35 protein-coding genes and 3 pseudogenes are annotated in these 40,919 nt (G+C 43.9%); 17 read left to right on the top strand and 21 right to left on the bottom strand.

Going from position 1 to position 40,919, the window contains the following annotated elements:
• Nucleotides 1–194 precede the first annotated feature (194 nt).
• Entirely contained in the window at nt 195–800 is a 606-nt protein-coding gene (locus F6K57_RS19220; protein ID WP_293069965.1) for an exosortase, PEP-CTERM interaction domain protein, read from the top strand.
• Between the two features lie 194 nt (nt 801–994).
• Here the strand turns inward: F6K57_RS19220 and F6K57_RS19215 are convergent, their stop codons facing one another.
• Nucleotides 995–1,255 (bottom strand): hypothetical protein, encoded by a 261-nt coding sequence (locus tag F6K57_RS19215; protein ID WP_293026041.1) that lies wholly within the window; start codon nt 1,253–1,255, stop codon nt 995–997.
• A gap of 254 nt (nt 1,256–1,509) precedes the next feature.
• Between F6K57_RS19215 and F6K57_RS19210 the strand changes: the two genes are divergently transcribed.
• The gene (locus F6K57_RS19210) at nt 1,510–1,758 is read left to right on the top strand and encodes a hypothetical protein (protein WP_293026043.1); all 249 of its coding nucleotides are present in this window, start codon (nt 1,510–1,512) and stop codon (nt 1,756–1,758) included.
• Nucleotides 1,759–1,886: 128 nt separating this feature from the next.
• On the opposite strand, the gene F6K57_RS19205 is transcribed toward F6K57_RS19210, so the two are convergent.
• The 7 genes from F6K57_RS19205 to menA all read right to left on the bottom strand — a co-directional run bounded on the left by F6K57_RS19205 (nt 1,887) and on the right by menA (nt 8,775).
• A complete protein-coding gene (locus F6K57_RS19205; protein WP_293069962.1) occupies nt 1,887–2,795 on the bottom strand; it encodes an Rpn family recombination-promoting nuclease/putative transposase in 909 nt (302 codons plus the stop codon).
• A 268-nt stretch (nt 2,796–3,063) separates the two neighbouring features.
• On the bottom strand, nt 3,064–4,086 hold the full coding sequence (gene dusA / locus F6K57_RS19200; protein ID WP_293069960.1) for a tRNA dihydrouridine(20/20a) synthase DusA: 1,023 nt from the start codon (nt 4,084–4,086) through the stop codon (nt 3,064–3,066).
• A gap of 151 nt (nt 4,087–4,237) precedes the next feature.
• Nucleotides 4,238–5,725 carry a 2-succinylbenzoate--CoA ligase gene (locus F6K57_RS19195; protein WP_293026053.1) on the bottom strand — a complete coding sequence of 496 codons (1,488 nt, stop codon included), beginning with the start codon at nt 5,723–5,725 and terminating at the stop codon, nt 4,238–4,240.
• A 91-nt stretch (nt 5,726–5,816) separates the two neighbouring features.
• Nucleotides 5,817–6,008: a hypothetical protein gene (locus F6K57_RS19190; RefSeq protein WP_293026055.1), complete on the bottom strand. Its 192-nt coding sequence runs from the start codon at nt 6,006–6,008 to the stop codon at nt 5,817–5,819.
• Between the two features lie 10 nt (nt 6,009–6,018).
• Complete coding sequence (locus F6K57_RS19185; protein ID WP_293026057.1) at nt 6,019–6,945, bottom strand: o-succinylbenzoate synthase; 927 nt, start codon at nt 6,943–6,945, stop codon at nt 6,019–6,021.
• 202 nt (nt 6,946–7,147) lie between these two features.
• Nucleotides 7,148–7,846: a bifunctional demethylmenaquinone methyltransferase/2-methoxy-6-polyprenyl-1,4-benzoquinol methylase UbiE gene (gene ubiE, locus F6K57_RS19180; RefSeq protein WP_293026059.1), complete on the bottom strand. Its 699-nt coding sequence runs from the start codon at nt 7,844–7,846 to the stop codon at nt 7,148–7,150.
• A gap of 17 nt (nt 7,847–7,863) precedes the next feature.
• Complete coding sequence (menA, locus tag F6K57_RS19175) at nt 7,864–8,775, bottom strand: 2-carboxy-1,4-naphthoquinone phytyltransferase (protein ID WP_293026061.1); 912 nt, start codon at nt 8,773–8,775, stop codon at nt 7,864–7,866.
• 429 nt (nt 8,776–9,204) lie between these two features.
• On the opposite strand from menA, the gene F6K57_RS19170 reads away from it, so the two are divergent.
• The 4 genes and pseudogenes from F6K57_RS19170 to menD all read left to right on the top strand — a co-directional run.
• Nucleotides 9,205–10,296 carry a methyltransferase dimerization domain-containing protein gene (locus tag F6K57_RS19170; protein WP_293069957.1) on the top strand — a complete coding sequence of 364 codons (1,092 nt, stop codon included), beginning with the start codon at nt 9,205–9,207 and terminating at the stop codon, nt 10,294–10,296.
• Nucleotides 10,297–10,857: 561 nt separating this feature from the next.
• Entirely contained in the window at nt 10,858–12,306 is a 1,449-nt protein-coding gene (locus tag F6K57_RS19165; RefSeq protein WP_293069971.1) for an isochorismate synthase, read from the top strand.
• 257 nt (nt 12,307–12,563) lie between these two features.
• Nucleotides 12,564–13,349: a 2-succinyl-6-hydroxy-2,4-cyclohexadiene-1-carboxylate synthase gene (gene menH, locus F6K57_RS19160; RefSeq protein ID WP_293069955.1), complete on the top strand. Its 786-nt coding sequence runs from the start codon at nt 12,564–12,566 to the stop codon at nt 13,347–13,349.
• Nucleotides 13,350–13,455: 106 nt separating this feature from the next.
• Nucleotides 13,456–14,538, top strand: a pseudogene (menD, locus tag F6K57_RS42075) (2-succinyl-5-enolpyruvyl-6-hydroxy-3-cyclohexene-1-carboxylic-acid synthase); the annotation flags it as partial.
• Here the strand turns inward: menD and F6K57_RS42070 are convergent.
• Nucleotides 14,523–14,792 (bottom strand): annotated as a pseudogene (locus F6K57_RS42070) (hypothetical protein); the annotation flags it as partial. The pseudogenes menD and F6K57_RS42070 overlap by 16 nt on opposite strands.
• Before the next feature lie 719 nt (nt 14,793–15,511).
• On the bottom strand, nt 15,512–16,468 hold the full coding sequence (locus tag F6K57_RS19150) for a PleD family two-component system response regulator (protein ID WP_293069951.1): 957 nt from the start codon (nt 16,466–16,468) through the stop codon (nt 15,512–15,514).
• 382 nt (nt 16,469–16,850) lie between these two features.
• On the opposite strand from F6K57_RS19150, the gene mfd reads away from it, so the two are divergent.
• Together mfd and F6K57_RS19140 are read left to right on the top strand one after the other, a co-directional pair.
• Nucleotides 16,851–20,618 (top strand): transcription-repair coupling factor, encoded by a 3,768-nt coding sequence (mfd, locus tag F6K57_RS19145; RefSeq protein ID WP_293069949.1) that lies wholly within the window; start codon nt 16,851–16,853, stop codon nt 20,616–20,618.
• Between the two features lie 715 nt (nt 20,619–21,333).
• Nucleotides 21,334–21,690: a Mo-dependent nitrogenase C-terminal domain-containing protein gene (locus tag F6K57_RS19140; RefSeq protein WP_293069947.1), complete on the top strand. Its 357-nt coding sequence runs from the start codon at nt 21,334–21,336 to the stop codon at nt 21,688–21,690.
• Nucleotides 21,691–22,174: 484 nt separating this feature from the next.
• Here F6K57_RS19140 and F6K57_RS19135 read toward each other — a convergent pair whose 3' ends face one another.
• Both F6K57_RS19135 and F6K57_RS19130 read right to left on the bottom strand, forming a co-directional pair.
• Complete coding sequence (locus tag F6K57_RS19135; RefSeq protein WP_293069945.1) at nt 22,175–22,891, bottom strand: heme oxygenase (biliverdin-producing); 717 nt, start codon at nt 22,889–22,891, stop codon at nt 22,175–22,177.
• A 610-nt stretch (nt 22,892–23,501) separates the two neighbouring features.
• On the bottom strand, nt 23,502–24,461 hold the full coding sequence (locus F6K57_RS19130; RefSeq protein WP_293030760.1) for a glycosyltransferase family 2 protein: 960 nt from the start codon (nt 24,459–24,461) through the stop codon (nt 23,502–23,504).
• Nucleotides 24,462–24,658: 197 nt separating this feature from the next.
• Between F6K57_RS19130 and F6K57_RS19125 the strand changes: the two genes are divergently transcribed.
• The 3 genes from F6K57_RS19125 (at nt 24,659) to F6K57_RS19115 (ending at nt 30,228) form a co-directional block, all read left to right on the top strand.
• Nucleotides 24,659–25,888: a glycosyltransferase family 4 protein gene (locus F6K57_RS19125; protein ID WP_293030952.1), complete on the top strand. Its 1,230-nt coding sequence runs from the start codon at nt 24,659–24,661 to the stop codon at nt 25,886–25,888.
• A 572-nt stretch (nt 25,889–26,460) separates the two neighbouring features.
• The gene (locus F6K57_RS19120; RefSeq protein WP_293027207.1) at nt 26,461–27,675 is read left to right on the top strand and encodes a glycosyltransferase; all 1,215 of its coding nucleotides are present in this window, start codon (nt 26,461–26,463) and stop codon (nt 27,673–27,675) included.
• 168 nt (nt 27,676–27,843) lie between these two features.
• Nucleotides 27,844–30,228 (top strand): hypothetical protein, encoded by a 2,385-nt coding sequence (locus F6K57_RS19115; protein WP_293069943.1) that lies wholly within the window; start codon nt 27,844–27,846, stop codon nt 30,226–30,228.
• 23 nt (nt 30,229–30,251) lie between these two features.
• Here F6K57_RS19115 and F6K57_RS19110 read toward each other — a convergent pair whose 3' ends face one another.
• Entirely contained in the window at nt 30,252–30,467 is a 216-nt protein-coding gene (locus F6K57_RS19110; RefSeq protein ID WP_293069941.1) for a hypothetical protein, read from the bottom strand.
• Between the two features lie 328 nt (nt 30,468–30,795).
• On the opposite strand from F6K57_RS19110, the pseudogene F6K57_RS19105 reads away from it, so the two are divergent.
• Nucleotides 30,796–30,999 (top strand): annotated as a pseudogene (locus F6K57_RS19105) (Uma2 family endonuclease); the annotation flags it as partial.
• Between the two features lie 111 nt (nt 31,000–31,110).
• Here the strand turns inward: F6K57_RS19105 and F6K57_RS19100 are convergent.
• The 4 genes from F6K57_RS19100 to F6K57_RS19085 all read right to left on the bottom strand — a co-directional run bounded on the left by F6K57_RS19100 (nt 31,111) and on the right by F6K57_RS19085 (nt 33,551).
• On the bottom strand, nt 31,111–31,395 hold the full coding sequence (locus F6K57_RS19100; RefSeq protein ID WP_293042898.1) for a DUF1816 domain-containing protein: 285 nt from the start codon (nt 31,393–31,395) through the stop codon (nt 31,111–31,113).
• 68 nt (nt 31,396–31,463) lie between these two features.
• On the bottom strand, nt 31,464–32,513 hold the full coding sequence (rlmB, locus tag F6K57_RS19095; RefSeq protein ID WP_293069939.1) for a 23S rRNA (guanosine(2251)-2'-O)-methyltransferase RlmB: 1,050 nt from the start codon (nt 32,511–32,513) through the stop codon (nt 31,464–31,466).
• A gap of 14 nt (nt 32,514–32,527) precedes the next feature.
• On the bottom strand, nt 32,528–33,016 hold the full coding sequence (locus F6K57_RS19090) for a ribonuclease III domain-containing protein (protein WP_293069937.1): 489 nt from the start codon (nt 33,014–33,016) through the stop codon (nt 32,528–32,530).
• Nucleotides 33,017–33,194: 178 nt separating this feature from the next.
• A complete protein-coding gene (locus F6K57_RS19085; protein WP_293027215.1) occupies nt 33,195–33,551 on the bottom strand; it encodes an STAS domain-containing protein in 357 nt (118 codons plus the stop codon).
• A 598-nt stretch (nt 33,552–34,149) separates the two neighbouring features.
• On the opposite strand from F6K57_RS19085, the gene F6K57_RS19080 reads away from it, so the two are divergent.
• Complete coding sequence (locus tag F6K57_RS19080; protein ID WP_293069935.1) at nt 34,150–34,278, top strand: hypothetical protein; 129 nt, start codon at nt 34,150–34,152, stop codon at nt 34,276–34,278.
• On the opposite strand, the gene carA is transcribed toward F6K57_RS19080, so the two are convergent.
• From carA to F6K57_RS19060, 4 genes are all read right to left on the bottom strand, one after another.
• Nucleotides 34,229–35,383 (bottom strand): glutamine-hydrolyzing carbamoyl-phosphate synthase small subunit, encoded by a 1,155-nt coding sequence (gene carA / locus F6K57_RS19075; protein ID WP_293069933.1) that lies wholly within the window; start codon nt 35,381–35,383, stop codon nt 34,229–34,231. The two genes, F6K57_RS19080 and carA, sit on opposite strands and share 50 nt — an antisense overlap.
• Nucleotides 35,380–35,922 carry a GIY-YIG nuclease family protein gene (locus F6K57_RS19070; protein ID WP_293027185.1) on the bottom strand — a complete coding sequence of 181 codons (543 nt, stop codon included), beginning with the start codon at nt 35,920–35,922 and terminating at the stop codon, nt 35,380–35,382. Before F6K57_RS19070 ends, carA begins: the two co-directional genes overlap by 4 nt.
• Before the next feature lie 49 nt (nt 35,923–35,971).
• Nucleotides 35,972–36,298, bottom strand: coding sequence for a hypothetical protein (locus F6K57_RS19065; protein WP_293027182.1), 327 nt, complete (start codon nt 36,296–36,298; stop codon nt 35,972–35,974).
• A gap of 266 nt (nt 36,299–36,564) precedes the next feature.
• A complete protein-coding gene (locus F6K57_RS19060) occupies nt 36,565–37,518 on the bottom strand; it encodes a Sll0314/Alr1548 family TPR repeat-containing protein (protein WP_293069930.1) in 954 nt (317 codons plus the stop codon).
• Nucleotides 37,519–37,820: 302 nt separating this feature from the next.
• Between F6K57_RS19060 and F6K57_RS19055 the strand changes: the two genes are divergently transcribed.
• From F6K57_RS19055 to F6K57_RS19040, 4 genes are all read left to right on the top strand, one after another.
• Nucleotides 37,821–38,468: an ABC transporter ATP-binding protein gene (locus F6K57_RS19055; protein WP_293069969.1), complete on the top strand. Its 648-nt coding sequence runs from the start codon at nt 37,821–37,823 to the stop codon at nt 38,466–38,468.
• A 293-nt stretch (nt 38,469–38,761) separates the two neighbouring features.
• A complete protein-coding gene (gene rsmG, locus F6K57_RS19050; protein WP_293069928.1) occupies nt 38,762–39,508 on the top strand; it encodes a 16S rRNA (guanine(527)-N(7))-methyltransferase RsmG in 747 nt (248 codons plus the stop codon).
• A 586-nt stretch (nt 39,509–40,094) separates the two neighbouring features.
• Nucleotides 40,095–40,706, top strand: a complete 612-nt coding sequence (locus F6K57_RS19045) for a Uma2 family endonuclease (RefSeq protein WP_293027173.1) — start codon at nt 40,095–40,097, stop codon at nt 40,704–40,706.
• A gap of 115 nt (nt 40,707–40,821) precedes the next feature.
• Nucleotides 40,822–40,919, top strand: a 98-nt coding sequence (locus tag F6K57_RS19040; RefSeq protein ID WP_293069967.1) for a DUF4058 family protein, incomplete at its 3' end; no start/stop codon positions are given.

Raw genomic sequence — 40,919 nt, 5'->3', positions numbered from 1 at the left:
GGAGCAGATAATTTGCGCTCGCTGTTGTGTTTTACTCAAGCAGTGCGACTTCATTCGTGGTCTGACCCATTTTCATTGGTGGCAGGCAGCCAAGGCTTAACGATAACTATTTAACCGGATTTGATATTAGTGCTGCGTCGATTACCCCCATCAACCTTGACGACCTGACTCTGGGAGCAACCATCACAGGACCAGTGGGTCCGACAGTCGATGCATCCCTGATCAATGGTGACGGCAACAGCCTGGGGGACTTGACCAGTAGCGTTTCTTGTCCTGTTGGTTTTCTAACTTGTGTGCCGCCCCAAAATCCAGCGGGAACCATCTACACTTATATACACAAAGTTACCCCTGGTGTAGACTTTCCTAACGATCCCCCCTTCCCTCAACCGGATGGTTTACTTCGGTTTGATGATGTCAATCAGTTCGGGTTGGAGTTCAAAGCTGAAGGCTTTACAGGAGTTGCGGGCTATAGCTTTGGGGAAGCAAAGCAGGCACTCGGTTCGAGTGGGGAGTTTTCCATAAAGCTTGATCAAGATGGCAGTCTAGTTTGGAGTGTTGTCGGTGGATCAGATTGGAGTACTAATTCCGACACTCCAGAAACCATCTCCTTCTTTTGGCAAACCACACAACCCCCCATTGGTCCATTTGGGAGGTTCACGGCTAAGAATGATACCCAATCCGGGACAGGTAATGCTCCACTGCCTCTGGCAGTGCCAGTGCCTGAACCGATGTCGTCTCAGGGTCTACTGGCTCTGGGCTTTCTGGGCTTAGGATTAGTGGTTCAGGACTTACGCGGTTAACTTGATTTCGCCCCCCTAGCCCCCCAATTTTGGGGGGAAATTGAGTTAAAGTCCCCCAGAATTGGGGGATTTAGGGGGCAAATGCGTAAGTCCTATGGTTAAGAGAAGGATCGGTTCTAGTCTGTTTTAAGGGAACTAGGGAGTAGGGAGTAGGGAGTAGGGAGTCGGGAGGGTGGGAAGTTGCTAGTGGTGGGTTAGGGATGGGTTTGCTTTTGAGCCTCTTCGCGCTTGCAACAGCCGGTCCCGTAACGCACCACCCATCCGAATAGTTTTTGACGTTGCGTCAGTCTTTGAATGAATAGGAGTAGAGTGGGCATCCTGCCCGCGCGAAAATAAGCATGAAACTGGCAAGATGCCAGTTCTACACAAGATGCCAGTTCTACGCAAGATGCCAGTTCCACGCCTGATGCCCATTCTACGGCAAGATGCCTATTCCACCTCACTCTTAAAATCATTCCATTATTAAGCAACGCCTAGTTTTTGGTGTTATGATCAAGCCATGGGATCCGGCCAAAAATTCCTATAGCAATTCTCTTTCCCATGAGGTACAAAGTGATCCCCCGTTGGTCCCCCTTAAAAAGGGGGACTTTGACCTTGATAAGCGTACCTCATAAATGCAATAAACGCTATATATATTCTTGCTAATTTTGGAGATAGAGAAATGCTTTGTATTCCTATCCAACATTAGCTTTTAAACCAGGAGAGAGCAATGCTTCAAAGTTATGAAGCTATTATCGAAAATGGTCAACTTCAATGGTTAACAGATGCACCAAAAGTATCCAAAGCTCGTGTAATTGTGACAATTCTTTCGGATAGTGAACCAAAAGTATTGCGCCGGACTCCCTCAGCTTCCATTGCCGGTAAAGGTAGAACTTTGGGAGATTTGGTCACTTCCCTCGTTGAGGAAGAGGATTGGGATGGAATTATCAATTGGAGATCAAAAGATTTTACTAAATAGCTTGTAGGGTGGGCAAAAACCGTTTAGTTCTTTTGATAATTCTAGATCCTATAATTTTCCCACCCTACTTAATAGGCAAAAACTTTTGACTTCTGACTTCTAACTTCTGACTTGCGCGTAGCGCTATATCATTGGTTATTCCGCAACCAATTCGACAAATCTACGGAGCTGGTAAAATCTGCCATAGCAACTCCTAAACCTTCTAATTGTTCTAGAGATAATTGTTGAATTCCTTCTAGAATTTCTGAGGGTATTGCACCAAGTTTACCTTCCAGTTGACGGGATATCAGTCCCTGCATTAATAATCTCCCTTCTTCCCGGCCTTGTTCGAGAGCTTGACGAATTTCACCTTTGCGGTCTTCCATAAATACTTCTCGTTTGTGTAATTCCTCCAAGTCTTTTCTACTCATATTCGCTTGATTAGCTATGGTTAGCGCCTGAGCAATTTCCGGGATTTCTGATAAGGTATCGGGAATTGCTTCTAAATTTGGGGCTTCCTTCATAAAATATATCCATTTCTCCGATGCCGTTTCTAAGTCTTCTAAAGACCGGGAAAATTTCGGCAGTTCCACAAAGACCATGCTTAGGTGTTGGTTTCGATAGATAAAATTATCTTGTTCTTCTTGAAATACAAAACGAGTTAGGTATCGGTCGGTTTCCTCAAACATGGTGAAGTCGGTAATCGTTAAAGCAATCACCGGCTTGAGTTTATAATATCCTTGCCCAGATTTTAATTGATTGGCATAGGTTTTGGCGAGATTATAGATTACTCGTTTATCAAAAGCTGGAACATTTAACACTTGCATTTCAATAATTACTGTCGAGCCGTCATTTAGAATCGCCTTGACATCCAGGTAGGTATCCTTTAACTCCGTAGTATAGCCAGCATTGTATGGGTCAATGATATCTAAATTATTTATCCTAGATTCTCCTTGATATATTAAAGCATTTAGAAAGCTAATTAGGACTTCTTTACTTTCAGAGGAACCAAAGATTTTCTTAAAAGCAAAGTCGGTTTTGGGGCTGATAAATCTCATGGTTATTTTGTTAGGGATGATGGGTGAGCGGGTTTTGAACCATAAAATCTGGATTAGACCAGTATTTTGTCCCTAAATTGGCCAATACCACTATTATAGTTGTGATTATTATATCGCAAAATAGTACAAATATACTTAATAATATAAAACGTGAGATATGGCAATAAAAAACCGTAAGCATTAGCTGATGGCTGTTCGCGCAGCGTGCGCGTAGCGCATATGCTTACCACAAAGCTGACCGCTGACCGCTGACCGCTGTATGCTTACTCTAAGGAATTTTAGCTAAAGCTTCGCGAACGACATCAGAACCAACACCAACCAAGCAGGAATTTTCAGTTAGATGACGTTTCCAAGCTCTACTACCTGGTTGCCCTGCAAATAATTGCAGCATATGTCTGGTAATTTTGTTAAGCTTAAAACCCTTGGCTACCCAGTGATCAATATAGGAAAACATAGCTTCGACAACCTGATGGCGAGTTGGGGGTATAACTGTCTCGCTATAGATATCACAATCAGCTTTGGCAAACAGATAGGGATTGTCGTAAGCTGCACGCCCAATCATGACCCCATCGACATACTCCCGTTGTTCTTGCACTTGTTCAAGACTAGTGAATCCACCATTAATTTCCACGAATAAGTCAGGTAACTCCTGCTTGAGACGATGGACGTCACTGTAACGTAAGGGTGGGACGTTGCGATTCTCTTTTGGACTCAAACCCTGTAGCCAAGCCTTGCGAGCATGTACAGTAAAATGCTGACAACCGGCATCTGAGACAATGCGAACAAAATTAGCCATGTCTTCATAGCGGTCAAGGTGATCAATACCGATACGGTGCTTGACAGTAACGGGTATGTTCACTACTTTAACCATTGCCTCTACACAGCGTGCTACCTGTTCAGGCTGCGCCATCAAACAAGCTCCAAAATTGCCATTTTGCACTCGACTACTGGGACAACCAACGTTGAGATTAATCTGGTCATAGTCCATAGCTTCAGCAATTCGGGCGCATTCAGCTAAGTCACTGGGAGTGTCACCACCAACTTGTAAGACTAGGGGTTTCTCTTGTGGGGAAAAGCCTAGCAAGCGTTTGCGATCGCCATGAAGAATTGCTGCACTGGTGACCATTTCGGTGTAGAGTAATGTCCGTCGTGTAATCTGGCGCATGAAATAGCGATAGTGGCGGTCAGTGCGATCCATCATTGGCGCAATACTTAAGGGATAACCGCTACTAATAATTTTGGATTCAGTTGGAAGTGATTCGGGTGAAATAGCTGTACTCGGAGCAGTCATGGGTTGAGGCAGTTACTTAGGGAGCAGGGAGCAGGGAGCAGGGAGCAGGGAAGTCGGAAGTGGAAAAACAATCCTGTGTACCTGATAGTTATGCAAACCGCCGTATCCCCAGCCTAGCAATTTAGATTGACCTAATTGATTTCGTTGAGTTTCAATTACTTAAACAATCACGCGCGATAACTTTCACTTGCTGATAATTCAATTTTCCTTGACCATTGCGCGGTAAAGATTCTACCGCCACCCAATCCTTAGGACACTTGAATTTACTCAAATTCCCCTCTACCTTTTGTTGCACCATCGCAACAGAAACCTGATCGGAACTAGGCACAAAAACAGCGGTTACCACTTGACCCCAATAGTCATCGGGTAAGCCAATCACACAAACATCACTGACGAGCCCTGTGCCACGAATTACCTGTTCTACCTCAGCGGGAAACACATTTTCACCACCGGTAATAATTTTGTTACTGCGACGGCCAACAGTATATAAGTAACCCTGTTGATCGAAATAGCCTAAATCGTCCGATTGTAGCGTTTGGAGTCTGTTGGGAAATTTACTTACCTCAGACTCTAGGGCAAGATTTTTGCTAGGGCTATAGTAGCCATGGAATAAGGACTTTGCTTCAATAGTAATCACACCAGTTTGATTAGCCTTGAGAATTTCTCCATTACCATTGCGAATGGTCACCTTAGCATGGGGTAACACCTGACCACAACTATTGTTACCACTGTTACCACTGAGGAAATCCTCAGGTTTAAGGGTGACTACACCAGAAGCGGTTTCGGTCATGCCATAGGTAAGAGCTAAAGGAATATGATACTGTTTTGCTTGTGTTAATAGGGATTCCCAAGCCGGAGCACCGCCTAACAAGACTGTCCGAAAGCGGGATAACCAGTCAGCCGCATCTTGGTTGATGAGCTTGGCTAGTTGAGTCGGTACCAGAGAGATAAAAAATTCTTTGGGATCAATGTCTCGTCCTTCCCCAGCTTTCAAGGCTTTGAAGGGCAAAATTACCATACGTCCGCCTGTAGTAAGCGATCGCATAAACTGCATCAAACCACTGACATGATAAAGAGGCAAGACACAAAAGGAATTCACTGGCTTGTTCCCAAAATACTGATGAAACCCTGCTACTGATGCCATTAAGGTTTCCCAAGTGTGAATCGCAAAGCGGATTTTGCCAGATGAGCCCCCTGTAGGAATCATAATGAGTGCTGAGGGCGGATTATTGATTATTGAATATTGATTATTGAGTGTTGAGTGTTTATTATTGAGTGTTGATGGCTCAATGATACTGGCTAATTCTCCGATAATTAGATCGGGATGGATTTGGTTAAGGACTTGTTGCCATTCTGGTTTTACCCAGTAGGGATTCCCTAAGAATACATGACAATTACTGGAAACAGCAGCTAGGAAAGCGGCGATAAATTTAAGAGGACTTTGCTCTACTAAAAGAATTTTCGGTGCTTTTTCCTGGGAAAGTTGGGAGAATTGCTGACAGTATTGCTCAATGAGTTGGTTAAGTTGCTGACTGTCATAGCCAATCAGCCATTGTTCACCAGAACGTTGTTGGACATAGCTTAGGGGCTGCTGGACGTATGAATCTTGCCGATATTTGCTCTTTAAAGCTTCAACCATCTAACCAAATAACCTTAACACCCAATAACTTTAAACATTCCAACCTTCAATCATCTAACCAAATAACCCAATAACCAAATAACCCAATAACCTAAAAACCCAATAACCTAAAAACCATCAAACCTTCAACCATCAAACCTTCAACCATCAAACCTTCAACCATCAAACCTTCAACCATCAAACCTTCAACCATCAAACCTTCAACCATCAAACCTTCAACCATCAAACCTTCAACCATCAAACCTTCAACATTCCAACCTTCAACATTCCAACTTTCAACCATCTCTTAAACCTTAATCAAACCAATGGTTGACACCAAAACCTACAGCGCGCTTGAAGTCAGAGAGTTCTGCGGCTAACTGGAGAACCGCTTGTTGACCAATGGTAGTTTCCAAGGCGGATGAAAAGACGGTATCAATTGGATAGGTTTGGTAAAACTGCCGTAGTCGTTTCCGAGAACCTGCGATCGCAGCTTTAATCACAAAAATGCCTCGCCATCCCCGCTGGTAACACTGTTCAAGTTGGTCAAGGGTTGCCACCGATTCATCTAATGCGATCGCAGTCGAATAGTTGTGGCTCATCTCCAACATCACATCGAACTGCTCTGGAGGTAGGGGCTGTTCGATAAACTCAACCGCTCCAATGGTGTCACATACCATCAGCCACTGCTCAGCTTCTTGTTTAGTCAATCCCCCATTGGCATCCAAACGCAATTGGCCAGAAGCAGGTATTGCTTCAACCAACTCCTTAACTATCTTGACTTCATCCTCAATCGGAGCAATACCAATTTTCCATTTAAAGCTTCGGTATCCCTGATTCCAGGGAGCTTCCCAGGACTGTTTTGCTGCTTCATAACTCGGCAACAAGTAACTGTAGTGTTGTTTGCTTTGTTCAAAGTCTTTTGTAGAAAGTCCTTTGCCCATCACTAGCTCCCAAGCCGATTCAAACCCAAATTGACAGCAAGGTAGTTCAGCAGGAATGGCGAAAATCTCCTCTGTAGTAATCTCCTGAGGTAATTGCTCGCAAAAATTAAAGGCTTGTTCCAGAGTTTCCGAACCAAACCAAGGGATAGGAGCAATTTCACCCCAGCCAATGTTCCCTATTTCATCACTAAGGCTAAGAATGATACCTTCTCTGACTGTCCATTGGCCATGACTGGTAGACAGGGGATGTTTAAAGGGACGCTGGTATGGGTGAAACTTGAACTTATAGTTGGTCATTTATTACGGCGGTTTGCAATTGGGTGAGGTACAAATTCCTGGGTTTTAGGGAACAGGGAACAGCTAACAGGGAACAGGTAAGAGGGAATAGGTAAAAAATCCTGTGTACCTAATAGTTATGAAAAACGCTGTAATTGCTAATTGCTATTGCGCTGCATCCCGATTCCCGATTCCCTATTCCCTATTCCCTATTCCCTATTCCCTATTCAACACTTCTAGGTTTAGTTAATACCAATACTCCTAAGGTTCCGCCAACAATCGGGTAGTGAGTTGCACGAAAACCTACTTGCCGTGCTAAAGATTCTTGCTCCGGACCACGGGGGAATCGCTGTACACTAGGCCAGATATAGGCATACTCTTCCTCAAGTCCTTGCTGACTGGCTAGGGGAACAACAATAGTTTCCATATACCACTGTTGAAACTGTCGAAACAGAGCCTGAGACGGTAAGTGAAAGTCAAGAATTGCTGCTTTAGCCCCTGGTTTAAGAATACGGTAAATTTCCTTTAGGCTCTTGGGGATATCTACGACATTACGTAATCCATATCCCATAGTTGCTCCGTCAAAGGTATTGTCAGCAAATGGTAAATCTAAAACATCCGCCTCTACCCAGTCAATCTGTGGTTCAGAGGATTTTTGTTTTGCGATCGCTAACATCTGGGGAGCAAAATCGACTCCATACACCTTTCCTTGAGTGCCTACTTTCTCCGCTAATAGTCGAGTCAGGTCTCCACTGCCACAACACAGGTCAACACAGGTATCTCCTGGCTTAGGTTCAGCCCATTTAACCGTCATCAGCTTCCAAATTCGATGCTGACCCCAACTGATCCAGTCATTTAGCTGGTCATAGTTAGAAGAGATATTATCAAAAATTCCCTGAATCGCCTGGGATTGGTCTGACATGATTCGTTCAATTAAGGTTAATTAAGGTTAATTAAGAAACCGACACCCAACAAGAGTCCACTCCAAAAATGTAGCGCTACGGCAATAAACTTACAATTACTCACCTTTTCCGGTTGGTTGTAATTAGCGTTAACATGGCGGCAAAGCTTGATAGCAAAAGGCAATCCTACCAAACTGAGTAATGTCGATATGGGGAATAGCCCCATGATCACAAACCCAGCAGTAGCAGCAAATAGGCTACCACAAATCCAGGGCAACAGTTTAGCACCCCTTTTGGTGCCAAGGCGAACAATAGGCGATCGCTTCCCAGCTGCTATATCATCCTTTACTTGGTGAAAATGGGAGCAAAATAGAATTAACGTAGTCGCCAGACCCACAATTATCGATGCCGCCAGGTTAGTGACAGACCAACTCTGGGTTTGACTGTAGTAGGCAGCTGACATACCTAACGGACCAAAGCTCAAAAAGACCAGAATCTCTCCTAGACCTTGGTAGCCCAGGCGAAAGGGAGGTCCTTGGTACATATAGCCAAGGCTGCAGCATAGGAGTACTAACGCCATCACTGTTAAGTCTTGCTGCCACCAGCAGATCAGTAGCATACCAAGGATACCCAGTCCTAAACACAGGTTCCCTAGCCAAAAAATCAAGGATTTGTTTCCCGTCAGGTTGACTATCGAGTGAGGTTTGTTTGTATCAATCCCAGTCTCAGAGTCAAACACATCGTTACTCAGATTCTCCCAAGCCAGAATCAGAATCGAAGCACTGACAAAGGTCAAAAATATCGTCCAATTGAAGTGATTGGTCTCAAACCATGCCACAGCAGCTGCCACCCAAACATACATAATTGCCACGCTATACATGGGGGGCTTGATTGCTGCTAGCCACAATTTCCGTTTGGAGTTAGGAGCTTTAATTGTGTTTGTTGTCATAATAGTCACGGAATATGAATGCAAGTCGTGCTAGGCTCACCGTCAAACCATCAACCAATACTGCTGGGACTCTTCAAGCCTTGGGTAAATGGTCTTCAACGGTGTTAAGGGGCAGCAATAGCAGAATACCATTAATCCCAATCAAGGTCGTGAATTGATAATACGTCAATTTATGTAAATTTTATTGACAAAATCTTAACTAAAGTGATAAAAAAACTACTATTACTATAGGACTTACGCAAAACTGAACCCCAAACTCTATAAGTAGTAGGGTGCGTTAATAACGCACCCTGTAAGTCTTGTAATCAATCCTAAAAAGTATGACTAAAAAGTATGACCAGTAATGTAAGAGTGCTAGAAAGGGATACTCTAGAGATCAAGTCGAAACAGCCAAGATTTGGACTGCCATCTAAATTGGTAGGCTTAGCCTTGGCAATCAAAAAGTATTTCCCAGAAACTATCAATACCTTAAGCAAAGTTATTGGTAATCGAATCAGACTCTTAGAAAGAGCAGAAATGCTGGCAGATGCCACCAGTTTCCAACGCACTGCAATTATTATGTCAGCTGTGAAACTTGGTGTTTTTGATTATCTGCACAAGCATCCCGGAGTTTCTGCTAATTTAGTAGCCAGGGATTTGAATCTTAATTTGATCTCAACTGAGCGATTGCTGAGGGTTTTGGAGAGTCTTGGTTATCTCAAAATTAGCCAAACTAATCATAATCAAGGTTTTGGCTATGTTAATACCCAAATGACTAAGAATTACTTAGTTAGAGAAAGTCCAAGTTATTTGGGAGATTATTACAATCTAGTCTCTCAGACATGGTCATCCTGGTTATCATTAAACTTAACTATCCAAACCGGCAGCTCAAATCAGCAGATGGATTTGTTTAATGGTAATGATGAAACCCTTTATGAGTACTATGCATTTGCTAACGAATATCTGAAAGAACCCTCCCGAGAATTGTTCACTAAAATTCCTCTTGATCAGGTTAAGAGAATTATTACTGGCGAAGTGGGTATTACCTTTATAGGCAAGCTACTGGAACGCAAGCCTGATGTAGACTTTGTGCTGGCAGGCTTGGAAAATCAAATTGATTTTTTAGATCGACTTTTAAGCAAGTATCCTTTACCTAAATCTCCGGAAGAGATTATTATATCTGCCGAAGGAAACGCTTTGTCTGACCAGTGGGGTGCTAAAGAAGAATATGATATTGTCTTCTTATTTAGAAAATTGTCGTACAGCGATTATGGTAGCCAGTTTATCAAAAAATCTTTTCAGGTTTTAAGACCAAAGGGTATGGTGATTATCCTAGAACCTAGCACTGACAGTTTGGTTCCTTCACCATCATTTTTGCCAGAATTAGAAATAATGGATTTATTGATTGGCGGAGTTAAAGCTCCCTCTCTTTACTCTACCGATAAAATTGTTAACCTCTTAAGAGAAGTAGGCTTCATCAAAACTGAAGTGGTGTCTACCCAAAAGGGCAGCTTTTTATTTGTAGTAGGTTGGAAAAATTAATCAGGGATTGTCTATACTAATATCCCCTTGATTTCCGTCTTGACTAGTGAGCAAATAAATGATTTTTCATCCAAACCAAAATTTTTACTACCAAAACTAGGGCTCATCATTTCTTGATGGTGAGCAATTATAGAATTCTAGGGTAAGCGCAAGAAAAATTAAACCAAAATGTGATAGCGATGCAGCGCCGCCAAAGGGGGTTCCCCCCATGAGCGACTGCATCAAGAATAGAGCAAGGATTATGACCATAGTAAGCCTTGATTATCATGATTATGGCAATTTTTTTCAATAGTTGCGATAAAACCGCCTATTTATTGATTTTTGCCCTTACCCTGCTTTTCTTAATTGCCAAACATGCTTATAATTGATCATTAGTAACTATAAATTCTGTGAATTAAATGTGAATTAAATAAGTTATGTAAATACAAATTAAGAAATATGTAGTAAAGAGCGTTCGCGCAGCGTGGCCATTCGCGTAGCGTGGCAAAAAGGCCAAGGCCAATCGCGTTTGTGTTGTCGTTCATTGAGGTAAACACTCCTGTAATTCAAGAAACCCTATATATGTCAGTCATTCCCTGCCCTGCTAAGCTGTTTCATGAGCCTAAAGAGTTACATCAGTTTCTACTAGCTTGCCAGAAAAAATCTCAAAAACAAGGTATTGCAAAAATTGCCAGTATTTCTCAAGAAATTCCCCCCCTCGACCCACTGGCGGTTTTTCAGGCAATTCGGGATAGAGCCGCCCCTTTTGCCGCCACGCCCGAGCCCCTACACTTCTATTTTGAAAATAGAAGTAATCAAGAATCAATTGTTGCTATTGATGCGGCTGTCTCCCTTAAGTTAGCTGGTGAGCAACGGTTCTATAAAGCGCAAAGATTTATCGACTCATGTCTAGCTAACACCATAATTAGTGGTAAAATAGAGCAGCGATTTGCTGGACCTCATTTCTTCTGTAGCTTTACGTTTTTTGGTGATCAGCTTAATAGTAACAACCCTTTCCCATCTGCCACTATTTTTCTACCTCGCTGGCAAATTTCACTTTGTCAAAGCCGATGTGTAGTAGTGGCTAATCTTGAAATCAATTCTCAAGTTAATCTGGATTGGCTGGTCGAAAGCCTAGGTCGGCAGTTCAATCTAATCACCTCTTCTGGTCGTCTGCTCTACTGTTTTACTGGTAAGGCTAACCATCATCAATTTCTCAAGCAAGATTCAAAAAAAGCCAAAGACTTCAAATTATCGGTTTCATCAGCCTTAAAATCTATCCAAGCCAATCAATTTAGCAAAATTGTCCTTTCCCAAGCCGTGGATGTCGTCTCACCAATACCCTTTAATCTGGTGGATTCTCTGGACAATTTGCGCCATAATTATCCAGATTGCTATATTTTTTCCATCAGTAACGGCAAAGGCAAAAACTTTATTGGCGCTAGTCCTGAACGTCTGATTAGTATTTACGACCATCAGTTAGTGACAGATGCTTTAGCAGGGTCTGCTCCACGAGGTAAAACCCCAGCCGAAGATGCGGATTTGGCGAACCAATTACTTAGTAGTGGAAAAGAGAGACGTGAACATAACGCAGTGAGTGAATTTATTATCCAACGTCTTTGTCAACTGGGTTTGGAACTGGATTTTTCGCCATCTCCCCAACTGCTGAAACTCTCGAATATTCAGCATTTATGGACTCCGATTAAAGCAGCATTACCAGCTGATGTCAATCCCCTAGATATTATAGCGAAACTGCATCCTACTCCAGCAGTGGCTGGTGTTCCTACCAAAATTGCTTGTGAGCAAATCCGACACTACGAAACCTTTGACCGTTCTCTGTATGCTGCTCCCCTCGGATGGATAGATTATCAAGGCAATAGTGAATTTATCGTTGGGATTCGGTCTGCTTTGATAGCAGGTAATCACGCTCGGCTCTACGCTGGTGCTGGAATTGTTGCTGGCTCTGATCCTAATAAAGAACTCGCAGAAATTAACCTAAAGCTAATGGTGCTTCTTAAAGCCTTAGTTTAACCCTGTGTTCATTGGTCGTTGCTGTTTAATCAGTTAAAATAATTTGGTTATAATGAATTATAACAATAATATAGCGTTGATCGTACTATATAGCGTTGGTCGTACTTATGAGGTACAGTCAATTTTATTCTCCCTACTCCCTACTCCCTACTCCCTACTCCCTATTCCCTATTCCCTATTCCCTATTCCCTATTCCCTGTTCCCTGCTCCCTAAAACCTAGAAATAAAGTACCTCACCGAATTAATAACTGCTATAAATGCGATATCAATTTCACTATGAGTTAAGAGGAAACCGAGAGCAACCACGGATTCTTTTTTGCCATGGATTCATGGGTAGCAGCCAGGAATTTGATGAAGCAATATCATTACTTTGTGAGGAATTTTGTTGTCTAGCTGTTGATTTACCTGGTCATGGTAAAACCAAAGTTTTAGGTGGGGATGAGTGCTACACCATGCCAAACACTGCTCACGCCTTAAAGAACTTACTAGAGCAGTTAAACTTTGAACCATGTTTTTTAGTTGGCTATTCTATGGGAGGTCGATTGGCTCTCTACATGACCCTTCATTTCCCCCAATGTTTTAGTAAAGTACTACTCGAATCAGCATCTCCAGGGCTAAAGACTGAAGAAGAACAATTAAAGCGTCGTCAACGAGATTGGCAAATTGCCGAAAAATTGGAAACTGGAGATTTATTGACCTTCTTATCAAATTGGTACAATCAGCCTCTGTTCAGCTCCCTCAAGCAGCATCCTAACTTTGAACAAATTATCAAGATTCGACAACAAAATAACCCTCTGGAATTAGCTAAATCTCTGCGTCATATGAGTACAGGATGCCAACCATCTCTGTGGGAATCACTCCAACATAATCAAGTTCCTTTGCTTTTGCTAGTCGGAGACTATGATCATAAATTTAAATCAATTAACTCAGAAATAGTAACACTTTCTCCAGAAGCTAAGTTAAACGTCATTCCTGATTGTGGACATAACATCCATTTTGAGAACGTCAATGAATTTGTTAAAAATGTCAGAGATTTTTTTTAGGGAGTAGGGATTAGCGATTAGGAATTAGGGTAGTCAACCGTCAACTGTCAACAAAACCGAATCAACATTTAAAATATTCAAATAAAATGTTGATTAACCTAATTGAATGCCTATTGATTTTCGCAACACCAATAGCCTCTGGGCTTCCATCCTGGTAGAAACCCTACAGCGCTTGGGATTGACCACAGCAATCATCTGTCCAGGGTCACGCTCAACCCCTCTAACTGTTGCGTTTGCTCAACACCCACAGATCGAGGCAATTCCAGTTCTCGATGAACGTTCAGCCAGCTTTTTCGCCTTAGGCATTGCTCGACAATCGGGAAAACCAGTTGTACTGGTTTGTACCTCTGGCACAGCTGGGGCTAATTTCTATTCCGCTGTGATTGAAGCCAGAGAAAGCCGAGTACCACTATTGGTATTGACTGCTGACCGTCCCCCAGAACTGCAAGATTGTCATTCCGGACAAACCATTGACCAAATCAAATTATACGGCAACTATCCCAACTGGCAAAGTACCCTAGCGGTCCCTCAAGCTGATATCAGTATGCTCCGTTATCTACGGCAAACCGTAGTTCATGCTTGGGAGCGAGCCTCCTTTGGCAGCACTCCACTAACACATTTTCCTACCCCTGGTCCAGTACACTTAAATCTACCTTTCCGTGACCCCCTCCCACCTATTCCCGACACAACCACTAACCCATTAAAATCCCAATTACAACCAGAAGAATTCTTCGCTCACTGTCAAGAGCAAGCTGTAACTGACAACCTGCAACCTACAACTGACAATCTGCAACCTGCAATCGCTAAAGTCATACAGCAGTGGCAAGAATCCGAGCAAGGAATAATTATCGCTGGTCCAGCTCAACCCCACAATCCCAAAGACTATTGTAATGCGATCGCATCCTTGTCCAAAACCTTAAGATGGCCTGTATTAGCAGAAGGGCTCTCACCGGTAAGAAACTATTGCGACCTCAACCGAGATCTAATTTCCACCTATGACTTGATCCTGCGTAATCCACGATTAGCGCAACAGCTAAAACCCACAATGGTTATTCACATCGGTGAACTACCGATTAGCAAAGAACTGCGTGCTTGGTTGGATAAATGTCAACCGCGACGTTGGGTGATTGACCCTAGCCACCACAACCTCGACCCCCTCCATGGCAAAACAACTCATCTGCGCATGAGTGTAGAACAACTGGGGATATGGGTAAAGGAGTTGAAGGTTGACAGGTTGAAGGTTGACGGTTCACCACTGTTGAAGGTTGAAAGGTTGAAGGTTGAAAGGTTGAAGGTTGACAGGTTGAAGGTTGTTCGCGTTCGCGCAGCGTCGCCTACGGCGAAAGCGTGGCCTTTTGGCCAAGGTTCACCACCGTTGAAGGTTGACGGTTCTAACCTGCAACCTGATAACCTGCAACCAGATAACCTGCAACCAGATAACCTGCAACCAGATAACCTGCAACCAGATAACCTGCAACCAGATAACCTGCAACCTGCAACCCAACCTTACCTACAAAAGTGGTGTGAGGCTGAAGCGAAGGTCAGGGCAAAGGTTGATCAAACAATGACTAAAATGAGTCAGTTGTTTGAAGGCAAAGCTGCTTGGTTACTGTCCCAATGTCTACCACCGGAAACACCTCTATTTATTGCTAACAGCATGCCAGTCAGAGATGTGGAGTTCTTTTGGAAACCTGGTAACACCAGGATTCGACCTTGGTTTAATCGGGGCGCTAATGGGATTGATGGTACCTTATCAACAGCTTTAGGTATTGCTCATCGTAATCAAAGCAGTGTGATGCTAACGGGTGACTTAGCATTTTTGCATGACACCAATGGTTTCCTAATTAAAAACAAGTTTGTTGGTCATTTAACCATTATCTTAATTAATAACAATGGTGGTGGCATTTTCGAGATGTTGCCCATTGCCAAATTTGACCCACCCTTTGAAGAATTCTTTGCCACACCCCAAGATGTCAATTTTTCACAGTTGTGTCTGACTTATGGAGTAGAGCACCAGCTGATTCAATCATGGCAGCAGCTGAAGCAACGTTTAAAACCACTTCCTAGCCAAGGCATTAGAGTGTTAGAATTGCCCACTGACCGTAGAAAAGATGCTAGTTGGCGTCAAGATTATTTTCATTATAATTACTACTGATTTGTTTTTAATAACTAACATGAACCATGCGATTTCTTCCGGAAACTTTTGCATGATATAGCGCTTTATCAGCCTCGGATAATAAATTATATGGGGAGGATTTTCCTGTGGTAATAGTACTGGCACACCCTAGGCTGACGGTAACAATGTCACTCACCAGAGAACCAGAATGAGGGATCGCCTTTTTGTAGAGTTTAGTTTCAATGGTTTCTGCTACCTGAATAGCGCCTTGTATATCAGTACTCGGCAACATTACCACAAATTCCTCACCCCCATAGCGAGCCACCATATCCGCTGGACGCTTTGCTGCTTGATCAAGGATTTGAGCAACTTGTTTAAGACACTCATCTCCTGATTGGTGTCCATAAGTGTCATTGTAAAGCTTAAAAAAATCAATGTCACACAAAACTAAAGATAATGGCTTTTCTTCCCGTGCCAGTCGAGACCATTCGTTGTTCAAATATTCGTCAAAGGCTCGGCGGTTGGCAACTTGGGTTAAGCCATCGATAGTAGCCAGGCGTTCCAACTCTTTATTGGCGATTTTTAACTGTTTCATTGTCCAACTTGATTCAATCAAACGATGTACTCTTCGTCGCAAAACTGCCCAGTTAATTGGCTTAGTTATATAATCGGTTGCACCGGCTTCAAACGCTCGTTCTACAGATTCCTCATCATGGAGGGCTGTAATCATTAGTATAGGAGGACATTCGGAACCAAAGTTATCCTTCAATTTAGCACAGCAGGTAAACCCATCAATTATGGGCATTCTGGCATCTAAAAGCACAATGTCTGGCAATTGCTGCTCACAGATATTCAGACATTGCTCACCGTTGCTAGCTTCAATGACTTTATATCCTTCCTTTGTCAAGCTACGACGTAGCACCAAGCGCATGATCTTCTCATCATCAACCACGAGAACCTGAGGAGTTTTATTCTTAAAGTTATTCAAGTCAGTATTATCCATTATTGCTGCTTGAGTCAGTCATGTATTTCTGAACGGTAGCTCTTTGTTATTTTGTCTAGAAATTAAGGGGAATTTTGCTCGGCAATATCTGTTTAATCTAACCTAGGAAAATTAAATCTTCTAAAGATTAGTCTTCCGATCAAGTCGTCACCCCTGAAATTGTTATAGCCGAATCCTTGACCTAAACAGGATTTTGGCTTATTCAAGATCAATTAATGTAAACCGACCGACTGGGAAACACTCCTGCATCCAGTGGTAAGGCCACTAATGAGATAAGTTAACCTATTCAACAACAGTCAATTTTTCCCAGGCAGTGCTATTCCTAGTAAAATGAGAGAAACAGCTATCCTGGAAGCCCTATTGTCAAGTACCCACTGAACTAATGGCACTTTCCTCGATCATTCGGACACTAGAGCACTCCCCTCTCACCAGTGAACTACTCACGAAACTAAATCGCCAACAGTATCTATCTCTGAATGGTATTCCCCGTTTGCCAAAGGGATTAGTAGCATCAGCCCTGGCCAAGGCAGACCAACGCCTCCTATTCGTAGTCTGTAGCACCCTAGAAGAAGCAAGTCGCTGGGCAACCCAACTGGAAGCCATGGGTTGGGATACAGTCCACTTATACCCCACCTCAGAAGCATCACCCTATGAACCCTTTGACCCAGAGTCGGAAATGACCTGGGGACAAATGCAAGTATTGGCAGATTTGGTCGAAAGCCTGAAGGTTGACAGGTTGCCAGTTGAAAGTTCTGACTTACAACCTTCGTTGGTTCAACCTTCAACTGATCGGATGGCGATTGTTGCCACTCAAGCAGCACTCCAACCCCACTTGCCCCCTGTCGATGCCTTTAAGCCCTACTGCCTTACCCTTAACCAGGGCATGACTTGGGATGGGAAAAACCTTGATAAAAAGTTAGCACAGCTGGGTTATGAACGGGTTCCCCTAGTGGAAACAGAAGGTCAGTGGAGTCGGCGCGGTGATATTGTAGATGTTTTCCCCGTAGCTTTAGAATTGCCAGTGCGGCTGGAATGGTTCGGGGATGAGTTAGAGCAGTTGCGGGAGTTTGACCCCGCAACCCAGCGTTCCCTGGATAAAATTGACGGCATCGTGCTGACCCCCACGGATTTTGGTCACATTATTAGCCAAGTGCTGAGAACCTCAAAGGCTGAACTAATCCAATCTTATCTCTCACCTCAGGAGCAAGAATCTTTCGAGGGAGGTCAGTCTTTAGAGGGTAGCCGCCGTTTCTTGGGTATTGCCTTTGACCAGCCAGCCTCTCTACTGGATTACCTGCCAGAAAATACTTTAATTGTCATTGATGAACCAGAACAGTGTGCTGCCCATTGCGATCGCTGGGTGGAACATGCCCAAGAACAATTAGAGGAACTGAATCATTCCCTGCCCTGTCTCCATCGTTATTTTGATCATGCTCTAGAGTTAAAGGTTAACCAGTTCCAGGTTGTTCGCGAACAACCTAATAACCTTCAACCTACTAACCTTCAACCTAATAACCTTCAACCTACTAACCTTCAACCTACTAACCTTCAACCTACTAACCTTCAACCTACTAACCTTCAACCTAATAACCTTCAACCTACTAACCTTCAACCTACTAACCTTCCACCTACTAACCTTCCACCAATCCTGTATTTATCAGAATTGGTGGAAGAAACTAGCCAAAATGCCGTTAATCTGGCTAGCCGCTCTGTACCAGTAACACCCCACCAGTTTGCCAAACTAGCGGAAGTACTGCGAGAGCAAAGCGATCGCCGTTTCTCGATTTGGCTGGTTTCTGCCCAACCTAGTCGTTCCGTTGCCCTGCTCCAAGAACATGATTGTCCTGCCCAGTTTGTCCCCAACCCTCGGGATTACCCAGCTATTGACAAATTAAATCTCCAGAGGACAGCGGTAGCAGTCAAGTATTCGGGCTTAGCAGAACTAGAGGGATTTATCCTCCCTACTTACCGGATCGTGGTGGTAACAGACCGGGAGTTCTTTGGGCAGCATACCTTGGCAACTCCCAGTTATATCCGTAAGCGACGCCGTGCTGCCTCCCAACAGGTTGACCCCAATAAGCTACGTCCAGGGGATTATGTGGTTCACAAGAATCATGGGATCGGTCAGTTCCTCAAGCTGGAAAAATTAAGCATAAATAATGAAACTCGCGAGTATTTGGTGATCAAGTACGCTGATGGTTTGCTCCGGGTGGCAGCGGATCAGTTGGGGGTACTATCTCGGTTTCGACATACAGGTACCGGTTTGCCTCAACTCCACAAGATGTCCGGTAAAACCTGGGAGAAAACCAAAAATCGTGTCCGTAAAAGTATTAAGAAAGTAGCGGTGGATTTGCTGAAGCTCTATGCCCAGCGAGCACAGCAGTCCGGTTATTGCTTTCCACCGGATTCCCCTTGGCAGCAGGAATTAGAAGATTCTTTCCCCTACCAACCTACTCCTGACCAACTCAAGGCGATACAGGATGTGAAACGGGATTTAGAAAGCGATCGCCCTATGGATCGGTTAGTTTGTGGGGATGTGGGGTTTGGTAAAACAGAAGTGGCAATTCGGGCTATTTTTAAAGCTGTCACCTCTGACAAGCAAGTAGCTTTCCTTGCCCCGACCACAATCCTTACTCAGCAGCATTATCATACCATCAAAGAACGGTTTTCTCCCTACCCCATCAATGTCGGTCTACTCAACCGCTTTCGTACCCCTCAGGAAAGGCGTGATATTCTCCAACGCCTGAAAACTGGGGAGTTAGATGTGGTGGTAGGTACCCATCAGTTGCTGGGGAAGAGTGTAACGTTTCGAGAATTAGGGCTGTTGGTGATAGATGAAGAACAACGGTTTGGTGTCAACCAGAAGGAAAAAATTAAATCTTTCAAAACTCAAGTAGATGTATTGACCCTTAGCGCTACTCCCATTCCCCGTACCCTCTATATGTCCTTATCGGGGGTACGAGAAATGAGTTTGATTACTACACCACCCCCCTTACGGCGTCCCATTAAAACCCACTTATCTCCCTATAAACCAGAAGCTGTCCGCACCGCCATTCGTATGGAACTTGACCGAGGTGGTCAGGTATTCTATGTCGTACCTCGGGTTGAAGGGATTGAAGAAGTTGCTGCGGAACTCAGGGAAATGATCCTTGAGGCCAGAATCGCCATTGCTCACGGTCAGCTCGACCCAGCCGAATTAGAGTCAATTATGCTCACCTTTAGCAACGGTGAGGCAGATATCCTAGTGTGTACTACGATTATTGAATCTGGGCTCGATATTCCTAGAGTCAACACCATTTTGATCGAAGATGCTCACAAATTTGGTCTTGCCCAACTGTACCAATTGCGAGGAAGAGTAGGTCGGGCGGGGATTCAAGCCCACGCTTGGTTACTTTATCCGAACCAGAAGGTACTCTCAGAAGCAGCCAAGAAACGTTTACGAGCAATTCAGGAGTTCACTCAACTCGGGTCAGGGTATCTGTTAGCAACCCGGGATATGGAAATTCGAGGGGTGGGGAATCTCCTAGGTGTAGAACAATCCGGTCAAATGGAAGCCATTGGCTTTGACCTCTACATGGAAATGCTGCAAGAAGCGATCAAGGAAATTCAAGGGCAAGAAATTCCTCAAGTAGATGATACCCAGATTGACCTTCAGATCACAGCCTTTATTCCCGCTGACTATATTCCAGATTTAGACCAAAAAATTAGTGCTTATCGAGCAGTAGCTGCAGCAGCCTCCCAGAAGGAGTTAGCACAGATCGCAGCAGCTTGGAGCGATCGCTATGGTCCAATTCCCTCAGTGGCAGAGCAATTACTGCGGGTGATGGAACTAAAACAGTTAGGGAAGTCTTTGGGATTTGCCCGAATTCGACCTGAGGGTAAACAACACATTATCCTAGAAACCCCCATGGAGGAACCAGCCTGGAAGTTACTCCAAGAGAACCTGCCCCAACATTTGCGATCGCGTTTTGTCTATTCTCCTGGTAAAGTTACAGTTCGTGGTCTAGGTCTAGTCAAGACCAACAAACAGCTAGAGAGCCTGATTGAATGGTTAGGTAAGATGCAAGGGGCACTGCCAGAACCTACTGTGGTTGGGTTACCCGAATCCCCAATCCCTAATGCCTATAACAGTCAACAGTCAACCAATTAGTTTTAACAAAAGTTCATAGTTTGATTGGTCTTTCTTCTTTTAACCTTTACCAAACCTTTCCATTCTATTTTTATGCTTGAAATAAGGTAAGCTGTTAGCTTTTTAATAGTGAAAAAACCATTAAAAAGCTAGATTTATTATAGTTTTTATCTGAAAGCTTACCTAATAAGTTAAGTGGTAACAATTGAGCTCATGTCCGGTTGTTTTGGTAGTGTTCATCGTTGATTATCTTTTTGGTAATAGGTAATAGCTCGGGAGTAATCCCAATTACCAATTACCAATTACCAATTACCAATTACAAAAGCGTCAGCTGTCAGCCGTCAGCTGTCAGCCGTTGGCCTTAGGCCAATGGCTGATAGCTGAATGCTTACACAAAAGCTTTACAATACCTAGACTCCCGGACATGCTATGAATTCTAACTATATAAATTTTTATAAATTACCGCCAATATGGCAATACAGCTCAATAGTAATCGTGTTTGATTACTTGATGTCTACCTACTTAACTAGAACTCTGTAAAACTGAGATCTTGCACCATTTTCATTAATCGTAGGGTGGGCAGTGCCTACCAACGAGCTTTGCAAGCTTCATTATCTGTCTAGTGCACTGCCCACCCTACATGAACTACATGAACTTAACTAGAACTCTGTAAAAGCTATTCCACCGGAATACCTTAGCTGAGGACTTTATTGACTAATTTTAGAGGTGTATAGCCATGTTCAGAACCAACAAGCACAGGACCAATCCACTCCTCTCAGAGGTAGCTGATCTCAATAGCAGTCTCACTCCGCCTGAGCCACTGCCCAAAAAACGTGTTGATTTACTCAAACCTGTGCGCCGATGGCTGGATCACATAGAAATTACAGATCAAACCCTAGCTAGATTCCTGTCCAAAATTATTCCTGGTCAATGTCCCTTTGAGCGGGATTTAAAACTTTTCGGTCACTTAGTACTACACATCCCTCCCCTATGTAAGCTCAACCCTCTCTACGAGCAATTAGCTAGCCTGCGTTTCCGCGCCCTCTGTTACCTAGTGGATCAGTGTGGGGAGGATATTGAATTTTACGCTTGAGAGGGGTAAAATACCCCTTGCTACTGATCCTGAGCAAGGGGCTTCTAAGTTTAAAGGAGACTGCTGGTTAGACGCCTTTCGACCGCGAACAGGTCTTATATCATGTCAGGATAATTACCTTCTCTGTTTCGGCTAGTATTCACACTTGTGAATGACCTAAACCAAAAAAAAGGCTTACTCCACAGCAGAAAAGCTTTGTTTGACGTATTCCGCCTTCTATTCTAAACAGAGAGGCTATGAATTTCAATCTGATCAGTTATATTTATGTTAATTATTTTTTCAATTTTGCAACATTAGATTGCCAATTAGTAGTTAGTAATCAAAACGCAACCATTCAGCCTAGGGCAGCTGAATGCTTACCTCAAAACTACTAACTACTAATAACTAATCAATCACAGGAGATAAGAGCTAATCGCCTTAATTTCTAGTTAAGGCGATTAGTCGCCACCGATCTTTGGTGGTAATCCCAGTTTGTGCAATAAGCTTACTCAGCTGTAGCTAGTTCTGTGCTACCACGAACGCGACGACGGGTAAGGGTGTTGTATAGCATTATACCAATGGCTTTAATCAGGTTACCCTCCAGTTCCTGGAACATCTTCATATTCATGCCAAACGCGGCATTAGCTTCTTCCACAATCCGATCCGCTGTGGCATCATCAATGGGTAGCTCATCCATGGCTTGCCGATAGTTGGCCTTGAATCCCTTCTCATCAGAGATTTGTTTGAATTCATAAAAAGCAGTACCTTGCCCATCTGATAAGTTCATCCCGCGCTGGGCAATCTTTTTGAGAATTTGTCCGCCAGATAAGTCCCCTAGATAGCGGGTGTAGGAGTGAGCAACCAATAGTTCTGGTTGCTTCTCAGAGATATCTTTAATTCTTTGCACATACTCTTTAGCCGCCACTGAAGGGACTACTTTCTCTTGCCAGTTAGAACCGAAGTAATAGCATAGGTCTTGCTCTAGGGTCTTTTTCCGATTGAGCTCTTGGAAGTAGATTTTTGAAAGAATCGGGTGTTCCCGATGGCGCTCCATCTCCTCTTCCATGGCGGAATAGACGAAGTAAAGGTTGGATACTAATTTACGGTAGGAGGTTTTTTCAACGGTTCCTTTCAAAAAGCACTTGACAAAACCCACATTCTCTGCCATGGTGTGGGATTTTTTTGTGCCTTCACGCAACTTGGTGGCTAAATTGGTACTCATTATTTATTTTTGTTCCTAAAGTTGACGGTATTTGTATTACTACTTACAGACAAGCGAATATCTTTCCAAATTCTTAGAGTAAACTGATTTAATTAAAAATGTTGTTAAGAATTCTTACGTAAACCCGAGATCCTACCTCCCCCACCCTGAGAGAGCCAGTTCATAGATCGTGAAACTGATCAGTTTAGCAACGGTTTGATCACTACAGAGAGGGGAGGGGAGAAGTTGTACCCTAGATTCAAAGGCTCAACTGTCGTAACCATCCAAAAAACTCTAGAAACTAGCAAGACACCAGAAGTCTTTAAGTAAAAATACTTAAGCAGTCCTCAGGCAATGCGCTACGCGCACGCTACGCTCTCAGGTCTCAGCCATCAGCTCTCAGGTCTCAGCCATCAGCTCTCAGCCATTGGCCTGTGCCCTGTGGCCAAAGGCTGACGGCTGAGACCTGAATACTTACAGGAAGTCTCATGAAAGGCCGTGCGACAAGGCGCGAGAGAAGCTCACCAAGGGAACGGGCACCAAAAGAGTGGAAATTTGGTTAAGCATCGTGACGCTGCCAATGCCTTGGCAGTTTGATCAGATTTTTTCTAGCCCGGAATTCCCAGAGAGTCTATGCCTTGAATTGACGCAACACACTAAACGCCTGAGAACGCCACCCTTCTGGCAATAGGGACAGCACCAAACCAACCCAAGCTTTTGAGGGAGAGCAAGCTTTTCCTGACCAAACTAGTTCACGTCCCTTTGATGTTTGTCCAATTTCAATCAGGCGAAATCCTAGTAGTAGCTTAGTTTCCGTCAGGCGCGATCGCCTAACTGTCTCCAACATTTCTGACTCAAACTTATAACTTTCTAGATAACGCAGTTTATCCTTTAAATAGGGAATTGCTCGACTAATCCCTTGCTGTTGGGCATGGAATCGATATTCCATTAACAATTCTGGTAAATAATAGGCTTTCTTTCCCGCCATAGCCAGCCGAACGAATAAATCATTATCTTCACAATTTTGGATATTAGGACGCATAAAATCTACGTCTTTCAACGCCTGCATCCGAAACAACGTAGCGCCAATTTGAAAGCTCTGCTGAATAAAAACAACCTCGATTAAATTCTCAACGATACCTTCCACTAACTTGGTTCTACCCCACCTCTGAGAATTTAATTTTGTAGCTGATTCGTCCCGAGTATTATTGATGGTAATTACCCAATGATCTGTACCAACAAAATCAATACTATGATCTGGCTGTAAGATAGCCGTTGTTTTGGATAAAAATTCAGGTGTCAGCCGGTCATCATCATCAAATTTAATAAAATATTCCCCCAATGCGGCATCAAATCCAGAGCGCATATTATTACTTTTGCCAAGATTGTTGGGGTGACGGATGTAGTTAATTCGGCTATCCTGATATTGGGACATTAACTTAGGAGTTTCATCAGTTGAACCATCATCACAGATAATTAATTCCCAGTCTTGATAGGTTTGTTTAATAACACTGTCAATCGCATAAGGAAGTAAATTAACGCGATTGAATGTAGGAATACACACACTAACCTTGGGGACTCGTTGAATCATTGTATTGTTATAGATGAAACTATCAAGCCACTCAATTCATTGATTTTTTGACATAAAATTATCCTATTGGATACCTGATATCAAGTCCGGTTACAACGCACTAGATATGACTTATAGCAATGTCTTGATGCAGTCGCTCATGGGGGGAACCCCCTTTGGCGGCGCTGCATCGCTTTATTACCTAACCTGAAGATATGATGAAAATTCTCATGCTATCTGCCACCTTTCCTTATCCCCCCACTAGGGGAGGAACTCAGGTACGGACATTTAATTTACTAAAACATCTTAAGTTAAGTCATGATATCACCATGATTACTCAACGTTCAGAAGATGTCACGGATCAGGAAGTGGAAAAACTCGGGAAATGGGTAGATGAATTGGTGGTTTTCCCCCAACCAAAGCCTTCTGAACCCTCAGGAGGAATCTGGGGCAAAGTAAAGCGATTTAGTAATTTTTTAAGCCAGGGAATTCCCCCCAGTGTGCTACATCTCTACTCCCGGGACATTCAACAATGGGTGGATAAAGCTGTGGCGGCTGGACGGTTTGACATTATTACCTGTGAACATAGTGTAAATGAAATATATGTACGACCAGAATGGCGACAGCAGCTGGGAACGGTGGTGAATATTCACAGTTCTGTGTATGGTACCTTCCGTAACCAGTTGGAAACAGGAACCTCGGAAAATCAGCTCAGAGACCAGTTAAATTTACCCCTGTTGCGCCGCTACGAGGAACGATACTGTGCCAAATTTAATGGCCTTGTGGTCACAACACCGGAGGATCAAAGCCAGATAGCTGCCTACAAGCCATCGGGTAAAATTGTGGTGATTCCCAATGGGGTGGATTTGACTCAATTTCCCCAACGCACTGCTGACCCAGGGGGACATCGCATAGTGTTTATTGGAGCTATGGATAACCGAGCCAACATTGATGCTGTAAGCTTTTTAAGCTTGGAGGTATTTCCAGCAATTAAAGAACGTTATCGAGATGCTAAGCTGCAACTGGTAGGAGCAAGACCAGTACCTTCGGTGTTGGAGTTGGCAGAATTGTCGGGAATTACGGTCACCGGTCGTGTGCCATCAATGGTAGAGTATCTCCATCAAGCAACTATCTGTGTGGTACCGATGCGGACTGGCTTTGGCATTAAAAACAAGACCCTCGAAGCAATGGCGGCTGGGGTACCTGTAGTAGGAAGCGATCGCGGTTTGGAGGGACTAGCGGTTGATGGTGCCAATACACCTCTGCGAGCATTGCGGGCAAATCATGTTAAGGAGTATATTAGTGCCATCACTCGTTTGTTTGAAGACCCACAACTGCGAGCAAAGTTGTCCCAAAACGGGCGCTCATTGATCGAGGATGAATACACCTGGGATCGCGCTGGTCAATGCTACGAACAAGCCTTAACCCAGTCAGTGGTTAGAGGTTAGTGGAATACAGTAGTTTGGGGACTGAACCCCTTGACTCGTCTTCCCTCTGTTCCTCCTGTTCCCATTGTTTGCCCTCTTACTCCCTACACAACCAATTCTATTCCAGAACCGTGGCAAACCCCTCTAAATCACCGTCACTGGAAGTCATAGAGAGATTAGGCTACCTGGTGTTTGGTAAATCGGTAAATTTGAATTTTTAACTATATTTTCTAGAGGAAAATTCACAATTAGTATAAATGTATTGGTATGAAGATATAATACATTTATACTGTCCAGTTTTTTGGATAGTGTTCTTTGTCGTTGTTTTTTGGGTTTTGGGTAATAGGTAATCGGGAATTACTCTGGAGTAATCAAAATTATCAAAAACCCCAAGCTTGGCAATATCGATGCTCAAGGATTTGATATAATGGTGATTTGGAGTAAATTAACATGAATAAATGTTAAAAAAAGTTTATAAAAATTTTAAATAGTATAAATAAATTCATTCTTAACTCAGGTAAAAAGTGAGATAAGAATGAATTATTGCCTGCCGTTTCCTTGTTGCCAATTATTTGTCCAAGTAGTAACGTCCTATGAAGATTCTAATGATCTCCACAACCTTTCCCTATCCGCCAACGCGGGGGGCAACTCAGGTCAGGACGTTTAATTTACTCAAGTACCTGAGTGAGCGTCATGCTATAACCTTGGTTACTCAACGTTCTGAGGATATCACGGACATCGAGGTAGAAAAATTGCAGCAGTGGGTGGAAGAACTGGTGATTTTTCCCCAACCGCAGCCATCAGAACAAGAGGAAGGCTTAAAGGAGAAATTACAGCGCTGGAGTACCATTTTGCAACAGGGAACGCCCCAGAAAGTGCTCCAACTCTACTCAACTCCAATGCAGCAATGGGTGGATCAGGCTGTGGAGGCGGGAAAATTTGACCTGATTACCTGTGAACACAGTACCAATGAAATTTATGTGCGACCAGAGTGGCGGAAGCAGCTGCGAACTTTGGTGAATATTCATCATTCTGTATACCGGAAATCCCTGGACAAGCTCGAAACCAAAACATCAGACAATCAGCTGAAAGACAAGTTAAATTTGCCCCTATTACGTCGCTATGAAGAGCAATATTGTGCTAAGTTCACAGACATTATAGTCACAACAGCGGAAGATCGACGGCAAATAGACTCATTTGAGTTAGACAGTAAAATTACATTGATTTCTAATGGGGTTGATGTTCATCTATTTCCCCGGCGCATCTCTGATCCTGGTGGACACAGATTAGTATTTACTGGGGCGATGGATAACCCACTAAACATCAAAGCGGCTCGTTATTTTAGCCTAGACGTGTTCCCAGCAATTACAGAGCGCTATGGTGATACCAAGCTAGAATTAGTCGGACCCAAACCGGTGCAGGCGGTGCTAGAGTTAGAAGATATACCAGGGATTAGTGTAACTGGCTCGGTGCCTTCTTTAGTAGACCACCTTCATAAGGCAACCATATTTGTGGTGCCAATGCAGAGTGGATTTGGGGTAAAAAATAAAACTCTGGAAGCGATGGCAGCGGGAGTACCGGTCGTGGGAAGCGATCGCGGTTTGGAGGGATTGACAGTTGATGGCGGGGATGTCCCTTTGCGGGCATTGCGAGCAAATGATACAACAGAATATGTTTATGCCATTAGTCGGTTATTTGAAGACCGCCAGCTCCGTAAGCAATTGTCGGAAAATGGGCGAGCGTATATTGAACAGAAATATACTTGGGAACGTGCTGGTGAACTGTATGAGCAGGTAATCACAGGTTGAAGGGTTTAGGGTGCACTTGTTTTAGATTGAGCAAGGGGGAATGACAAAGACATGGACAATTAGCGTTTAAGTCCAAAAATCTGTACTATTTGGCTAATTACTATCTATTGCCCCCAAGATTTTTTTCAAACTAGGAAAAAACTGGAAAGATAAACCATTAAAACATCAGTGCAAAAGTCTAGTAGAGGTGGTTGGTTAACAACCTTGGGCGCGATCGCTGCCTTAATCACCACTAGCGGTATCATTGCCGGTAGTATCTGGGTGGCGGTTATGTTAATTATTGACCCTGATTCGATTGTCTGGATCAATCACATTTTGCCGAGTTGGGCTCGTATCCCCCAGACTGTTCCCTCATCTGCCAAGACATTTGCCCAAATTCAAGGGGAGATTCGTGAAAATGGGCTAACGGCGGGCACACCCCTTTCCCTTAACTCTGAGTTGCTGCTACCGATTTTGGGATCACCACCATCATGCCAAAGTAATTGTGACCAGATCGTGGAACTCAGAGTCTATCAGCCTCTTGAACAAAGCCATAGCGAACAGCAGTATTATCAGCTAGTTAGTCAGCTGCCTATCACTGCCCCGGTCGAATATTTTGTGCTGTCTACCCAAGTCAACACAGCATCCGGTGATGCTAGTGTCTCTCGTTCACTACCTTTAACCAAACTCGATCGTTTCGATCAACAAGCTCTAGAGGAAGGGTTTTGGTTCAACCTCTCGGGTCAAGTGGTCTCAGAGAATACACCCGAGAGCTATGGACAAATTATTCACTACAATCAAGACCAGACACACCTGAGTATGATGTTGGAGTGGACAAGCCCTAATGAAGGTTCTCCCTATTGGCAGGAAGTGACCGGTGGTGCTACTCCAGAATTAGTGGTTAATCATACTGTAGGCTTGGAACCCCAGTTCAAGGTTTACCAAATTAAACCTCGCTCTTTTGTTCCCAACCCGATTTATCTAGAGGAAATTTCCCTAACCCAAGCAGCGATAGATACTAAACCCTATCAGAATGGTTTAATCCTAGCCCGTCATGGTTTGTGGTCTGATGCTTGGCAATGGTTGAACCAACAGAGACCAAAACACTGGTCAGCAGAGGCTCAAGCCCAAATAGATTTGGTTAAACTGCACGCTCAGGTCACCGAGTCTCAGGCAAATCAAATTTGGGCAAGTGCGAGTGCTGCTATCTTTGCCTATCTCCTGGATGGTCGCTGGGCGGAGGCAAAAACAGTGTTTCAGACCGCAGTGAATGGTGCTCAGTTGGGGGATATTATCACTATGCTAAAGACCGATTCTGGGGGATTGTGGGGGCGGGTGGAAGCAGCACTAGAGGTCAATCCTGATGACAGCAATGTGCAAGTTTGGGGAGGGTTGATTTTGGCAGCCCAGGAAGACCCTCAAAAAGCGATCGCATGGGTTAAGGAATTACCCCAAACTAATCCCCAGGTTTACCAACTCCTCAACCATATGGACAATGCCTTAAACCCAGTTCCAGCCATCGTCAGGCACTTCAGTCAACTGGTTGGCAATTCAGAAATCATTCAAACTGTCAACGCAACGGATTGGCTGCAACCGGAAGATGGAGATGGGGGAATAGGAGAACAGCACTGCCAAAGGCAGCAGGAAAGTACTGAATTGGTTTCTATAGCAGAGGAACAGAGTATAGCACTTTCCCCCCTATCCCCCTGCCCATCTGTTCCTCTGACTCTACAAAAACAACCGGAGCAAGTTTGGTATCAAGTACAGGTAAAAGCATTTCACGATGGTCAGGGTTGGCGGTGGATGCCGTTTTCTGATTTACGGCTGCCCACTTTGACCAAGGGAAAGCGACTGTGGCGATATTTGGGCTTAGACGTTGACCCCCAGATTCGGATTAGCCTTTGGAGTGAGAATGGTATCCAACAATCAACCACAGCTACGGTCAAGGGGGTTTCCTACCAGGAAGGGGTGATTAAGCTGTTGGCAGCAGGTGGGAAACTCCCTAGTGACACCGTGGCTATTGATGGATCTAATCAGCACCTGCTAGCACACACGGAGACGGCTCTGCGCTGGTTAGACCCAAGTGCGATCACTTTGTCAGCACTCTACCACCTTAACCCCGAGTCGGTGTCAACCATGCTGCCAGTACTCTGGCAGGAGTTAATCAACAGTGGTCAGTTCTCCCCAGGACCCCTTCCTAGTTTACCAATGATGCTTCAGGAGATCGGGCATTGGTCAGTTAGACCGATCGAGCTGACTGGCAACAACCAGCCGGAAGCGGTGCTAACCTTATATCAAGAAATATCGGTTACCTCAGAATCTACAGAGGTGGGTCTATCGGATAGTATTAATGACGGGATGGATACAGATCGGGCAACTACTATCTACAAACCCCGCACCATGATTTTTTCTGACACAGGAGCCTTACTCTACAGCGAATTTTCCCAAGATGCCAGCAGCTCCATGACAGCGATCGCGGATTTAGGGGATGGGGGTCCTGCGGCTATAGTCATTGATGAACCAAATAACTATAGCCTTAAGCGTTGGTCACCCAAGCATCAGCGTTTTCAGTAATGCCTGTACTTAAAGGCATTAGTTTAACGCAAAACCAACCGTTGTTGCTTAAGTAATTGCTGCTGCTGCCAGAGGGATTCAACTTCTGCCTGTAAGTGAAGGTACTTTACTTGCTGGTCAACCCCATAAACCGATGTCATCAATTTCTTCACCTGGGGGTCACCAGTGACAACAGAACGGCAATTGCTCTGCCAGTGGGCATCGGATAAATCGGTCAGATGGTCGGAAGAAGTTAACATTTCTAGACTAAGTATTTTTGCTTTCTCACAACACCACGTAATTTTATCCTGAATTTCCAGCACATGCTAACTATACTTGGAGCGGTTAGCTTATATCATGTCCGGTTGAATACTTATATCATGTCGGGATAATTACCCTTAATAAAAATCTCCCCCATCTCCCTATCTCCCCATTCCCCTCCTGGGAGGGGTTAGGGGTGGGTCCCCATCTCCCCACACTTCCCCTCCTGGGAGGGGTTAGGGGTGGGTCCCACCCTCCCTCTAATTATGGGTATTCAACCTGACTTGATATTAATCATTCCACTAAGGAGACAGTCATGATCCAGCCTCTCGCACTGATTCCCTCAAGCCTCTACAGGAAAAGATGCCAGACTATTTGAACAGTGGTTTACGTTTAGGCTGGTTAATTAACCCCCAGGGCAAAGAGGTTGAAATCTATCGTCCCAATCAAGCTGTTGAGACTGCTAAATTTCCTGTTACTTTGTCAGGGGAAACTATTCTGCCTAACTTTGAGTTAGCTTTGCCGCTTTAAATTACCTCAGCAGGTTAGTAAGTAACTGCGGACTCATACTTGTAAGTAGAGAGTATTAGAGCGTTTTCATCCTTCACACTTAACACGTTACAGGTTAAACTTCATCCTTTGTCAAAAAATCGGCTTACTTAAGCTAGAGGATTTCTCTAGTTCAGTCTGTTCTGGCAACTCATCAAAAATTGTTAGTCTATTGGGTTTGCAGCGTTTGAGAGTTACCATGATGCCTTGAGCTCCTTCATTGTCTAAGTCTTCAATATATCCATATTTGGCAGCCTGAGCCTCCTGCTGGTTAACAAAGGGTCCAAAGTAGTAGGTACACTTGGGGGTTTCGGTGATGATTTCCACCCAAAACGCTAACCCGAAGAGGTCTAAGATTTTGATTAAGGATTCTTTCATGACATCCACCTAGTTTCCAGGATAATCTCTGTTAATTTAATCGGCTTTTAAACCTTTTTATCCTCCATTTACTCTTCTTGTTTCACAATCTGTTGATTGGAAGTACTATCGATATACAGTAAGTCTGACCAACGCTGCCTATAGGTTTCATATAACACCATAGCAGTTGCTGCTGAGGCATTGAGGCTAGGGGTCTTACCCTGTAATGGAATTGAAACTAACATGTCGCAGCAGCTTTGTGACCTTAGGCTTAAACCATTACCCTCTGAACCTATTACTAATACTACTGAACCAGTCAAATCAACTTTGTGTAAAAGTTTACCAGTACCAGCAGCAGTTCCGTAAATCCAAAAGCCCGCAGTTTTCAACTGCTCTAGGGCATTACTAAGATTGACAACTCTGGCAATAGGAAAGGTTTCTAGAGCTCCTGCTGCCACTTTCCTTACAGTTGAGGTGACACCAACAGCTCGACGTTGGGGTATGACTAAGCCTTGAGCCCCTAGAGCTTCTGCCGTACGAATAATCGCCCCTAAATTTTGAGGATCATTAATGCCATCACAAGCCAATAAAACTGGCTGCTCAGTTGCCCATTTTGCTTTGTCAATTAAGTCATTTAAATCTATGTACTGGTAAGGTGCAATTTGAGCTGCCACACCCTGATGGTTACCACCTTTGGTAATTTGGCTCAGGCGTTTTGGTGCTACTTCATCAATTACTGTACCGTTAGCCTTGGCTTGAACTAGTAAAGAGTGAAAGCGAGGATCGTAACGCAGCTGGGAAATAATCCAAACTCGGTTTAGCTGGTGCTGGTTTTGGAGAGCTGCTAGAACTGAATGACGCCCGTAGATTAAGTCACTCTCTTCTTCTGTGCTACTTACAAGTTTTGACTTAGGGTACCCATGCTGCTTCGGCTGAGTTTCCTCGGAGTAATGGGAATGTTTTGGCCGTGGCTTTCGAGAGTGGTAGTTCTTTCGAGGGGGTTTGCCGTTCTTTTGAGAATTGGCTGAGGTCGAACGAGATAATTTTTTATTCTCACCTTGCCGATCAGAGGACTTCCCTGACTTGATCTGACCAGAAGCATCAGAGGAGGCATCAGAGGAGGGGTTTTGATTAGCCATAATAGAATTAGGATTTATGGGGTATCCAGTTGTAGATGAGCCAATAACTGGGTCAAGCGTTGAGTATCAGTAAGGTAGAGGTATCCCAGTAAAGTTTCTAAGCTACTAGCTTGTTGATAGATTTCTCGATTGAGACGCCGGGGGCTCTTTGTAGCAGCATTCCGTCCGCGCCGTAAAACGTCTTTTTCAGAAGCAGTTAGGTAAGGTTCAAGCGATCGCAAAATCTTAGCTTGGCTTTCTGCTCTGACGTGAGCCACTACCTGGTTATGATAGTCACAGATTCGCCTCGGTGGTAGCAGATAGTGGGTTCGGATGTAGAGTTCATAAACAGCATCTCCTATATATGCCAAGGATGCTGGGGAAATCTGTTGAATTTTGGCAATTTGATCAACTTTCGCCATGAATTGCCTAAATCGAAACTCTGTCCACAATACTATAGAGTCAGTTCCACAGCCATGGCTATCCTCTTCCAAGGGGTCTAATTGTGCATCTGTTTGAGCCATCTTTGGGGTCTCACGGTCTTTTGTTTACTAGACCAAATTTGACATCCTTCAACAATTTCTGCTTAGAGTATTCAATACATTAGCAAAACGGCAACTTACTCACACTCAACTCTCACCGATTCCCCACTGCTTCTGAAAGTGAAGGCGGGTTTTGCCCCCGCCATCACCATCGATTTTGTCACTTAGACTTGATTTTCTCCACAGCTACCGTCAGAGAATCTTGCAGGGAGAAAAATTTTTCTAGGCGCACTAGTTTCACAGTTTGAGTCACCCGGGGATTGGTCACGACTTGTAGACTTCCGTCAGAAGTTTGAGCTTTCTTTACTAGCTGCACCAAAGCACCCAAACCAGAGCTATCGACAAAATCAATTTTAGATAAGTCCAGAATAATATCCGCTGGACCTTCATCAATACATTTGCCAATAACGTTACGGAGAGTAGATTCCGAAAAGGCATCTAGCAATCCAGTAAGGCGGAAAATTTGATAATTTGACTCGACTTGGCGAGTGCCCCTTAAACTGACTGTAAGGGTTATTTGTTCAGGAATAACACCCTCCTCGATATAGCTTATAAATATCAATAATCTAATACTTCTACTGTCAAGTTGACTACTGTGACAGTAGATTGATGACTTGGTTACCGTTGATAAACGCGCCCTATAACCATACCTTGGCTTGTTGCTTAGCACGTCAAGGGGCTAAAACAACGTCAATTTTAGATTATACAACAGTATCAGAGTTTGGGGGGTAGGGTGACCGGGTCTAGCGGTAGGGTAAAATTAAGCCAGCCATGATTCTAACCGATTAATCATAACTGAAGCATATTTCTTGGTTTGCTGGCAATGTAGGGGCTATTTTCTAGTCCCACACCCGGTCACCCTACAGTTGGGGTTTGGCATCGGGGATTGCACGCGATGCTCCTGGGTCGCCGCTAAGCGAGTCACGCGATTGGCTCTAGGCCACGCTACGCGAACGCAAACCCTCGCAGAATCAATCAGTTTCTAGTCAAGAGCCTAGGGCGTGTCTTCTTGCCTCAGAGATCCCCCATTATCCCCCTTAAAAAAAGGGGACTTTGAGTATGGCTCCCCCCTTTTTTAAGGGGGGCTGGGGGGGATCATAATCTTGCGGAAAACTTTGAAAACACGCCCTAGGCCACGCTACGCGATTAGCCTACGGCCACGCTACGCGATTAGCCTACGGCCACGCTACGCGATTAGCCTACGGCCACGCTACGCGATCGCATCAGCTCGACAAACTGCTTAAATAAATAGTCAGCATCGTGAGGACCAGGACTAGCCTCTGGGTGATACTGTACTGAGAAGAACGGTAAGGATTTGTGACGCAACCCTGCCACAGTGCGGTCATTGAGATTTAGGTGAGTAATTTCCACCTGATCCCCTAATGTATCGGGATCAATAGCAAAACCATGGTTTTGGCTAGTAATTTCCACCATTTGCTGCAAACCGGCTGGGTGATTCAAACCTCGGTGACCAAATTTAAGTTTAAAGGTCTGCGCTCCTAGGGCAAGACCAAGAATCTGATGTCCCATGCAGATGCCAAAAATAGGTTGCTGACGCTCCAATAAGGCTTTGGTGGTTGAGATGCCTTCGAGTACTACAGCCGGATCCCCTGGTCCATTGGACAGAAATATCCCATCGGGATTATACTTAGCAATTTCTTCTGGCGGTGTATTAGCAGGGACGACAATTACCCGACAATTGTAGCTAGCTAGACGCTTGAGAATATTACGTTTGATGCCAAAATCGATAGCAACAACTGTCAAACCCTTGTCCTTTTCTACCCCATCAACTGCCGGACCGAACTCCCAATTTGCTTCCGTAGGATCAGACCATTCGTAAACCTCGTCAGTGCTCACTTCTTTAACTAGATTTAATCCTGCCATACTCGGAGCCGCTTGCACTTGGGACAATAACTCAGTGGAGTCAAGGATTTCTGTGGAAATGGCACCGTTTATCGCACCAATGGAGCGTATTTTGCGGGTCAATGCCCTTGTATCAATGCCGTAAATTCCTGGGATGTTGTGTTCTGCGAGATAATCGGGCAAGGACTGGGTAGAGCGCCAGTTACTGGGCCGGTAGCAGATGTTACGGGCAATTGCACCTCTGATTTGAGGATGAGCAGATTCTTCATCGGACGGGTTAACACCAGTATTGCCTAATTCTGGATAGGTGAAGGTCACAATTTGACCGCAGTAGCTGGGATCTGTCACCACCTCTTGATAACCCGTCATAGCAGTGTTAAACACTACTTCACCAATGGTTGTACCAGTCGCTCCGAAAGACCAGCCTTGGTAAGTTGTGCCATCAGCGAGAACTAGCAGAGCTGGATGAGCCGTTGAGATAGTCATTTTATGTCAAGTAAACCCTTTTCTTTAAGCTTAGGATTGAAGCGAATTTCAGTCTTTACCCCTCGGGATTCTAGCTCATCTTTAATTTTAGCTTCAACTCTCCGAGCAATTTTTTTGAGAATCTTCGTTTTTGCTAATTCCTCACTTTGCTCATAGTCTAACTGCTCTGCTTCAGTCATTGTCACTTTAGCATCAATCGGCTGACTCCAGAGATTTTCCTGCTCTCCATTCCCTACCGGTATCACACCATTCTCTTCAATCCATGCCTTACGAATCGTTTCTAATCGACTCCGGTTAGGTTTTTCAATGGTTTCTATTTTTAGCCAATAGCAGGAGTGAGGCTGACGAACTAAATGTTGTTTGATGCTGATATATACATCCCGGGAATAATTCACAAATCTCAGGGTTTTATCTTGGTCAAAAATAGCGTATACACCAATCTTTTTTTGTAAATATTCTGGTAGATTTCCCGTTTCATCCAGATAGGGAATAAATTCTAAATCCTTCAGAGATGGAATTTGATTATCAGAGGTGAGCATGGGATGGGATTAAAAATTACTATTAAAAAATAAATATAAAAACTAAATTTTATTGAAATTTGCGATAAATCCCACACAGGCGACTGGGATTAAATATTTTGGCTTTGAACATGAAGTTAGGAGGTACATTAATGATGATATAATCATCAGATTCGTGATACTGCTCATAGTCCGCTGGCATTCCCTTAGGGGTTGAAGTGGTGTAGGGAACTGGTTGAAACAGTAATTCAGTAAACTCAACCCTGTCAGCTTGAGCCGCTTCAGCTACTTGAGCCAAGAAGTTTTCCCCGGTTAGTAAAGCAAATAACTGGTCTCGGGCTTCTGGAGCTAGGACGAAACTGCTATCAAACTTGTTAACTATCTTGAGGCGAACCATAAGTCAAGGACAATCCCGAACTCTTTACGAGAGTGATTATACCTGATCAAGATTCACTGTTGAACAAGACTTCCGTGAAATATACTTCTGAGTTCTAAGTTCTGAGTTCTAAGTCCTTAGTAAGACCTGCAACCTGCAACCTGCAACCTGCAACCTGCAACCTGCAACCTGCAACCTGCAACCTGCAACCTGCAACCTGCAACCTTCAACCTTCAACCTTCAACCTTCAACCTTCAACCTTCAACCTTCAACCTTCAACCTTCAACTTAGTCATCCTTCTGAACCACTTCTGTTCCCCGCTTCCGGATGCGATTCCGTTCCTTGGAGCAATTCCTATCCCCGTCTGTGAGTTTATTTTCAAGTTTGCACTGCTCGTAAGTAATTTGAGCAGCGTGGCGTTTTGGCAGTTGATTCTGTTTTTCTAAAGCTTTGTTAAAAAAATCTAAACTTTTTTCCTCCTGCCCCAGTTTTCGCAAAATTTGTGCTTTAAGGTAAAGTACATCTGGGTTGCTTGGTGTTGTTTCCATTGACCGGTCTACATAGTCTATTGCCTTAGAATATTGCTTTAAATCTCGATATCCTACAGCAATGCCTCGATAGGCTAAATAAGATGGTAAAGCATAGGTTTCTAACTTGTCAATGGCTTGAGATGGGTCAGAAAATGGTAAATTGACAGCTAACATTAAATCCATGTAGCCTGTAATCAAGTTTAGCTCTGGGTCATTAGGAGCAATTTCTTTTGCTTCATCCAGATATTCAAAAACTTTCTGTAATTTAGTCAAGGCGCTGATAGGACCTTCTTTTTCAAAATCGTAAGCCCCTTCCAAAAAATAACCTACTGCTGTGTAGAGATTACCTCGCAAAGGATCAGAGGCAATCATTTCCTTAGCAGTCTTAAGAGTTTTAGTTCCGTAGGTCTTGAAGGTTTCCCAATCTTGATCTAAGTAAGCTAGAGATGATAGCATAGCATAGGTCATGGGTTCTTTAGACTGCCTAGATTCCGATTTTTTTAGATAAGCTTCAGCCTCTTTATAGTTTCCCTCCTTGAAGAAGAAGTCAAACGCATCTTGAACAGTGTCATCAATGTTCCGAGGATTACTGTCGCGAAAGGGGTCAGCTGCCAAGGTGGGCATTCCCCATAAACCGATTAATACAACTGCTGTGCTGACACAGGCTTTAACTATCTGTTTTGGTGCTCGAAACCGTTGGTTCATCGTCATTGTGGCAATATTAAAAATATATGCTACTAACCTCAGTACTGACGTTGCACTTGATGCCAGGTTCCATAGTACCGGAAGTTGGGGGATAAGATAGTAAGTAAGCATATGCGCTACGCGCACGCTGCGCGAACAGCTGTCAGCGGTCAGCGGTCAGCCATTCCCATAGCGTGGCCCAAAGGCTAATAGCTGATAGCTGATAGCTGATAGCTGATAGCTGATAGCTGAGTGCTTAAGATAGTAATGTCTATGAAATTTTGAAACCTCCAAAATTTTGGGAGAAGGGAAGGAGTGGGCAAAAGGCAATGCTATATCTTAGAGACTTAACCTATCATCCACCAGCTAGCTCCACCCCGATCTTGAAGGGTCTGAGTCTAGAGCTAGCACCACAAGAATTGGGACTAGTGATTGGTGTTAGTGGTTCTGGTAAAAGCACATTATTGGAAATTTTGGCAGGATTAGCCCAGCCCACGGCAGGAAACATCTTTTGGGGAGAAACCGAACTCACAAACGACCAGCTACCACAACTGGCAGGATTAGTGTTTCAGTTTCCAGAACGGCATTTCTGTGGTAAGACTATCCTGGAAGAATTGCGGATGGGACATCCAGAGTTGGGGTCACAAAGGGTTTATGATGCTTTGGGGGAAGTGGGACTAGCTGATTTTACCCTGGATACTTCACCCCATGCCATGAGTGGTGGTCAGCAGCGACGCCTTGCTCTGGCAGTACAACTGATTCGTCAACCCCATATACTGATGTTGGATGAACCAACAGCTGGATTAGACTGGTCTATGCGAAGACAGTTAGTTAATCTGCTGGCAAAACTCAAAACCCATTGGACACTCCTAGTGGTGACTCACGATGCTAAGGATTTACTGCCCATTGCTGACCGCTGCTGGACTCTTAAGCAAGGGGAATTAAAAGCTGTTGATCTAGCTAGTGCTGAGTTGTGAGTGTTGAGTACTTTAGGAAAGGGAGTAGGGAGTAGGGAGTAGGGAGTAGGGAAAAAAAATTATCACAATTTATTTAGGTACCCTATTTAAAAATTAAAAAATTACCGTTATTCAGTACGTTTTATGCTAAATTTATACTCAAAAAGCCCAGAAAGCTTACTGTAGAATTAAAATTATGCTATTCAACTCACAAAAAATTTTGAATACGGGCTTTTTCCACTACTCCCTGCTCCCTGCTCCCTGCTCCCTCTTACAAACTGTTTATTTAGCATAACAAGTACGGTAGAGCCAAAATGACAAATGACCAAAACGTTTTATTGCTGCCACAGATGACAGAGGTTTGGCAACAAACTCTAAATTGGCAGCCAGATCCAGAACAACAACAGTTGTTTCAAAAACTCTATGAAGGGATTTTGTCAGGCAATCGCCAGTTGAATTTAACTCGGATTACAGCTCCCGAGGAGTTTTGGGAAAAGCATCTGTGGGATTCTTTGGTAGGATTGGCTCCCATATGGCAGTCTGTAACTCCAGGACAGAGAATTATTGATATTGGAACGGGGGCGGGATTTCCAGGATTACCAGTTGCGATCGCATTTCCTAATACTGCTATTACTTTACTCGATTCCACTCGCAAAAAAATTACTTTTCTCCAAACCTTAATCCCCCAGTTGGAAATTAATAATGTTAAAACTTTAGTTGGCAGAGCAGAAGCCATTGGACAGAAGCGACAGCATCGACACTCCTACGATATTGCTCTAGTTCGTGCTGTTAGTGCCCCTTCTGTTTGTGCTGAATATGCTCTACCACTTCTGAAACAAGGAGGTTTGGCGATTCTCTATCGTGGTCATTGGACAGATGAAGAAACCGAAGCTTTACAGCCAGCGGTAAAAAAGTTAGGTGGAAGGATTGAATCAGTTGAAAAATTTACTACCCCTTTGAGCGATAGTGTTCGTCATTGTTTGTTGTTGAAAGTATTATCACCCACGGCAGCTAAGTTTCCCCGTGCTGTAGGATTACCAGCACAAGACCCTTTGAATTAGAAGATATAGCGGTTTGCGACTTTATTGACTACATATTTATGGGTTTTTAGGGAACAGGGAAAAGGAATCCCCCCTAACCCCCCTTAATAAGGCAGGGCTGTTTCATTCTCGCAAAAAATAGATGGGGAGATGGGGAGATGGGGAGATGGGGAGAATTTTGGACTAATACTCGGGATTTTGGGCAAATTTATCGTTCCCTTACACCAAGGCCGTTAACAAATTGTTAGTGATTTGAGTTGATTGAAGGCGGTTAATTCGTAAGATTTTAATGACTAAATTTGGGCATTTTTCGGTAAATTTTAGTTTATTTCCCTATCCCCCTATCCCCCTATCCCCCTATCTCCAATAATCGTTAACTTACTAAAGTTTGAAACAGCCCTGCCTTAATAAGGGGGGAAGGGAATAGGGAATAAAGCAGTTGGCATCCAACCTAAGTTATTTATTATTGCTAATTAAAAAGTAAACTTTATCTTTTTTGCCCCATTTTCATAATTAACTTATCTGCCAATCGCTATAAATGAAAGTTTATACCCCATTTTTTGCTAAACTAGTATTATCAAAAAAATGGCTTCTTAGGAAAACTCCGATGACTGCCACTACTGCACTGCTTAGCCTCGAAGACTACTTAAGCTACAACGATGGCACTGATCGGCGTTATGAACTGGTGAATGGGGAACTGATTGCCATGTCTCAACCCAAAGGACAACATGGTGCAATTACTGAGTTTCTCAACGATCAATATCGGGCTGAAATTCAGGCTCAGGGGTTAGCCTGGGTTTCTAAGCAAGGGTTTATTGCCATCTGCTTGCAGCAGCGCTTCGCGATCGAGTCGCCCCGTGGGGGACGTTGGGATACAGCGCGGATTCCAGATGTGACGGTGGCAACACTGGAGCAATGGCAGGGAATGCTGGATCGAGAGGCGATCATTCGTCTCAACGAATCGCCACCTTTTTTGGTGGTTGAAGTGGTTAGCGAATCGACTCGGACGACGGATTATCGCAGCAAACGAGTGGAGTATAACTTGCTGGAAATTCGCGAATATTGGATTGTCGATCCGCTCAAAGAGCAGGTTGTGGTGTTGCAGTTGGTGGATGATCTTTATGAGGAAACGGTTTTTGTCAGGGATGAGTTGATTGAATCAACTATTTTTCCGGGGTTACAGCTTTCGGCACAACAAGTGTTGAATGGTGCGCTTTAGAATAAGTAATAGACTTTTAGCCATCAGCCGTTAGCTGTCAGCTGTCAGCTAAGTTCTAAAACCTGAATGCTGAATGCTCTAAGTTGAACGCTCTAAGCACCGAGGAGGAAATTTTATGCCTTCCCCTTTTCCAGGGATGAACCCTTACCTAGAACATCCAGAAGTTTGGCCAGGAGTACATCACTGGCTCATTGTTGAACTAGCCAGATCCCT

The organism is Moorena sp. SIO4A5 (genome assembly GCF_010672005.1).
GTDB lineage: Bacteria > Cyanobacteriota > Cyanobacteriia > Cyanobacteriales > Coleofasciculaceae > Moorena.
This window is presented reverse-complemented; position numbering and strand designations above follow the sequence as displayed.

Coding starts and splice junctions, on each gene's coding strand:
- menH (WP_293069955.1), top strand. CDS start 12,564: ATGCGATATCAATTTCACTATGAGTTAAGAGGAAACCGAGAGCAACCA.
- F6K57_RS19165 (WP_293069971.1), top strand. CDS start 10,858: ATGTCAGTCATTCCCTGCCCTGCTAAGCTGTTTCATGAGCCTAAAGAG.
- F6K57_RS19185 (WP_293026057.1), bottom strand. CDS start 6,945: ATGACCAACTATAAGTTCAAGTTTCACCCATACCAGCGTCCCTTTAAA.
- F6K57_RS19130 (WP_293030760.1), bottom strand. CDS start 24,461: ATGATTCAACGAGTCCCCAAGGTTAGTGTGTGTATTCCTACATTCAAT.
- F6K57_RS19055 (WP_293069969.1), top strand. CDS start 37,821: ATGCTATATCTTAGAGACTTAACCTATCATCCACCAGCTAGCTCCACC.
- F6K57_RS19065 (WP_293027182.1), bottom strand. CDS start 36,298: ATGGTTCGCCTCAAGATAGTTAACAAGTTTGATAGCAGTTTCGTCCTA.
- dusA (WP_293069960.1), bottom strand. CDS start 4,086: ATGACTGCTCCGAGTACAGCTATTTCACCCGAATCACTTCCAACTGAA.
- F6K57_RS19110 (WP_293069941.1), bottom strand. CDS start 30,467: ATGTTAACTTCTTCCGACCATCTGACCGATTTATCCGATGCCCACTGG.
- F6K57_RS19135 (WP_293069945.1), bottom strand. CDS start 22,891: ATGAGTACCAATTTAGCCACCAAGTTGCGTGAAGGCACAAAAAAATCC.
- mfd (WP_293069949.1), top strand. CDS start 16,851: ATGGCACTTTCCTCGATCATTCGGACACTAGAGCACTCCCCTCTCACC.
- F6K57_RS19205 (WP_293069962.1), bottom strand. CDS start 2,795: ATGAGATTTATCAGCCCCAAAACCGACTTTGCTTTTAAGAAAATCTTT.
- F6K57_RS19215 (WP_293026041.1), bottom strand. CDS start 1,255: ATGATTTTAAGAGTGAGGTGGAATAGGCATCTTGCCGTAGAATGGGCA.
- F6K57_RS19090 (WP_293069937.1), bottom strand. CDS start 33,016: ATGGCTCAAACAGATGCACAATTAGACCCCTTGGAAGAGGATAGCCAT.
- F6K57_RS19190 (WP_293026055.1), bottom strand. CDS start 6,008: ATGGTTGAAAGTTGGAATGTTGAAGGTTGGAATGTTGAAGGTTTGATG.
- F6K57_RS19100 (WP_293042898.1), bottom strand. CDS start 31,395: ATGAAAGAATCCTTAATCAAAATCTTAGACCTCTTCGGGTTAGCGTTT.
- F6K57_RS19195 (WP_293026053.1), bottom strand. CDS start 5,725: ATGGTTGAAGCTTTAAAGAGCAAATATCGGCAAGATTCATACGTCCAG.
- rsmG (WP_293069928.1), top strand. CDS start 38,762: ATGACAAATGACCAAAACGTTTTATTGCTGCCACAGATGACAGAGGTT.
- F6K57_RS19210 (WP_293026043.1), top strand. CDS start 1,510: ATGCTTCAAAGTTATGAAGCTATTATCGAAAATGGTCAACTTCAATGG.
- carA (WP_293069933.1), bottom strand. CDS start 35,383: ATGACTATCTCAACGGCTCATCCAGCTCTGCTAGTTCTCGCTGATGGC.
- F6K57_RS19060 (WP_293069930.1), bottom strand. CDS start 37,518: ATGACGATGAACCAACGGTTTCGAGCACCAAAACAGATAGTTAAAGCC.
- F6K57_RS19070 (WP_293027185.1), bottom strand. CDS start 35,922: ATGCTCACCTCTGATAATCAAATTCCATCTCTGAAGGATTTAGAATTT.
- F6K57_RS19150 (WP_293069951.1), bottom strand. CDS start 16,468: ATGGATAATACTGACTTGAATAACTTTAAGAATAAAACTCCTCAGGTT.
- ubiE (WP_293026059.1), bottom strand. CDS start 7,846: ATGTCAGACCAATCCCAGGCGATTCAGGGAATTTTTGATAATATCTCT.
- rlmB (WP_293069939.1), bottom strand. CDS start 32,513: ATGGCTAATCAAAACCCCTCCTCTGATGCCTCCTCTGATGCTTCTGGT.
- F6K57_RS19140 (WP_293069947.1), top strand. CDS start 21,334: ATGTTCAGAACCAACAAGCACAGGACCAATCCACTCCTCTCAGAGGTA.
- F6K57_RS19120 (WP_293027207.1), top strand. CDS start 26,461: ATGAAGATTCTAATGATCTCCACAACCTTTCCCTATCCGCCAACGCGG.
- F6K57_RS19125 (WP_293030952.1), top strand. CDS start 24,659: ATGAAAATTCTCATGCTATCTGCCACCTTTCCTTATCCCCCCACTAGG.
- F6K57_RS19045 (WP_293027173.1), top strand. CDS start 40,095: ATGACTGCCACTACTGCACTGCTTAGCCTCGAAGACTACTTAAGCTAC.
- menA (WP_293026061.1), bottom strand. CDS start 8,775: ATGACAACAAACACAATTAAAGCTCCTAACTCCAAACGGAAATTGTGG.